The 57,671-nt window shown below is 39.3% G+C and carries 51 protein-coding genes, 2 tRNA genes and 3 pseudogenes (2 of these 56 cut by a window edge); 32 read left to right on the top strand and 24 right to left on the bottom strand.

Annotated features, from left to right (window positions below; all coding sequences use genetic code 11):
• A protein-coding gene (locus HEQ36_RS02740) for a DUF3038 domain-containing protein (protein ID WP_168637181.1) crosses the window boundary here: on the top strand, positions 1-275 show its 3' portion. 328 nt of this gene lie to the left of the window's left edge; the window shows 275 of its 603 coding nt (coding positions 329-603); the start codon falls outside the window, past its left edge; it ends in the stop codon at positions 273-275.
• A 71-nt stretch (positions 276-346) separates the two neighbouring features.
• Positions 347-1,906, top strand: a complete 1,560-nt coding sequence (locus tag HEQ36_RS02745; RefSeq protein ID WP_168637182.1) for a DUF4335 domain-containing protein — start codon at positions 347-349, stop codon at positions 1,904-1,906.
• Positions 1,907-2,144: 238 nt separating this feature from the next.
• Here HEQ36_RS02745 and HEQ36_RS02750 read toward each other — a convergent pair whose 3' ends face one another.
• The gene (locus HEQ36_RS02750; RefSeq protein ID WP_160290008.1) at positions 2,145-2,300 is read right to left on the bottom strand and encodes a hypothetical protein; all 156 of its coding nucleotides are present in this window, start codon (positions 2,298-2,300) and stop codon (positions 2,145-2,147) included.
• A 209-nt stretch (positions 2,301-2,509) separates the two neighbouring features.
• Between HEQ36_RS02750 and HEQ36_RS02755 the strand changes: the two genes are divergently transcribed.
• Positions 2,510-2,914, top strand: coding sequence for a type II toxin-antitoxin system RelE/ParE family toxin (locus HEQ36_RS02755; RefSeq protein ID WP_168637183.1), 405 nt, complete (start codon positions 2,510-2,512; stop codon positions 2,912-2,914).
• Positions 2,901-3,212 carry a helix-turn-helix transcriptional regulator gene (locus HEQ36_RS02760; protein WP_039203067.1) on the top strand — a complete coding sequence of 104 codons (312 nt, stop codon included), beginning with the start codon at positions 2,901-2,903 and terminating at the stop codon, positions 3,210-3,212. The genes HEQ36_RS02755 and HEQ36_RS02760 overlap by 14 nt, the downstream gene beginning before the upstream one ends.
• 585 nt (positions 3,213-3,797) lie before the next feature.
• Here HEQ36_RS02760 and HEQ36_RS02765 read toward each other — a convergent pair.
• Both HEQ36_RS02765 and rpe read right to left on the bottom strand, forming a co-directional pair.
• Positions 3,798-5,111 carry an IS1634 family transposase gene (locus HEQ36_RS02765; protein ID WP_081424133.1) on the bottom strand — a complete coding sequence of 438 codons (1,314 nt, stop codon included), beginning with the start codon at positions 5,109-5,111 and terminating at the stop codon, positions 3,798-3,800.
• A gap of 1,045 nt (positions 5,112-6,156) precedes the next feature.
• Entirely contained in the window at positions 6,157-6,864 is a 708-nt protein-coding gene (gene rpe / locus HEQ36_RS02770) for a ribulose-phosphate 3-epimerase (RefSeq protein WP_168637184.1), read from the bottom strand.
• Between the two features lie 117 nt (positions 6,865-6,981).
• Between rpe and HEQ36_RS02775 the strand changes: the two genes are divergently transcribed.
• Positions 6,982-8,574: a S8 family serine peptidase gene (locus tag HEQ36_RS02775; RefSeq protein WP_168637185.1), complete on the top strand. Its 1,593-nt coding sequence runs from the start codon at positions 6,982-6,984 to the stop codon at positions 8,572-8,574.
• Between the two features lie 23 nt (positions 8,575-8,597).
• On the opposite strand, the gene HEQ36_RS02780 is transcribed toward HEQ36_RS02775, so the two are convergent.
• Positions 8,598-9,074, bottom strand: a complete 477-nt coding sequence (locus tag HEQ36_RS02780; RefSeq protein WP_027401921.1) for a Uma2 family endonuclease — start codon at positions 9,072-9,074, stop codon at positions 8,598-8,600.
• A gap of 247 nt (positions 9,075-9,321) precedes the next feature.
• On the bottom strand, positions 9,322-10,155 hold the full coding sequence (locus HEQ36_RS02785) for a hypothetical protein (protein WP_168637186.1): 834 nt from the start codon (positions 10,153-10,155) through the stop codon (positions 9,322-9,324).
• A gap of 122 nt (positions 10,156-10,277) precedes the next feature.
• On the opposite strand from HEQ36_RS02785, the gene HEQ36_RS02790 reads away from it, so the two are divergent.
• Positions 10,278-10,733: an IS982 family transposase gene (locus HEQ36_RS02790; RefSeq protein WP_290706666.1), complete on the top strand. Its 456-nt coding sequence runs from the start codon at positions 10,278-10,280 to the stop codon at positions 10,731-10,733.
• A gap of 156 nt (positions 10,734-10,889) precedes the next feature.
• On the opposite strand, the gene HEQ36_RS02795 is transcribed toward HEQ36_RS02790, so the two are convergent.
• The gene (locus tag HEQ36_RS02795) at positions 10,890-11,750 is read right to left on the bottom strand and encodes a DUF2357 domain-containing protein (protein WP_290706669.1); all 861 of its coding nucleotides are present in this window, start codon (positions 11,748-11,750) and stop codon (positions 10,890-10,892) included.
• 89 nt (positions 11,751-11,839) lie between these two features.
• On the bottom strand, positions 11,840-12,268 hold the full coding sequence (locus HEQ36_RS02800; RefSeq protein ID WP_168637188.1) for a hypothetical protein: 429 nt from the start codon (positions 12,266-12,268) through the stop codon (positions 11,840-11,842).
• A gap of 192 nt (positions 12,269-12,460) precedes the next feature.
• Here HEQ36_RS02800 and surE point away from each other — a divergent pair, with 192 nt between their 5' ends.
• Positions 12,461-13,141, top strand: a complete 681-nt coding sequence (gene surE, locus HEQ36_RS02805) for a 5'/3'-nucleotidase SurE (RefSeq protein ID WP_168637189.1) — start codon at positions 12,461-12,463, stop codon at positions 13,139-13,141.
• A 155-nt stretch (positions 13,142-13,296) separates the two neighbouring features.
• Here the strand turns inward: surE and HEQ36_RS02810 are convergent, their stop codons facing one another.
• The 4 genes from HEQ36_RS02810 to HEQ36_RS02825 all read right to left on the bottom strand — a co-directional run bounded on the left by HEQ36_RS02810 (position 13,297) and on the right by HEQ36_RS02825 (position 17,143).
• Positions 13,297-13,590, bottom strand: coding sequence for a hypothetical protein (locus HEQ36_RS02810; protein ID WP_172891230.1), 294 nt, complete (start codon positions 13,588-13,590; stop codon positions 13,297-13,299).
• 179 nt (positions 13,591-13,769) lie between these two features.
• A complete protein-coding gene (locus HEQ36_RS02815) occupies positions 13,770-14,441 on the bottom strand; it encodes a HupE/UreJ family protein (RefSeq protein WP_168637190.1) in 672 nt (223 codons plus the stop codon).
• Between the two features lie 66 nt (positions 14,442-14,507).
• A complete protein-coding gene (locus tag HEQ36_RS02820; RefSeq protein ID WP_168637191.1) occupies positions 14,508-16,259 on the bottom strand; it encodes an ABC transporter ATP-binding protein in 1,752 nt (583 codons plus the stop codon).
• A 197-nt stretch (positions 16,260-16,456) separates the two neighbouring features.
• Positions 16,457-17,143, bottom strand: coding sequence for a hypothetical protein (locus tag HEQ36_RS02825; protein WP_168637192.1), 687 nt, complete (start codon positions 17,141-17,143; stop codon positions 16,457-16,459).
• A 526-nt stretch (positions 17,144-17,669) separates the two neighbouring features.
• Here HEQ36_RS02825 and HEQ36_RS02830 point away from each other — a divergent pair.
• From HEQ36_RS02830 to HEQ36_RS02855, 6 genes and pseudogenes are all read left to right on the top strand, one after another.
• Complete coding sequence (locus HEQ36_RS02830; RefSeq protein ID WP_053541200.1) at positions 17,670-18,572, top strand: DUF2382 domain-containing protein; 903 nt, start codon at positions 17,670-17,672, stop codon at positions 18,570-18,572.
• Positions 18,573-18,615: 43 nt separating this feature from the next.
• On the top strand, positions 18,616-18,798 hold the full coding sequence (locus tag HEQ36_RS02835; RefSeq protein ID WP_053538306.1) for a CsbD family protein: 183 nt from the start codon (positions 18,616-18,618) through the stop codon (positions 18,796-18,798).
• A gap of 106 nt (positions 18,799-18,904) precedes the next feature.
• Positions 18,905-19,534, top strand: coding sequence for a signal transduction histidine kinase (STHK), LytS (locus HEQ36_RS02840; RefSeq protein ID WP_168637193.1), 630 nt, complete (start codon positions 18,905-18,907; stop codon positions 19,532-19,534).
• Positions 19,535-19,548: 14 nt separating this feature from the next.
• Complete coding sequence (locus HEQ36_RS02845; protein ID WP_053538304.1) at positions 19,549-20,019, top strand: BON domain-containing protein; 471 nt, start codon at positions 19,549-19,551, stop codon at positions 20,017-20,019.
• Between the two features lie 165 nt (positions 20,020-20,184).
• Positions 20,185-20,334 (top strand): annotated as a pseudogene (locus HEQ36_RS02850) (CsbD family protein); the annotation flags it as partial.
• Between the two features lie 462 nt (positions 20,335-20,796).
• A complete protein-coding gene (locus tag HEQ36_RS02855) occupies positions 20,797-21,792 on the top strand; it encodes a cation transporting ATPase C-terminal domain-containing protein (protein ID WP_257720905.1) in 996 nt (331 codons plus the stop codon).
• A gap of 320 nt (positions 21,793-22,112) precedes the next feature.
• Here HEQ36_RS02855 and HEQ36_RS02860 read toward each other — a convergent pair.
• Positions 22,113-22,185, bottom strand: a tRNA-Ile gene (locus HEQ36_RS02860).
• Between the two features lie 238 nt (positions 22,186-22,423).
• Here HEQ36_RS02860 and HEQ36_RS02865 point away from each other — a divergent pair.
• The 4 genes from HEQ36_RS02865 (at position 22,424) to HEQ36_RS02880 (ending at position 26,060) form a co-directional block, all read left to right on the top strand.
• Positions 22,424-23,119, top strand: coding sequence for a hypothetical protein (locus HEQ36_RS02865; protein ID WP_168637194.1), 696 nt, complete (start codon positions 22,424-22,426; stop codon positions 23,117-23,119).
• Positions 23,120-23,173: 54 nt separating this feature from the next.
• Complete coding sequence (locus HEQ36_RS02870) at positions 23,174-24,517, top strand: hemolysin family protein (protein ID WP_168637195.1); 1,344 nt, start codon at positions 23,174-23,176, stop codon at positions 24,515-24,517.
• 241 nt (positions 24,518-24,758) lie between these two features.
• Entirely contained in the window at positions 24,759-25,643 is an 885-nt protein-coding gene (locus HEQ36_RS02875; RefSeq protein ID WP_053538299.1) for an ABC transporter permease, read from the top strand.
• A gap of 21 nt (positions 25,644-25,664) precedes the next feature.
• Positions 25,665-26,060: a hypothetical protein gene (locus HEQ36_RS02880; protein ID WP_053538298.1), complete on the top strand. Its 396-nt coding sequence runs from the start codon at positions 25,665-25,667 to the stop codon at positions 26,058-26,060.
• 42 nt (positions 26,061-26,102) lie between these two features.
• Here HEQ36_RS02880 and HEQ36_RS02885 read toward each other — a convergent pair whose 3' ends face one another.
• Positions 26,103-26,540 carry a peroxiredoxin gene (locus tag HEQ36_RS02885; RefSeq protein ID WP_027401901.1) on the bottom strand — a complete coding sequence of 146 codons (438 nt, stop codon included), beginning with the start codon at positions 26,538-26,540 and terminating at the stop codon, positions 26,103-26,105.
• A gap of 478 nt (positions 26,541-27,018) precedes the next feature.
• On the opposite strand from HEQ36_RS02885, the gene HEQ36_RS02890 reads away from it, so the two are divergent.
• Positions 27,019-27,423: an Npun_F0494 family protein gene (locus tag HEQ36_RS02890; RefSeq protein ID WP_168637196.1), complete on the top strand. Its 405-nt coding sequence runs from the start codon at positions 27,019-27,021 to the stop codon at positions 27,421-27,423.
• A 185-nt stretch (positions 27,424-27,608) separates the two neighbouring features.
• Positions 27,609-29,081, top strand: a complete 1,473-nt coding sequence (cobQ, locus tag HEQ36_RS02895; protein ID WP_053538296.1) for a cobyric acid synthase CobQ — start codon at positions 27,609-27,611, stop codon at positions 29,079-29,081.
• 847 nt (positions 29,082-29,928) lie between these two features.
• On the opposite strand, the gene ftsH2 is transcribed toward cobQ, so the two are convergent.
• Complete coding sequence (gene ftsH2, locus HEQ36_RS02900) at positions 29,929-31,815, bottom strand: ATP-dependent zinc metalloprotease FtsH2 (protein WP_027401898.1); 1,887 nt, start codon at positions 31,813-31,815, stop codon at positions 29,929-29,931.
• A gap of 748 nt (positions 31,816-32,563) precedes the next feature.
• Between ftsH2 and HEQ36_RS02905 the strand changes: the two genes are divergently transcribed.
• Complete coding sequence (locus HEQ36_RS02905) at positions 32,564-32,815, top strand: type II toxin-antitoxin system HicB family antitoxin (protein WP_053541199.1); 252 nt, start codon at positions 32,564-32,566, stop codon at positions 32,813-32,815.
• 45 nt (positions 32,816-32,860) lie between these two features.
• Positions 32,861-32,959 (top strand): hypothetical protein, encoded by a 99-nt coding sequence (locus HEQ36_RS25955; RefSeq protein ID WP_325064641.1) that lies wholly within the window; start codon positions 32,861-32,863, stop codon positions 32,957-32,959.
• 746 nt (positions 32,960-33,705) lie between these two features.
• Here HEQ36_RS25955 and HEQ36_RS02910 read toward each other — a convergent pair.
• The 6 genes from HEQ36_RS02910 to HEQ36_RS02935 all read right to left on the bottom strand — a co-directional run bounded on the left by HEQ36_RS02910 (position 33,706) and on the right by HEQ36_RS02935 (position 40,978).
• Positions 33,706-34,188 carry a hypothetical protein gene (locus HEQ36_RS02910; RefSeq protein WP_205748649.1) on the bottom strand — a complete coding sequence of 161 codons (483 nt, stop codon included), beginning with the start codon at positions 34,186-34,188 and terminating at the stop codon, positions 33,706-33,708.
• Between the two features lie 130 nt (positions 34,189-34,318).
• Positions 34,319-35,761 (bottom strand): glutamate--tRNA ligase, encoded by a 1,443-nt coding sequence (gene gltX, locus HEQ36_RS02915; protein WP_168637197.1) that lies wholly within the window; start codon positions 35,759-35,761, stop codon positions 34,319-34,321.
• Between the two features lie 211 nt (positions 35,762-35,972).
• Positions 35,973-36,046, bottom strand: a tRNA-Asp gene (locus tag HEQ36_RS02920).
• Positions 36,047-36,732: 686 nt separating this feature from the next.
• Positions 36,733-38,205: a serine/threonine-protein kinase gene (locus HEQ36_RS02925; RefSeq protein WP_168465122.1), complete on the bottom strand. Its 1,473-nt coding sequence runs from the start codon at positions 38,203-38,205 to the stop codon at positions 36,733-36,735.
• A gap of 87 nt (positions 38,206-38,292) precedes the next feature.
• On the bottom strand, positions 38,293-39,474 hold the full coding sequence (locus HEQ36_RS02930) for an esterase-like activity of phytase family protein (protein ID WP_168637198.1): 1,182 nt from the start codon (positions 39,472-39,474) through the stop codon (positions 38,293-38,295).
• Positions 39,475-39,535: 61 nt separating this feature from the next.
• On the bottom strand, positions 39,536-40,978 hold the full coding sequence (locus HEQ36_RS02935) for a TM0106 family RecB-like putative nuclease (protein WP_168637199.1): 1,443 nt from the start codon (positions 40,976-40,978) through the stop codon (positions 39,536-39,538).
• A gap of 621 nt (positions 40,979-41,599) precedes the next feature.
• Here HEQ36_RS02935 and acsF point away from each other — a divergent pair.
• The gene (gene acsF, locus HEQ36_RS02940) at positions 41,600-42,676 is read left to right on the top strand and encodes a magnesium-protoporphyrin IX monomethyl ester (oxidative) cyclase (RefSeq protein WP_053538289.1); all 1,077 of its coding nucleotides are present in this window, start codon (positions 41,600-41,602) and stop codon (positions 42,674-42,676) included.
• Between the two features lie 173 nt (positions 42,677-42,849).
• Positions 42,850-44,235: a collagen-like protein gene (locus tag HEQ36_RS02945; RefSeq protein ID WP_168637200.1), complete on the top strand. Its 1,386-nt coding sequence runs from the start codon at positions 42,850-42,852 to the stop codon at positions 44,233-44,235.
• Positions 44,236-44,288: 53 nt separating this feature from the next.
• Here the strand turns inward: HEQ36_RS02945 and HEQ36_RS02950 are convergent, their stop codons facing one another.
• Both HEQ36_RS02950 and HEQ36_RS02955 read right to left on the bottom strand, forming a co-directional pair.
• Positions 44,289-44,867 carry a TIGR04376 family protein gene (locus tag HEQ36_RS02950; protein WP_053538287.1) on the bottom strand — a complete coding sequence of 193 codons (579 nt, stop codon included), beginning with the start codon at positions 44,865-44,867 and terminating at the stop codon, positions 44,289-44,291.
• Between the two features lie 276 nt (positions 44,868-45,143).
• On the bottom strand, positions 45,144-45,980 hold the full coding sequence (locus HEQ36_RS02955; RefSeq protein ID WP_168637201.1) for a D-alanyl-D-alanine carboxypeptidase family protein: 837 nt from the start codon (positions 45,978-45,980) through the stop codon (positions 45,144-45,146).
• Between the two features lie 110 nt (positions 45,981-46,090).
• Here HEQ36_RS02955 and HEQ36_RS02960 point away from each other — a divergent pair, with 110 nt between their 5' ends.
• Positions 46,091-46,924, top strand: a complete 834-nt coding sequence (locus HEQ36_RS02960; RefSeq protein WP_053538285.1) for a carbohydrate ABC transporter permease — start codon at positions 46,091-46,093, stop codon at positions 46,922-46,924.
• Positions 46,925-47,321: 397 nt separating this feature from the next.
• Positions 47,322-48,650: a lipid-A-disaccharide synthase-related protein gene (locus HEQ36_RS02965; protein WP_053538284.1), complete on the top strand. Its 1,329-nt coding sequence runs from the start codon at positions 47,322-47,324 to the stop codon at positions 48,648-48,650.
• A gap of 184 nt (positions 48,651-48,834) precedes the next feature.
• On the opposite strand, the gene HEQ36_RS02970 is transcribed toward HEQ36_RS02965, so the two are convergent.
• On the bottom strand, positions 48,835-49,557 hold the full coding sequence (locus tag HEQ36_RS02970) for a response regulator transcription factor (RefSeq protein ID WP_168637202.1): 723 nt from the start codon (positions 49,555-49,557) through the stop codon (positions 48,835-48,837).
• 668 nt (positions 49,558-50,225) lie between these two features.
• Here HEQ36_RS02970 and HEQ36_RS02975 point away from each other — a divergent pair.
• From HEQ36_RS02975 to opcA, 6 genes and pseudogenes are all read left to right on the top strand, one after another.
• Positions 50,226-50,402, top strand: coding sequence for a hypothetical protein (locus HEQ36_RS02975; RefSeq protein ID WP_199924389.1), 177 nt, complete (start codon positions 50,226-50,228; stop codon positions 50,400-50,402).
• Positions 50,365-51,672: an ATP-binding protein gene (locus HEQ36_RS02980; protein ID WP_168637203.1), complete on the top strand. Its 1,308-nt coding sequence runs from the start codon at positions 50,365-50,367 to the stop codon at positions 51,670-51,672. The genes HEQ36_RS02975 and HEQ36_RS02980 overlap by 38 nt, the downstream gene beginning before the upstream one ends.
• A gap of 18 nt (positions 51,673-51,690) precedes the next feature.
• Positions 51,691-52,170, top strand: a pseudogene (locus HEQ36_RS02985) (response regulator); the annotation flags it as partial.
• 1 nt (position 52,171) lies between these two features.
• Positions 52,172-52,291: pseudogene (locus tag HEQ36_RS02990) on the top strand (class 1 fructose-bisphosphatase); the annotation flags it as partial.
• A 321-nt stretch (positions 52,292-52,612) separates the two neighbouring features.
• Positions 52,613-54,142 carry a glucose-6-phosphate dehydrogenase gene (gene zwf, locus HEQ36_RS02995; protein WP_168637205.1) on the top strand — a complete coding sequence of 510 codons (1,530 nt, stop codon included), beginning with the start codon at positions 52,613-52,615 and terminating at the stop codon, positions 54,140-54,142.
• A gap of 105 nt (positions 54,143-54,247) precedes the next feature.
• The gene (opcA, locus tag HEQ36_RS03000) at positions 54,248-55,621 is read left to right on the top strand and encodes a glucose-6-phosphate dehydrogenase assembly protein OpcA (RefSeq protein ID WP_053538277.1); all 1,374 of its coding nucleotides are present in this window, start codon (positions 54,248-54,250) and stop codon (positions 55,619-55,621) included.
• 160 nt (positions 55,622-55,781) lie between these two features.
• Here opcA and HEQ36_RS03005 read toward each other — a convergent pair whose 3' ends face one another.
• Positions 55,782-56,156: a hypothetical protein gene (locus HEQ36_RS03005; protein ID WP_027401875.1), complete on the bottom strand. Its 375-nt coding sequence runs from the start codon at positions 56,154-56,156 to the stop codon at positions 55,782-55,784.
• A 632-nt stretch (positions 56,157-56,788) separates the two neighbouring features.
• Between HEQ36_RS03005 and HEQ36_RS03010 the strand changes: the two genes are divergently transcribed.
• Positions 56,789-57,671: the 5' portion of a type IV pilus twitching motility protein PilT gene (locus HEQ36_RS03010; RefSeq protein WP_053538276.1), read on the top strand. It continues 335 nt past the right edge of the window; 883 of the gene's 1,218 nt are visible here — the first part of the coding sequence; it begins with the start codon at positions 56,789-56,791; its stop codon lies off the right edge, out of view.

A 57,671-nucleotide genomic window follows, 5' to 3' on the forward strand; every position in this document is an offset into this window, starting at 1 on the left:
TCGCCAAACAACACCAAGAATTAATTCGTCGGGCTGTAGGTTTATTAGAACAATTGACAGCAAATAAGCAAAAACCTCACCAATCCGCCCTATTAGGAGACTATATAGACGCTTTTTGTAATACCTACCAAGACCGGATGGAAGAGGAAGAAGCAACTTCAACAGATTTGCTTACCAACCTCGCCCTCAAACTGTTAATAAATTTACTCTTTTATAGTGCATCTGGTGGACATCGGCGGTTGTGGTTAGCACTCATAGACCTTTCCACAAAATAATTAGCGATTTTTGATTTTCATTCCCTATCTAAAATCCAAAATACCTATTTTTTTTCTTTGCAATTGTTGTTATGTCTCCATCAAATTCTGTAATTCGTCGCTACACCCCCCCGACCTGTACATTAGAAATATCGGCGCAAAACTCCCCTTTGTCCAGGTGGACAGACAAAACTGTGATTAGTGATCTCAGTTTTAGCTTGCGATTTGATGATCCACGACTACCAGAAGCAGGTAAAATCCTCATTGAGGGCGATCGCCAGCAACTAGAAATTTTATGTGATGTCGTTACCACCTACGTTCAACAGCTTCTGCAACAATCTGCGGAAGATTTTAGTATTACCTTATTAGGCAGTGATCATCCCCACGCAACATCAGAACCAGAATTAACAGACATTCTCCCATCTCTCCTTCCTACCCAAAATATCCCATCCTTTAAAACCCAAACTTCCCAAACAAAAGCATATTTAAAACCCAGTCATAATTTAACTCATCAACTCTTTTTTGGTGATCTTGCTAACGAAACATCTGGACAAGTAATTGAACTGAGTTTACTACAACTATTTGATTTAGCAACAGCTTTAGACGAATACTCATCTGATATGGTCGTCTTACCAACTACCAGCCATCAAATTATTAAACCGAGTCTACCTCAGTGGGCCCCTATCGCCGCAGTCTTAGTATTAGCAGCCGGTTTAACACCATTCACCTGGCAATATGCCAATAACATTCAGAAAAATCGCCAGAAAGTCGCCAAAAACGCCCTCCAGTCTCCCGAACCAGTTGCTATAGAACCTACTCGACAAGATCCTATACCAACACCGTCTCTGCCGTTAATCACCCCTCAACCCCAACTAACACCACCACTTCCTAACCTGAGTACCCCCGCACCACCCCTTTCCTTTCCTAATGCAACCATCCCAGCCGCACCATCAAAAACATCTCAACCGCCATTAACCATACCATCCGATACTTCCTCCTATCCCCTAACTTCACAAGTTCCCCTACCAGGCATCATCCCCAATGCCAACATCACAAAAGTAACAAAAGCCATCCCCAATGCTTCAACTATTCCCAATAAAAAAGGAATAAATCCCCCCAAATCCAAGAATGTACCATCTGAGATTACCCAACCATCCCAGTCTATTGCCACCATCCCCAACAACAATTTGAGTAATATTCCTAACCTAATTCCCACCCCTGCTGCTGCGGAATTATTGCCAAGTGTTGCCGGAAATACTACCCCACAACAGCCATCTCCAACAGAAAATCAAGATAGTTTAGCAAGCAGATTAAGAACCGCAACCAAACCCACCTCAGATACCCCATCTACTGATAATAAAACGTTATTTGATACACCTCAAATAGCAGAAGCGAGAGAATACCTCAACAAGCGTTGGCAACCACCAACCGGACTTTCTCAAACTCTAGAATATAGTTTAACATTGAGTATTGACGGCAAAATCGAAAGAATTTTACCATTAAATCAAGTCGCCAGAGAATACATTGATAGTAGTGGTATTCCCGAAATTGGCAAACCCTTTGTTTCTAGTAATAAAGCTGGGCAAAACTTGAGAATCCGAGTTATCCTCAGTCCTGATAGCAAAGTGCAAACATTTCCAGAAACACCATAATCATCGAAAATTTGATTTTGGTACTCTACAGTAGGGTGTGTTAGCGACAGCGTAACGCACCATTATTAATAATTTATACTGCAAACGGTTCATAGTTTAACCAAATATGAAACCCCTCTGGTAAACCTCTCCTTTGCACCTCTCCCTAACCCTCTCCTAAGAGGAGAGGGAAAAGGAATAATATTTAATACTGGAGAGGCTTTGAACTTATTCTTTGTATGATAAAAAAGTCCAGCTTCTAGCCGTTTTGAGTATAAGCAGCGATCGCTGGACTTAGCAGATTTTCTAGTCTACTGGCGATTCCTACAGAGCGCTTCGCTATCGCCTCATTTTCTAGTTGGGGGCGATTCTTCTTCTTTGCGTAGTCTCGGTTGATACTCTTTGTAGGCTTCAAGGATGTCGCAACTGCTCTCAGGATAAACCTTACAGCCAAACGAGCAAAGCCGGCAGAGTATTGTTTTGACCTTTAATCATAATGCCTTTAGTTCCTGGCTTAACTGTTATTCCCACACTCGTCCGCAACCAGTCCAACATAGAGGTCATTGTGCCAAAGTATCCGAGTTGGTGTATAATAACAATATTGATATAGTGAGAGAGTGTGCAGTGCCTGAAACCCAGGTTGTTTTTTACCAGGAGGAGGATGGGGAAGTACCTGTTCTGGAATGGTTGACGCGACTTTTAAAAGAAGACCGCAAAGGATATGCAAACTGTATAGCCCGCATCAAGCAGCTTGCGGCATTAGGATACGAACTGCGTCGCCCTGGAGCGGATTACCTGCGAGATGGAATTTATGAATTGCGGGCAAAGCATATTCGTGTCCAGTACCGGATTTTGTACTTCTTTCATGGGCAAAACGTGGCGATTCTGGCACAAGCCATTACGAAAGAACAAGCAGCAGTACCAGCAATTGATATCGAACGAGCGATAGCGCGAAAGCGTTTATTTGAGGAAAGCCCAGAAGCGCACACTTACCACGAGGATGATGATGATGATGATGTCCAAGACTAAGGATGCGATTAAAATTATCGACAAGATGACTCGTACTGATCCTCAACTTGAGGCAATGGTAGCGGTATCTACCATTAATGCAGAAGTGGCACAGTTAATATATGAAGCCAGAACCAAAGCTGGGTTAACGCAGAAACAGTTGGCTGAACTGATTGGCACAAAACAACCAGTAATTGCACGGCTAGAAGATGCTGACTATGAAGGACATTCTCTTTCCATGCTGCAAAAAATCGCTCATGCTCTTAATCAGCGGTTAGTAATTCATCTGACTCCAATGGATGAGCAGCAAATTGCATAGTGACTGGCACAGGGTAAGGTGAAGTAAAACTTTCAGCCTTTTTGGTATTGAGTTAGGTCGAGGGGGAGTATTATCTCCCGCCCCTCCCAATTAGAACCGGACATACCCGTTTCCGTGTATCCGGCTCCCGACAGTCTCAGGCTTCCCTTTTGCTGGTGTGGATATATTGGTGACAGGATTGATGTACTGCAATCAAATTGTTGGGTTTCCGGTTATTGTGATTGCCATCAATGTGGTGAAGGTGTATATCTTCGTTATCTATAACCCACATTCCGCACCCTTGACTGTCACAAACGGTGATTACGGAGGTAAATTGATGAAAAATGAGTAAAAGAATACATTTATCTATAAAAAAACAAATTTTAGATAGGAAAATTGATTCAGATACATTCTCAATAAGAAGCAATAAAGAATGAGGGTGGTTTCTGGCAGAAAATATAATATAATTTTATTGTTAGTCTATCAAGACTTAATCATAACTTATATCCTTCTAGAAATAAACTTAAAAACAGCATTAAAACTTAAACTCATTAATAAAATCAATGAGTCAAATTGTATAATTAAACTATTAATAATGTTGATAAATCAACTTATATATCTGTAGTAATTACGGCAAGCTTCTGGGAGGAATAGGAGAATGTACTTCATTTCTGATGTCAAATTATAAAATTCTCTTTTTCCTTGAAAAGTCACAAGATGAACTGATTGAAAACATTGAAATATCCACCGCATAGTTGGATTGTTTATGGCCTTTCCTAATTGATTTTCTTCTTTGATTTTAGGACTTTTTTCGATAACTTCAATATTTTCTACTTGATGATATTTAAATTCTTTACTTATTTTTGTTAATTCCTTTCTAGCATCAGCCGCACAAGCAAATTTTTCTTGCGATAGGTTTTTTAACTTACTTTGAGTATTAGTCAAAGCTTTTTCTATTCTCTTTGATAATTTCTTTAAGTCAGATTTTTTTCTATCTTGACTTTGTACGATTAACCATCTTTGCTCTATATCTCCATAAGTTATTTTCTTCTCGGCATAAGAATATCCTGCTTTTTCACTTTTAACAAATTCCGATTCTGCTAAACTCATCACTAAGTTTTTTGCTGATTTTATCGTTAAGGGTACTCTGGTTAACCATTTGAGACTCGACATTAACTTGATATTTGATTCTGTATATAATGCGCTATCTGCTACTATCAAACTATCAACTTGTATTCTTTTCTGATATTCAACTGCGATTTCTCCAAATTTTTTAGAATCAACTTCATTCCCTGATACTGCTTTTATATATATTGGTATATCTCCATCTCCTGAACATACTAATTGTGTAATAAATTGTTTTAAATCTGGACGATGATCTCTAGAATAACCGTAAGTCAGCTTTATCGCTTGAGGTGATTGACTCTCTTCATTTTCTTTTTCTAATGAACCTGATTCTTTTGAATCTTCAAATATTACTGATGGTAAACTATTTTCATATTCTCCATGTACATGAAATGATGTTGAATCCAAGTGTGATGATGAGAGTGATATCTGATATATTTCTACTGCATTTAAACTGACGGCTAAAAATACTGTATCTAGTCCTTTTATAAATAATTTATCTAATACTCTCCCCAGCTTGTCATCATTGAGATATTCTGCTTTTACTCCTACACCAATTAAATGTTCACAAGCAATTAATTCAAAGAATTTTGGAAACATATATAACGGCTGTGACATCATACTTAAGCCGTTCAAAATCATCGCCTTTACCACCTGACCTGCACTGACTTTTTCTCCTGGCTCTGAACCTACTAAATTATTAATTATTTCTACAATCCCTATTGAATCTACTATTCCTGCTACTATCCCTAAATGGTCTATCTTCTTCAATTCCAGGTCTTTTGTACTAAACATGGTAACAGAAACTCCATATAAGTATCTGTTACCATGTTCTCATTTTTCTGTTGATTTAAAACGTTTTTTTAGTTTTTTATAGTCATTGAGGATAAAGCTTTCAATGATTCTGGACTAGGTTTTCCATTACAATCACCTCAGAATCAAAATTTCGTACTTAGTCGTTTTATTGACTATATATCTGCTTTAATAGTAATTATTCCTATTTAGCCTCAATAAATTTTAATCACCCCTCACAGGTATTAGTTCTTATGTACTAAATATATCGGTTTTCTTGGGGTGTGACACTTGGGGGTGCGGAATGTGGGTTCCAAAACTTCAAAGTTGCTGATTGCAAAATGAAGTGGTTGAAGATCGGCATTTTGTGCCATAATGAATTTGACTCCTATTTGTTCTAAGGAATTGGAGTTCCTGATTCGCCAAAATCAGAAAAAGTATATTAAAAATGACTGTCAGCGTGGCTACCAGCTAGGCTGGCATTTAATTTAATGAATGTATAGATGTATAAGTAAAAAGCTCTATTACACCCACGTTCTAAGAGTAGCACTCAATGTGGATGACTGTCAATGGAATTATGGAATTTTTGCACAAACCTGGCCATTATCATATTTATTATATGTTGACATAATCATAAAAGATTGTCAACAGATTACCCAAGATACAACTAAAACCCTTATCCCGTAATAAATACTGGCATCATTTATTAACATTTTAGGTATTTTTTATAATGTCTGGCTTTTTGCCTTTATTTTTGAACATAGTTTTGATGTTTAATTAATAGTTCGGCATACGATAGGACTCTTATTTGATTTCTGAACAGAATTTCAGATAAAACCCTTATTTAACGCGATTTTCCCTCTCAGTATACGTTCAAGATTCAAGGTTGATTGTTTTGGTTGTGCGATTTGCGGCCACTGCCTAACCTTCAATCTGACACCTGATTGCTTGATTAGTTAATCTAAAACTCTGTCAATTCGTTAAAAATAGATCCCCGACTTCTCAAAGAAGTCGGGGATCTGAGTCTTACTTAATCACAAGTATCAAATTAAACAGCAGCTAATTCTGGAGTCGGACGCTTACTGTTACGGATATTGGTAATCGCCTCAGCATAATCAGGAGCATTGAACACAGCCGAACCCGCTACAATAGCATTAGCGCCAGCTTCCAAAACTTGCCAAGTATTATTAGCTTTTAGTCCCCCGTCAACTTCAATCCAAGGATCTAAACCGCGTTCATCGCACATTTGACGCAACTTGCGGATTTTAGGAACTACGCTAGGAATGAAGCTTTGACCACCAAAACCGGGGTTAACGCTCATAATTAGCACTAAATCGCACAATTCTAGGACGTATTCAATTAACTCCAAAGGTGTACCCGGATTGAGTACAACTCCAGCTTTCTTACCGAGTTCTCTGATTTGTCCAAGAGTGCGGTGCAGGTGAGGAGATGCGTTGTGTTCTGCGTGGATAGAAATAATATCAGCACCGGCTTTAGCAAAACCTTCTACATACTTTTCTGGTTCCACAATCATCAAGTGGACATCCAGTGGTTTGGTTGTAACTGGACGAATCGCCTCCACAATCAGAGGACCTATTGTAATATTAGGGACAAAACGTCCATCCATTACATCAACGTGAATCCAATCTGCTCCCGCTTTGTCTACGGCGCGAATATCGTCACCCAGACGGCTAAAATCTGCTGATAGGATAGATGGAGCGATAACTATAGGCTTTTGAGATGAATTTTGGGTCATGGCTAGTGGGTTTTAAGCGTCTTCGTCTGTAGGCATTGTAACAAAATATGGAGAAATTATTAAAAATTAATTCAAAATTCAAATTTTTCAGAAAACTTTTCCCTGTTCCCTAAAAATATGAGTAAAAATTGGCTACTTTTTTGGAGTGTAGGTTTTTCTTGCTTGACTTTACCCGTCTGTGCTGGGGTGAAGTTGGCAAATTTTTTAGGTGCTAATGGTATTGATGCGCTGAAGCTACATCAAGCTCCTTATAATTTGACTGGGCGGAAAATTGCCATTGGTCAAGTAGAAATTGGTCGTCCGGGGATGTTTGGCTGGGATAAAGCCGTATCTAAAAATCGGGCTGTATCTCCATTTGCAGTGTTTTCACGCAACGTCCCGGCTAAATCAAATGTTGGTGTTGATCCTCATGCTTATAATGTTTCTGGCGTGATGGTGAGTCAAGATAAGGCTTTTCCTGGTGTCGCACCAAACGCCAGACTGTATTCTTCTGCTGTCGGATCTACAAAAAAAATCGGTCAACCAGAGGAGTGTTTATCAGCACAACATATTGCATTACAAAATGGTGGTGATGTGCGGGCGATTAATTTTAGTTTTGGTGAACCTCTTGAACGTGATCCTCGACCAGAAGCTATGTTAGATGGTAATGCTTTACTAACATTATGTATTGACTGGTCTAGCCGTGTTCATGATGTTGTCTATTCCATTGCTGGTAATCAAGGCAAAGGCGGGATTCCTATTCCTACAGATAATTTTAACGCAATTAATGTGGCTTTTTCTTCAGAACGCAAGGGAATTTTTAATAAAGTTCACGTTTCTAATTTGGCGAGTATTAATCAAGGTATAGAAAATCGGTTGGCTGGGAAAGAATTTAATATTGGGGGAAGAAGTGCAATTAGTTTAGTTGCACCTGGGACGAATATTCCTTTACTTAATCCTGATGGTAAGTTAAATAAATCTACAGGTACGAGTTTTGCTGCACCACAAGTCACGGCTACTGTGGCATTATTACAGGAATTTGTGGATAGACAGTTACGAATTAAACAAGCAAATTGGACTATTGATGCTCGTCGTCATCAAGTCATGAAAGCAATATTACTTAATTCTGCGGACAAGATTCAAGATAGTGGTGATGGTTTACGGTTGGGAATGACGAGGACTTTAATTGATAAACAAAATCAAGATTGGTTAGTTTCTAATGCTTACAAAAATTCCAAAATTCCCCTGGATGCTCAAATGGGAGCAGGTCATTTAAATGCTTTTCGAGCTTATCAACAGTTGAATGGTGGTGAATGGAAACCTAATACACCAGTTCCGCATATTGGTTGGGATTATGGTACTGTTAATGCTAATTCTTCTAAAGAATATGCTTTGCAAAAGAGTTTGAAACAAAATAGTTTTGTGGCTATTACTTTAAGTTGGGATCGTTTGGTGGAGTTGAATGATAAAGATAATAATCAGGAATATGATATAGGGGAAACATTTATAGATAAAGGATTAAATAATCTTGATGTCTATTTAGTTAAGGAAAATGGGAAAAATAATGAAGTTGTGGTTTGTGATTCTGTGAGTGAAGTTGATAGTGTGGAACATATTTTTTGTCCAGTTCCTACTAATGGTAACTATAAGATTCGGGTGCAATTCAAGAAGCAGGTGAATGAAGCTACTCAACCTTATGCTTTAGCTTGGTGGACTGTAGGTGAAAGGTGATAGATACAACAAAGTTCAGCAGATTAGCGTTTAATTTGTTGAGGAAAGTCAGGAACTAACAAAGAGTTTTCTAATTCACCTTGTTGATTATAGAACCTGATTTCACCTTGTTCATTACATAACCATACTTCAATTGCTTGAGCTTCTAAATATAATTGTTTCTTAAATTCCATTTCATCAATAGTATTGCCCGTAGATTTAACTTCTATACAAATTTCTGGTGCTATGGAAGCTGATATTTCATCTTGAATTTGATCAAATCTTGTATCTGAACACCAAACGACATCAGCAACTTTAACGCCGTCTGATGTATTGATTGCACATTCTGGCATGACTTCGCCAGTTTTTAATAAAGATTCTAATAGTCGTTGGATTCTTCCTTGATAAAAAGAGTGTTTAATTTTTACAGGACTCATGACAATTTGTCCCCATTTATTTAATTCAATTTTGAAGGGTAAATCTTGTAATTGTTTATTTTCACAAACTTCTTCCCATCTCATAATTATTTACCTAGATTGATCAGATTAATATCATTTTAACAGATTTTTCAAAGGAATAAAACTCATGTTTCACCAAGCCAAAATTCATCAGGTAGTGAATCATCAAAGTCATCGTTGAATATACAAGAACCATTTAAGAAGCAAGTTAATGAACCTACTCAACCTTATGCTTTGGCTTGGTGGACTGTGAGTGGAAAGTGATATATTTGGTTTGATAGCAGGCTTAAAATTATAGATTAATTTCAATTTAACCTTGGAGAAGATTTGCTATTCCATCCGCTGTTGAACGTCCTTCAATCATTTCTTGGAAATAGTAATTAAGGGGCGTTTCTTTGCTGACCGTATTTAAAATAATTCTATCTTTCTTGAAATGTCCAATAACTTGTTTTGCTAATAAAAATTCTGTTGAATCTTTTTGACAAAATCCTGAGTCATGCTTGCAAAAAGTCAACAAATAAATTAGGGATAAAAAAGCATTTTGTTTATATTGTTCCTTAAAGATTATAGAATCTTTTGTTAGCAAATAATTCATTATTTTCGTAAAATTATCTTTATAACTTAGAACTGAAGCTGATGAATGAAAATAATTAAAATTATAATACCAAAGTAAAATCCTGCCATAACCCCATAGATATTGGCTATTTTCTATATTATATTGAGTATTAAATAAATTAAAATATTTACGTTGCAATTCTTCATTTATTGCTAGTCTAGCTAGACATTGTAGATATTCATTTAATAGACCTGATAGATTAGGATTTTTACTGGCATTATTGAATTGTAATTCCAAATCGGAAAATAATTTATTGGAAGATATATATTGAGAAAACTGATATAATTTACCAGTTAAAATAATCGCATTATTTATTAATGTTTTATTTAAATGCTGATTATAAGTTAGTACGTTATATATAATGTCAACCATTCTAGAAAGGTTAGCATTATTTAATTCTGTTATCAGTTCCTTAACAATTTGCTCATTTGATGAAATATCTATAAACTGTAGTAAATCAGAATTTTGATTTGTTTTTGTTTTTGTTTTTATTATTTCTATAGCATTTCTAATACTTCTACTTAGCAAATCATAGTTGTTTTGGGTATAATTTTCATTGCTAATCTTATTTAATCTATGAGAAATATGATTTAAATAAGTTATAAAACTTTTAAAATTACTGTGTGTTTGTAACTTTTTAATTTGAGATAATGATTTTTGCTGACGATTTGCGGTTATTTGCTCAGGTAGAATATTTACTTGCGTTTCAAATTACTCCTGGAAATACAGATGACCGAAAACCTGTTCCCACTTTGACTAAGAACTTATTTGGGAAAATATTTGGAGACAAAGGATATATTTCTCAAAAACTCTGGCTTGAACTTTGGTCTAATGGACTCAAATTAATCACTCCTTTCAAGAAAAATATGCGGAATAAGCTCTTGTCCCTGGAGGAGAAATTAATGCTCCGAAAACGCTCTTTAATTGAAACTGTTAATGACCAACTCAAAAATATTTCACAACTTGCTCATTCTCGACATCGAAGTGTTACTAATTTCATGGTTAATGTTGTTGCTGCAATAATAGCTTATACTTGGCAACCTAAAAAACCTTCTTTAAGATTTGATGAAAATGAAATTGAAACCTTACCAGTTTTATTAGCTTAATTACCAATTAAATATCAATATTACCTAATAGTAAATACATTTCAAAAAATTAATTTTTTGAGAACTTTTTGGCGTGGGCTTTAATTCTCAATAACCAATACTTATTGACAGAACTGTTGCTGTTACGTACTTTTAGACTTTTTATTTACATCGAACTCAGGTGTCATCTAATAAAGCATTTCTAAAAGGCCATAATTTTTCTTTTTCATTCTTTCTTCTCAAGTATTCTAAATAAGCCTCATAAAAACTTCTGTAAATGGTATTTTGTTGTAGAACATAATTTGGTTTTGTAAATTTATAGCTTCTATCCTGAATGGTTTTAACTATTGGTTGTTGTTTAAATAAATCAATAACTAACCTGATTTTTATAATTTCCTCTTTAAATTGACTTGCTCCACTTCTTTCATATTGAAAACAATTTAAATGTAAAATCTGACTAAAATAAACTAGAAACTTATTCTCAGGTGTGTTAAAATCTTGATAGCGTTGAATCCCCATTAACTGTTGCTTTGAACCTGCTTTTTCTACAGCAGTTAATCCAGGTCTGCGAACATAATCCCGCAAACAATAACTATCTATTTCTTGAATTCTACCCACAGGCATCAATTCCGCTTGTCTTCTCAGTTGATGACGCAATTTATCACTTATTGCTTCTAGCTTACGACGCAATTGATATCTTCTGTCTAAGCTAATAACAATCGGTAAATTTGCATCTTCAATATTTACTAATTCTAAATTATCTGCTAATTCAGTTAGTAAAACTTGTACCTTTCCTATTTTTTTGCTACTCAATATTTCTGTAAACATTCCAATAAATAACCGCATTAATTCAGCCGTTGTTTCATCTAAACGTTTACCTAATCTATTTTTCCATGCTTGGATTTCTGGCTCTTTTTTGATAGTCTCTACATCTAACACTTCATCACTAACAGATAAAGGATAAGACTGTCCAAAAATATCTAAAGTTAATACAGACTTTAACTCAAAATTAGGATGTTGTAAATCAGGAGGTTGCAAATAAGGAAACCCAAATTCATAAACTTTATCAGTAATAGGAATTAACCAAGATATTTCTGATAATATTTGCTTTTCCTCTAACTCTGATTCTAAAACAATGATCGGACTTGGTTAATTACCGCAATGCGATTTTCTAATTCTTGTTGTTGTTGCTTGAGAGTCGTTAATTTTTGATCAACCTGTTGTAATTCTGCTTGTTTTTGCTTGTATTGTCCTTTGATTGGTGCTAGTGCTTGTTCCTCCTTTTGCAATGCTTCTACTTTCGGTTGAATAATTATCAACTGTTGATTTAACTTTGTTAACTCCTCTTGTGTAGCTACCAGTTTTTTGAGCTTATCTAATTCACTTACTATATTAATTTGTCTCTTATCCTGTAATTTACCAGCAACAGCAGCACCTATAATTGCTCCTGTAGTGCTTCCTAACAAACCCACGCTGACTTGTCCTGTAAAAGAACCAGTGATACCAACCCCAAAAGTAAAAGCACCAACTATCATCCAGTCTGAGAACTGTCTCATCTCCACACCTTAACGATATTTATCTAAGCTACTCAACCAATTTCATTAAATCATAATTAGAAATAAAAATATGTTAAAATTACTGAAATTACGTTACATTTATTTAGTAGTAAGCTGAAATTGAGCGCAGAAACCCGCCTACGGTGGGCAATTCCCCTACGTAAATTTCAAAATCAAATATGAGTTACATATATGACTATAATTATCACCAATGACGATGGTATTGACGCTCCGGGTATTGCAGCTTTATTGAAAGCAGTAAATGGTAAGTCGGTAATTATTGCTGCACCACAATCCCATCAATCAGGCTGTGGACATCAAGTTACTACCCGTCAACCGATTAATCTGCAACGGCGTTCTGATTTTGAATATGCGATCGCCGGCACTCCTGCTGATTGTATCCGAGTTGCCATTTCACATATTGCACCAAATATCAAGTATGTGATTTCTGGTATTAATGCTGGTGGAAATTTAGGCGTTGATGCGTATATTTCTGGGACTGTGGCTGCTGTCAGAGAGGCTGCTATGCACGGGATTCCCGGAATTGCTGTTTCTCAATATCGTCAAGGTAAACGTGATTATGATTGGGATACGGCTGTTAAATGGACATCTGCATTATTAAAGGATTTGATGGAACTTCCTCTAGAACCTGGATGTTTTTGGAATGTCAATCTACCGCACCTGTTACCGCAACAAGCAGATCCAGAAGTGGTATTTTGTCAACCTTGTACGAAACCTTTACCTGTTAATTACCGAATGGAAGGTGATGATTTTTACTATACAGGAGAATATGGTAAACGAGAACGGACTCCTAATAGTGATGTTGATATATGTTTTTCTGGAAAAATCGCGGTGACAAAGTTAAGAGTTTAAGGTAATTAAGGCTTACTAATTCAGCTTCTAAATTCTTCTTCCTTCTTTCTTCTTTCTTCTTCCCTCTTCCTGACTCCTGAACTCCTGAACTCCTGATAGCATAGCGTGGCGTTAGCCATACTCCTGAACTCCTGACTCCTGAACTCCTTCCATCATTATTCATTTTGCAATAAGGATACAAGTCCATCTAAGGTTTGTGACAATTGAGTGATTTGTTCCATAGAATCCTTCTGCGAGTCAGCCAAACTTTGCACAGCGTCACATAAAGCAAAAATCTGATAACCTTGCTGCTGTACTTGTTTTCCTTGGGCTTCTATTTGTAGACTCAGAGCATCAACTCTGTGAGCAAGACGTTCAATTGTCTCAGTTGTCGAGAGTACAGCGTCTCCAATTTGTTCAACAATAGATTCTAAGCGACTGATTCTTGTTTCTATTCCAGTTGCAATCATTTCTGGCCTGCTCCAATCTTGAGGAAAAATCATCACAGTAATATTCCTAAATATTCATTCAATAGTTTCATAATCAGCATTATTAATAAATAAAGTAATTTGTCATCATTCCTCTTAGTTTTGACCTTTAACTTCCGCCAAGCGGTGCTAATCCCAATACCTATTCCCTAACTCCTACGTTAAATTATTGAGTAGCCCAAAAATACGATACCAATTGCACAGAATACTAAACCAGCAAAACGGATGATTTTAGGTAAGATTTGATTAATTTCATTGATGCCAAAATTTACACCTATTTTTCTGGCACTCATGATAATTACTGTTTGAGTGAAGGCAACACTAATTACAAAGATAATCATAGTTAATGTTTCTGCACCGATGATGGATGTAGCATCGGAGTAACCTTGAAATATCCCAGCAGTAGCACTTAATAAAGCTATTGCTAACCAATGAATAGGAATTGGTGTAACTAACATTACTCCTAATGCAATGGTACAAATAGCGATCGCTATTGCTGGTGCAGGTAAGATCACTGGAGATAAATTAATCAATTGTCCACAGATAGCAGCAATAACAAAAGTGATATTTAGCCAATTACCACGGGTAAATCTAGCGGAAAATAAACCTAATGCTACAATCCCTGCAAAACGGTCTAAACTAATCACTGGATCGGCTATGCCCCAAATAAAACCTTCCCAGATGTTGGAAACATTATGTTCAATGGGTGATCCACCGGCTGAAGTCAGTAAACTAATGACGACTAAAATGGCGATAGATCCTAAAAGACGCTGCTGTTTAGATGTTAATAAGTTACTGGACTCAGAAGCTACTAACTGTGAATTTTTAGACATCTTTAGATTATGCTGGTTGGTAATTAATACTACTGCTAATTATTACAAAAATTAATCCATTTTGGCTCAATGTAATAGTTCTTCTACTTGATGTTGATTCCACAAATTTTGATAAAGTCCAGGCTGTTCTACCAGTTCTGAGTGATGACCCGTTTGAACGATTTTCCCCTGTTCCATGACCAAAATTCGGTCAGATGTGGCAGCAGCAGCAAGTTGGTGAGTAATAAAAATTACGGTTTTTCTTTTTGTCCCTGTAGCCAGATTGGTGAGGATTTGTGTAGCGGTTTGATTGTCTACACTGGATAGGGCATCATCTAACAGCAAGATGGGGGCATCAATTAACATTGCTCTTGCTAAAGCTGTGCGTTGTCTTTGTCCACCAGAAAGGGTAATTCCTCGCTCACCCACTAAGGTTTCATACTGTTGGGGGAAATTCTGAATTTCTGCGTCAATTTGCGCCATTTTGGCGGCGTAAACTACGTCTTCTTCGGCGGAGACAGGATCACCATAACGGATATTATTTTTGACGGTGGTACTGAATAAAAAGCTATCTTGTGGTACGTAGGCGATCGCACCACGTAAATCACTCACAGCTAGTTTTGTCACATCCAACCCATCTAAAAACAACTGTCCTGGCTGAATATCCAATAATCTGGGGACAGCATTCGCTAAGGTTGATTTTCCTGAACCAACCGGACCAACAATAGCTACTACTTCCCCAGGAGCAATCCTAAAATTAAGATGTTCTAGAACTGGGGTATTTACGCCGGGGTAGGTGTAACTAAAGTTTACTGCTGTCAGTTCCCCTTTGAGTTTGTTAACCTCCAGATGAATACTATCTGGTGTGTCTTGAATTTTGGGAGTCACACTGAGAATAGTTTCTAAACGGTCAATACTGACTTCACCCCGTTGGTAAGCAGTAATGGTGAATCCTAATAAAGCGGTAGGGAAAATTAATCGCTCTACATAAATTAGCAAAGCCAGAAAATCACCAATGGCAAGAGTTCCAGAGGATATTCTGGCTGTACCTAACCAAATAATAATCAAAGAACTGAGACTTGCTAACCCACCAATGAGCGGAAATAGGGTGTTGCGCGTTTTAGCTAGTTTGAGGTTAGCGGTTAATAGCTGTTCATTTTTCTGACTAAATGCTTGACGCTCATTGTCTTCTTGGGCGTAGATTTTAATCAGTGCCATACCGCTCATATCTTCCCGTACCAGTTCACTAATTTCTGCAAGTTGTTCTTGGACTGCGGTTTGTTCGTTACGCAAGCGATCGCTAAAAAAATGCACCATCAAAAACATGAACGGGTACACTGCTAATGATGCCAATGTCAGTTCCGCACTCAGAGACAACATCACTGGTAATGTCAGAGTATAGGCAAAAAAAGTATTTGCCAAACTTAATACAGCAAAACCTACCAACCGTCGAATATTATCTACATCACTGGTAGCGCGACTAATTAAATCCCCCGGAGTATTAACCGTAAAATAAGCAGGTTCTAATTGCAGCAGGTGTTGAAAAATTCGCTGTTTGAGGTCAAATTCCACCTGTCTTCCCACACCAAATATCCAAATCCGAGAAGCCATTCGCATCATCCACATAGCGGAACTAAGTAGGGCGATAAGGACTACATAATGGATGATTTGGCGAAAACTAAAACTCTTAGATAGAGTATCTACCCCTGAACGGATTAACAAAGGAATATATACACCCAGCCCATTGACAACTAATAAAGCAATAATACCGAAAACGGTTTCGCGCCAATAGGGGCGTAAATAAGCAGCGATTTTATCAAGTCTGTGTGATTTGGCCATGCCAACAATTATCTAACTTTTTGGTATTGTAAGAATAGTCAACAGAAAGAAAGAAGAAAGAACGAACGAACGAAATTTCTCCCCTACTCCCCCCACTCCCCCCACTCCCCCTACTCCCCCCACTCCCCCCACTCCCCCTACCCCCCCTACTCCCCCTACCCCCCTACTCCCCCTACTCCCTCTACCCCCTACCTCTTCTACGTCCGGCCACGTAGGAAAACATAAATCTGATTGAGATAACTTTCCCATACTTGGGTAGTAAGTTGCAGGGTTTCTGCATTAGGAACAAAGTCTTCTACCCGTAACCCACGGGTGCTGATTGCTTGAGGATTTTGGAGTAAATAGGAAGGGATATTCGCAGTCAGACTATTGAAGGCTATAGTTGGAGAATTTATCTCTACCATTGGTGGGATGATATTTTGCTGAATATCTGAGATTGTGAAATTAGGATTTGCTGAACCAAAGGCGACTAGGGCGGATGGGGGAGTTTGGTGATTTATGTTCGTCCCCTCAACTGTAGCAACTGGTGATCTAACGAGGAAGTAAGCGATCGCTGGTGTGCTGGACAAAAGCAAAACCGTCAACGCCCATCCTAATAAAAAACCGCCCGGTTTATCAATGCCACCGCCTTTGATTTTTTGAGCAGCTAAAAACAACATTAAAACCGAAGCACCCAAGGGCTTGAGCGGGAAGGAGATAAATCGCCACAATGAAGCCAATGCTGGTTCATTGGGATTGAGAAATGCTAAAGCTAAAACAACAATGACTAACCCTAAAACAAATCTGCCGACAAAAGTTACTGATGGATAGAATCTTTGAAACAAAGAAAAGGCTACAACACCAATTAAGAGCCATAGCAAAACCCGGCTTAACAACTGAAACATAAATTAACTCTCTAATTTTTTAGCGCAGTAAGCCTAAAGACCGCAGGAAGTGGATTAATTTTATCGTCAAGCTGACTTAAAAATACCTCAAACTCACACCCAAAGATTACCGCCGTAGTGATTTTAATGCAATTTTTTGACACCGAGTGTATTATTTGCGATTTTCCCCAAGAGAAATTTTTAGATTATTTGGCTATAAACGAATTTATACACTTTTAAACCCACCTAGATCCCCGACTTCTCCAAGAAGTCGGGGATCTGAACTTTTCTGCACATTTACTTGGTTGAGAATCTCTGTCTATTGACATACAAGCATAATCAACCCTTTGATGGACGGTCTTAATCATAAAAATAACTAATGTATACATATTAGAACTAACAGAGCAGAAAAACTAATAACCCAATTGTACCAGGTTCTAATGTTGAGAATAATTGGTATTTGATGACATCAACTGATGGTGAAACTGGAACAGGAGCAAAATTATCAACCTGTTCCACATCCGTAAAAAGTGGAGATGGAAATAGTATGCCTCTTTTGAAAATTAAAGAATTTGATCCGAATTATCGAGAAAGTTTTGAAGGCAAAGATATCAAAGGTATGGGTGTCTATGCAACCGCAGATGAAAAAATTGGCACAGTCAGCGATATTTTAGTAGATGACCAAGGACATTTTCGCTATTTTGTTGTTGATTTAGGTTTGTGGATTTTTGGGAAAAAAGTTTTATTGCCAGTTGGTCGTTCGCGCATTGATCATACCTCTGAACGGATTTATACAGTGGGAATGACCAAACAACAAGCGGAGAATTTACCCGAATTTAACGAACACAAAGAAATTGATTATAACTATGAAGAACAAGTCAGAGGAGTGTATCGTTCCGAAGCATTCTTAGAAAGTTCCGGTTCTGTAGATACAGCCAGTTCTCGACCTGCGGGAGCTACTATGGTAGCCCCTCCCATAGCCCCACCGAGAAAGTCCGGTAACGGCAGTGCTGCCTATGACTATAAAGCAGATCCGGCTCTATATGCTTTGAATGATCAGGATCATCAAACTTTCAAACTATATCAAGAACGATTAATTGCCAACAAAGTCCGCGCCAAAACGGGAGAAGTGATTGTTGGGAAACATACAGAAACAGAAAAAGCGCGGGTTTCAGTTCCCATAGATAAAGAAAGAATTGTCATTGAACGAGTCACTCCTACAACTGCGGGAGAAACGGTGGCTTTAGGTAGCGACAGCTTTGGGACGACAGAAGTGAGTCGAATAGAACTTTATGAAGAAACTGCGGATATTCATAAAGAAGCTTTCTTACGAGAAGAAGTCAGAGTTGATAAAGTTGTAGATCACGAAACTATTGAAGCGGAAGAAACTCTGCGCCGAGAAGAATTGGATGTTAATACCCAAGAACATCCGAATGTGGAAAGAAGATAAAACCCAGATTTCGCAGTAGTAAATTTTCCATTAGGAGTGGATTATGAGTATGAAAAATAGAGCTAAGGCAACTGCCAAAAACATTGAAGGTAAGGTTCAAGAAGCAGTAGGTGATTTAACCGGAGATCCAAAAACTCAAGCAGAAGGCAAGGCAAAACAAGCAGAAGCCAAAGTTCGCCACGGAGTTGAAGATGTGAAGGATCAAGCCAAAGAAATTATTGAGTAGATTAACCAGGCAGGGGCGGGGGAAATAAGGCTTTTTTTGATCTTACAAACTAATTCTTAATTACCTTGTTACCTGCCACTTATTCCCTTTTTAAGAGGATAAAAAAATGACCTTGATTAATAATAAACGAGCAGTAGGAGTATTTTCTAGTCACGAAGAAGTAGAAGATGCTCTAAATGAACTGCGAGATAACGGATTTGACATGAATCGGGTATCTGTGATTGCTAAACATGATGAAGATCTAAATCAGCGATACCAAATTGGTGAAACACGAGTTCAAGAACCAACAGAAACCCGTGAAATCGGCCATGAAACCACTCATGAAACCACTCGTGTAGAGGAAGGTGCGAAAACTGGAGTCGAGGCAGGAGGAGCGGTTGGGGGGTTGACAGGGTTACTAATTGGGTTAGGAACTCTAGCAATTCCGGGGATTGGTCCAATTATGTTAGCCGGAGCAGCAGCTACAGCGATCGCTACTACTATAGCCGGTGGAGCTATCGGAGCGGCAGTTGGTGGGTTAATTGGTAGTTTAGTAGGTTTAGGAATCCCTGAACATCGGGCGCAAGTGTATCACGATTATGTAGTTGACGGAGATTATTTAGTAATTGTAGATGGCACAGAAGCGGAAATCCTGAGAGCAGAAACCATTTTCAAACACAAGGGAATGCGTGAATGGGAAGTTTACAATAGTCCAACCATTAGCCGTTCTGCTAATCCTGTTGTCTCGCGTGTGTAAAAGGGATTGGAAATATGAGAAAAATTACGCTTTTAGTCCTCAGTAGCATTTTACTTCTGGGAACGGTTGCTTGTGACAATAAAGCCAAAACTAGCAGCAGTGCGCCAGATACTACCGAGAAAACGGGTGAAGTTCCCACAGACAAAACAATTTTAGCCAATCAAAAAGACGCAACTAGCCAAGTTCGTCGAGATCAACTCAACGCAGATATTCGCGCCCGTGAGCAACGCAATAACGTCACTGGAGGGAATGCAACCCGCGCTAATAGTGATCTTGCCAGTGAGGTTCGTTCTAAGTTGGAGGCGAATATCCCCTCTAGTCAATTAACTGTGGCTGCTAAAGATGGGGCAGTTGTCGTGGTTGGAAATGTCCAGACTCAAGAACAACTAAATAAAATTAATTCTCTTGCCAAAGAAATCAAAGGTGTCAGAAGCGTCAAAGTTGTAGTCAAAATTGTTCCAGCCGTACCCAGTCCAAAACTATAACCGATAGTATTTATTAATTAACAACCTATAAATAAGGAGAATTTCATGAATCTATTTTCACAAGTTCGCAAGTTTTTTCTCATCATTAGTTTAGTTTTCTGTCTGGGAATTTTCACAGCTTTTACTGCTGAGGTTAGTCTCGCCCAGACTCAAATTGCCACAACCATGAATCGAGTCGAAGCCACAACTAAAAATATTGAAGGTAAAGTTCAAGAAACTTTAGGTAATGTGACAGGAAACAAAAAAGATCAATTCATGGGCAAAGCCAAGCAAGCTGAAAGTAAAGTTCGTAGTGCAGTTGAAGATATAAAAGATGCAAAATGGCAACCAAAATCAAGGGCAGTCACCAAAAATATTGAAGCTAAAACTGAAAAAGCCATAGATAATAGTATTGTCAACCCTAAGTATCTACCTGGTGGAAAAACTAATGATATAAAAAGTGAATCTCGTAACCCAGCAAATAAAATGAAAGAAGAGCTTCGCAACACTTTTAAGTAATCCTGAATTAAAACTTGTAGGTTGGGTTGACGCAAGGAAACCCAACATTTTTAGGATTTATTTGCTGGAAATTAAGAGGATGTTTCAAAAGTATCAGAATTAATCGAAATCCCCCCAACCCCCCTTACAAAGGGGGGCTAAATTCCTCAAAGTCCCCCTTGAAAAGGGGGATTTAGGGGGATCTGCGGGTGTCAGATCCCACACGAAAAAGGTTATGTTAATCCTATTGATGAAGCAATTCGTAATCATCAATCTTTTGATATTTCTGCATATAAAAAGCTGGATGAAATTCCCTATGATTTTAACCGCAAACGTTTAAGTATTTTGTTAAGTCAAGATAATCATCTTTTGGTAATTACAAAAGGAGCAATTGCTAACATTCTCGATATCTGCACTACGGTAGAAATGGCAGAAAATAAAGTAATTGATATTGAACCAATCCGGCAGCAAATCCAGCAAAAATATGAAGATTTAGGTAGTCAAGGTTTTCGCACTTTGGGCGTTGCCTATCGAAATATAAATACTAATCATATCACGCTTAAAGATGAAATTAATTTTACTTTTTTGGGCTATTTGGCTTTATATGATCCGCCAAAATCCGATATCAAAAATACAATTATTGATCTAGCAAATTTGGGTGTTACTTTGAAAATGATCACCGGTGATAGTCACGCCGTTGCTGCTAGTATTAGTCAGCAGGCTACTAGTGCCAATTTTGGGAATATGTTCAGCATGGCAGGTGTGTCTCTCATGTTGCCTTTTTTGCCTCTATTACCTAAGCAAATCTTACTCACTAACCTGCTTACCGATTTTCCTGAAATGACCATTGCAGCGGACAGAGTAGACCCGGAACTAGTTAGCAAACCCCGGAGATGGGACATTCACTTTATTAGTAAGTTTATGTTGGTGTTTGGGTTATTGAGTTCTGTATTCGACTATTTTACTTTTGGGGCGTTGCTGTTATTATTACACGCTGACTCAGCACAATTTAGGACGGGTTGGTTTATGGAATCGGTCATTTCTGCATCTATGATTGTGTTGGTAATTCGTACCCGTCAATCTATTTTTCACAGTAAACCCAGTCCATACCTGTTTGGTGCGACAATAGCGATCGCTATAATTACATTAATTATTCCCTATACTCCCCTAGCCTCTGTCCTGGGATTTCAAGCCTTACCTTTGAGTTTTGTCCTCATTTTAATGGCAATAGTCGCCCTCTACGTCACGGCTGCGGAAATTGTTAAGGGTATTTTTTACAGTCGGATCAAGTTTTAAAAAGATACAGCAGATTAATGAGATACACTATCTAAATTCGGCGTTGGTGAATGAAAGTGTGACTTTATCAGGCTTCGCCCCGCTTCGCTAACACGCAGAGGCGCAGAGGCGCAGAGAGTAAGAGTTTGAGAAATGGAATTTTTGATTTTCATGTCTTAACGCCCTAAATTCAAAGCCAGACAGTAGGGGTAGCGCCTCCGTGCCTACCCCGGTATTTGGGGCAACTACGGGGGGGTTTGCCCCTACAAAATTGATTGGTTTAGGGATTTTTACTTAATTTTGCACAGGTACTCACTCGTGAGTCCTGAATTATTGCAAAGTGCGCCCTGCTGGAATCGAACCAGCCTGAAGACGAATTATGAGTTCGTTGCCTCCCCAATCGGCCAAAGGCGCTTATTTACTTGGATTTTAACCTTGTAATTTCAGCTTAGTCATTTATTTTATGACTTTACTTTAACCACAGTACACTATCATATCATAATTTGGCAACCTATAAACAATCATCAAGAACAATTCCCGATTTTTCTCCCTCGTAGGAGTATAGAGCGTAAGTTTTGCTAAAATCGGAAATGCCAAATTCAAAAATCCCCATTAGCATATATAGTAACTAAATCTAAATTTCTATTTTCTAATGAAAATAAATACTACTGTACTACTAACTTTAATTTTGTTAACTCTGATGTTGGGTGCCGGTTCTGCAAGTGGTTTTTTGGGCTTTACCCTGGGGAGTATGGCACTTAAAGGTGTCACTACACCAGATGGTCGTCCTGTGAATAAACTTAACAGCAACAAGGCTAATAACCCCCAGGAGGAAAGTGTAGCTTTCTTAAAAGAAGAAGATATTCTCGAAACCGTGAAATCACGAATTAACGACAAAAAAAAGGGTAATAAACCAGACAAATCAGAAGAAGAAGAGATTAAAGTTACCAAGCCGCAGCCAAAGGAAACACCCGTCGTCGAAGAGACTCCTCAACCAGGATTTCCTGTAACGGCTGAAAGTGAAGGTGTTACCATGTCTGTAAAATCTATTCGCTATTCCGGTGGTGATTTACTACTAAAAGTGAATATGCAGAATAAAGGTGGCGAGTCTGTGCGGTTTCTCTATAGCTTTTTAGATATTACTGATGATAAAGGCAGAACTTTGAGTGCAATTACCGAAGGTTTACCCGCAGAACTGCCCGCAAAAGGTGCAGAATTTAAAGGTACAATCAGCATTCCTACCGCTTTACTTGATGATGTCAAGCAGATATCTTTATCTTTAACTGATTATCCGGCTCAAAAACTCAAGTTACAATTGTCTGATATTCCTGTAGAGAAAGATAATTAAGATTCGATTTGGGATTTTCTGCTCCAGTTGTCAAATTCTACACTATCTTAGACAGTGAGTGCTTTTTCTACTTTAAGTTGGACAGATACAGGACTGCGATTGTGTAGCGTGCTAGTGCTAATTGCTATCAATGCCTTTTTTGTGACGGCGGAGTTTTCAATGGTGACGGTGCGACGAACTCGGATTCAACAGTTGGTACAAGCCGGTGATATTCGAGCGATCGCAGTGGAAACATTACAACGTAGTATTGATAGACTACTATCTACAGCCCAATTAGGTATTACCCTTTCTAGTTTGGCACTGGGTTGGATTGGCGAAAGTACAATTGCTGTATTGGTAGAAAAATGGCTCGATTCTTGGCCGTTAAGTTTCAGAATTAATTACTTACTCGCTCATTCTTTATCAGTCCCCATTGCCTTTTTTGCTATTGCTTACTTACAAATTGTTTTAGGAGAATTGTGTCCAAAATCAGTGGCTATGTTATACTCAGAACACCTAGCTAGATTTTTAGGACCATCTGTTAAATCTATAGTCCGGTTTTTCAGTCCTTTTATTTGGGTTCTTAATCAATCCACCCATTGGCTATTACGATTGTTTGGGATTGAATACACGGGTCAAAGTTGGCGACCGCCTGTGACACCGGAAGAGTTACAATTAATTATCTCTACAGAACGAGAATCTACGGGTTTAGAAAATGCTGAACGAGAACTTTTAAATAATGTCTTTGAATTTGGGGATATTACTGCTGAAGACATTATGATTCCTCGTACTAGCATTATTGGTATCCCCATAACTGCGAGTTTTCAAACCTTACTTCAGGAAATAGCCACCACTGGACACTCTCGCTATCCTATTATTGGCGAATCTTTAGACGACATTCGCGGTATAGTTTACTTTCAAGATCTAGCACAACCTTTGGCGTTAGGAAAAATCACACCAGAAACACAAATCCAGCCTTGGATGCGTCCACCTCGATTTGTACCAGAACAAACGCTTTTAAGTGAACTTTTGCCAATGATGCAGCAAGAGAAACCCGCTATGGTGATGGTGGTGAATGAATTTGGGGGAACTGTGGGACTGGTAACTATTCAAGATATTATTGCAGAAATTATTGGTCATGCTGGCGGACTTGACAGTACCAATGATTTACTGATTCAAATGGTAGACAAACAGACATTTTTGGTACAAGCGCAAATTAATTTAGAAGAAGTTAATCAAATCTTACATCTCAATTTACCTTTAATTAGAGAATATCAAACTTTGGGCGGATTTTTGCTTTATCAATGCCAAAAAATCCCCAACAAAGGTGAGATATTTCATTATGACAATCTTGAATTTACTGTTATCTCTGTCATTGGTCCGCGTCTTCACCAAATCCAAATTAGAATTTTAGCTTAACCGAAAGATATTATTGGATATTGGTTATAATGTAGTATTAAGAATTATAAATATTCTTTGCTAATTAAAAACTACAGAGATGTTTATAATTGATACATTTTTCCGAATTCAGAATGCTTGCGCCAACAGAAAACACAAGAGAAAAATATTCTTCATTTTGACTCGGTGACTCCTGACTGGGCGCAGGCCCTGCGCCCCTACCTCCTAAATTCTTACATACATTTTAACGGTAGCACTCCCTATGAATAATGATAAAGCAGTGATGAATTGGCAAGAACTCACCGCATCTAATGTAGTGGTGAATACAAACTCCAATTTCTTGGCAGAAATTGTTCAAGAAACTTTTGCTTTAACCCGTCGTCTATTTATTCAACTCCAACGTCGTCCCTCTAGCCTGATAGCTGGGATTATTCAGCCTGTTATGTGGTTAGTTCTGTTTGGGGCTTTATTCCAAAATGCTCCCAAAGGTTTGTTTGGTAGTACGACAAATTACGGACAATTTTTAGCAGCAGGTGTAATAGTATTTACTGCTTTTGCTGGGGCGTTAAATGCCGGCTTACCTGTGATGTTTGATAGAGAATTTGGCTTTTTAAATCGCTTGCTGGTTGCACCTCTAGCTTCCCGCTTTTCAATTGTTTTTGCTTCTGCTATTTTTATTATTAGCCAAAGTTTACTCCAAGCAGCGGTAATTGTGGCAGCAGCGGCATTTTTAGGGGCTGGTTTACCTGATATTACAGGATTATGTGCGATCGCTCTCATTGTCTTTCTCCTAGCTTTAGGTGTCACCGCTATTTCTTTAGGTTTAGCCTTTGCATTACCCGGACACATTGAACTTATCGCCGTAATTTTTGTGACTAACCTTCCATTATTATTTGCCAGCACAGCCTTAGCACCTTTATCCTTTATGCCCGGTTGGTTGCAGGTTATCGCCACACTCAATCCTCTCAGCTATGCAATTGAACCCATTCGCTATTTGTATTTACACAGCAGTTGGGGATTAAATGATATCGTTATGCACGCCTTTTGGGGTGATGTTACCTTTGGGGTAGCGTTGTTAGTATTACTCGGTTTTGCAATAGTGGCTTTATTGAGTATTCAACCTCAACTACGTCGCAGTCTTGCTTAAAAATATATAAGGGGCAATTTCATGAAAAGTCCATTTTTACCAGTTCGCAAAATTATTGTTGCCACTATCGCCGGCATGAGTTTCGCTTCTCTATTAGGAGTATCACCCACTTTAGCTGATCCTAATCAACCTTTTGGGACTTTGGAAAGCGATCGCAATAGCAATACTTTATCTGGTAACGGCTCAGATTTCAACCCCCTCAGTCTCATGCACACATTGCAAATGAGCAATACCCAATGGAATGCGGAACAACAAAATCAACAGTTAGATCCAGCCATAGCCGCATTTAAGGCAGAACAACAGAAACTACTTCAACCTCAACTACAACAAAATCCAGGCACTTCTGCCATTATCCCTGGACAAAATCTCTTTCCTTTACAGATTTTACCATCATCAGGTAAATTACCCGTTAAATAGGAAATACTGGGCGCAGACCCTGCGCCCCTACGGAGTTAATGATTAAAGTCCCAGTTTTGCTAAAACATCACTAGCTTGGGTAGTAGTGTTAACAGCAGTATCAACATCAATGATTTTGCCATCACCATCAATGATGTAGGTAACACGCTTGGCGTAACCACCACCATCAACATCATAAGCTGTAATGATGCTTTTGTTGGTATCAACTAATAAAGGGAAATTCAGATTATATTTGGAAGTAAATGCTTGGTGGGCTACTTCATCATCAGCACTCACACCTAAGACGACGATACCTTTACTTGTATAGTCTGACTGAGCATCGCGGAAACTGCAAGCTTGTTTTGTGCAACCTGGCGTGTCATCTTTGGGATAAAAGTAGAGAACCACTGTTTTACCAGCAAAATCAGACAATGAAACTGGATTGCCGTTAGTGTCTGTAGTGGTAAATGCAGGTGCGTCTGTACCAACTGCTAGAGGCATAATTCACCTTATCCTGTTTAAAAAATATTCATGCAATCAAGATTTTACATTGACACTCTCCGGTCTAAAGACGCGGAGATTCTATAGAGAGTTTCAGTCTATATCCCTCAGTTATCCCAGGTTCAGGCATTGCCTTAAATATTTGGGTTCTTGCCCTGATTTCGTTTGCCCTGGCGGGCGAAATCATATCTGACAAGCGTAACTTTCCGAGAGTCCCTCGGTAGCTTTTTATGTCTTTAGTGACAATATAGTTGTATCACGAATATGGATTAAAATCAATGCAGGATTTATCCTGCCTCTAGCCTTCATCCCTTGTCTAAAGCCCAAATGTGGCTTCCTGAGTCACCCACATTTTCAAGGGTTTTCGGCGTTCTTCCTTATAATTTACAATATTTAAATAACTTGCTTACCGAATATTCTGCCAAAGAGGTATTTATTTTCAAAGCATTGACAAAAAGCCCAACTTAGAGTAATAAAAATGCCTACTGTGGATTCCTCAAACCTTAAACCTTTAGTTTATACTAGCAAAGCCCTAGAAAGAGCCGAGCGATCGCTAATCTGTTCGCCCTTCAACCTCAATTTGTTTATAGCCATGACTAGCCAAAGTATCCAACTCGGTGCTATAGCAATGGAGAAAGGAACTCAGCAAAATTACACCAAGCAACCCTTATCAGAATTGACCTGTGAAAACGCTTTAGCCTGGTTAATTGATGTAGGAGTATTGCGGCGAGAAGTTGATGGACAGGGCATTACAGACAGTTTTCGCCTAACTCCCTTGGGTCATCAATTGATTGTCAAGTTAAAAGATCAGAAATTTCGTAATCCTTCCCTGAGCGATCGCTACAATGATTTTATGACTCGTTGGTTACGTTTACCCTTTTGAAATACACCTCGTTCCTAGTCTCCGGCTAGGAATGCCAATGTTGAGGCTCTGCCTCATGTGTCTCTCATGTTAATAGTCACAAAACCGCCCTGACCCTTCCTCCTCTAAGAAAGAAACATAGAAAAAAATAACAATTTATTTACAGATGCACTACTGAATCTCAACATACTAAAATATAGTTAAAAATGAAATCAATCATGGTAGTGGGAACAACATCCCACGCAGGGAAATCACTCATAACCACAGCTATTTGTCGGATTCTTTCCCGGCGCGGGTTGCGAGTATCTCCCTTTAAAGGTCAAAATATGGCTTTAAACGCCTATGTTACCGCCAGTGGTGGCGAAATAGGCTATGCTCAAGCAGTGCAAGCTTGGGCAGCGGGAATAGCCCCCCTAGTAGAAATGAACCCAATTTTACTAAAACCTCAAGGGGATATGACATCCCAAATTATCCTCAAAGGTAAAGCCATAGGTAAAGTCAGCGCCACAGATTATTACGAACAATATTTTGAGATTGGTTGGCAAACCATCAAAGAATGTCTACAATACCTATCTACAGAGTTTGATGCCCTCGTTTGTGAAGGTGCTGGTAGTCCCGCCGAAATTAATCTCAAACACAAAGACCTCACGAATATGCGGGTGGCAAAACACTTGAATGCACCCACACTTTTAGTAGTTGATATTGATAGAGGCGGAGCATTTGCTCATGTTATTGGCACATTAGAACTATTAGATCCAGACGAACGCGCCTTAATTAAAGGAGTTGTCATTAACAAATTTCGAGGACAGCGCTCAATTCTCGAACCCGGAATTAAATGGTTAGAAGAACGCACAGGGATACCTGTTGTCGGCGTGATTCCCTATTTAGAACAGGTTTTCCCAGCGGAAGACTCCCTAGATTTACTAGAACGCAAACCCGCAAAAGCTAATTCTGAACTAAATATTGCGGTGATTCGTTTACCCAGAATTGCCAATTTCACAGATTTTGACCCCTTGGAATCAGAACCATCAGTCACAGTCAAATATTTACATCCTAAGCAAAGTTTAGGACATCCAGATGCAGTAATTATCCCAGGAACAAAAACCACCATTGCCGATTTAATTACCTTGCAAAAAAGCGGTATGGCGGAAGCAATTCAAAACTATGCAGCTTCTGGTGGCACGGTTTTAGGCATTTGTGGCGGGTTTCAAATGTTGGGACAATCTATAGCTGATCCAGAAGGCATGGAAGGGCAAGTTGGTAAATATCCAGGGTTAAGTTTATTACCCATGAAAACAGTAATTACTGGACAAAAAACTGCCCGTCAGCGTCAAGTTACCTCCAATTATCCCCAAGCGGGTTTACCTGTGACTGGGTTTGAAATTCACCAAGGGCGCTCGCGCATAGAAAACCCAGCAGATCAAAAATCCTGTCAGCCTCTATTTGATGATGCTAATTTAGGGTTAGTAGATAGTTGTCAATCAGTTTGGGGAACTTATCTACATGGAATTTTCGATAATGGTCCTTGGCGACGGGCTTGGGTAAATCGTCTCCGGCAACAACGGGGTTTGAAATCTTTACCCACAGGTGTAGCTAACTACAAAGAACAGCGGGAGCAAATGTTAGATTCTTTAGCTACTCAAATTGAAGAGCATTTAGACTTAACACCGTTTATATAGATTAAGATGTTTTTCATTTCATCGAATTTGAGTTAAATCAATAAAAAGTTAAATTACCCCCCTTCTATTTTTATAAATGGGGGGTAATTTTTGATTCGTACTTAATTAAGTTTGGCAACGGGGGATTTAAAACCCTAAACTTTGTTAAAGTCTCAGTTACATATATGTCACATACGTGACTCTAAGGATGTGTCATAAAAAGATTATTTATAACTGAAAGATCACGGTTGTGTTTATAAATAACACATCCTAGCATTATATACATATTTAACCTGTTTGGATAAGAATTTGTAAAGGTTTAGCATTGCTCAACAGTGTCAAATACCTTCAAGCCAGGGAATTAATTCCCTGTCTAATAGCTCAAGTCGGTTGAAACCGACTATTTTGGCAGTATTTATTCTATAAATAGGATAATTTTTGATTTTGATTTAATCACAGTGCGTTTCAACGCACTTTAGCTATTAGACCGGAACTTCAGTTCCGGGCGGGTGTGAAAGCTAACTAGACTTCAGCCAGGGAATAAATTCCCTGTTTAAAAGCTAAACTCGGTTAAAACCGACTACTTTGGCATAAATAGGATAATTTTTGATTTTGAGTTAACTAGAGTGCGTTTTAACGCACTTTAGCTTTGAGACCGGAACTTCAGTTCCGGGCGGGAATGTTGCAGCCAAACAAATAAGCTATCCCTAAGTTGACACGAAAAAAAGAGATTTATGGTATTGACAAACAATTTTAGAAATGTTATCATGCAGTAGACGAGGAAGAACTATCTTGCAATTATCCAATTATAAAACTACAAGATCCCCGACTTCTTCAAGAAGTCGGGGATTTGATTCCAAATTAAACCTTACAGCATGGGAACAAACTGAGACTTATCAGGGACTTCCGCGTACTCAGCCACAATTTGCCGAAGTTCGTCACCATTAATGGTTTCTTTCTCAATCAACAAATCAACCAAACGGTCGGCGAGACTACGATGATCACGCATGATCTTCTTAGCGTTGGTATAGCATTCTTCCACAATCATTCTGACTTGACCATCAATGCGACAAGCGATCGCTTCAGAATACTCAGAACGGGTTGTCCAGTCACGACCGAGGAACACTTCACCCTGTTGGCTTTCCAAAGATAAAGGACCTAAATCAGACATCCCAAATCGAGTTACCATTTGTCGTGCCATTCCTGACAACTGCTGTAGATCTCCACCCGCACCGGTGGTGACTTCCGCTGATCCAAAAACTACCTCTTCAGCAGCCCGACCACCCAAAGCCCCGGTAATTCTGGCTTTTAGCTGAGAACGGCTAATTAGACCTTGTTCCTCATTAGGTGTAAACCAAGTTAAACCCTGAGCTTGTCCTCTGGGAATCAGAGTCACTTTTTGCACGGGGTCATGGTCTTTGAGTAAAGTTCCGACCAAAGCATGGCCGATTTCATGGTAAGCAATCAGACGCTTACTCTTGCTGTCTATCAAGGGAGTACCTTCCATACCAGCAACTACCCGATCAACAGCATCATCAATTTCTAGTAAAGTGATGCCTTCTTTGCGTCTTCTCGCTGTGAGAATCGCCGCTTCGTTGAGGAGGTTAGCTAAATCTGCACCGGTAAATCCAGGAGTCCGCCGAGCGATCGCGTCTAAAGATACGCTAGAGTCTAACTTCTTATTTCTAGCATGAACTTGTAGTACTTCCAAACGACCTTTCATGTCTGGTGCATCTACAGTTACTTGTCTATCAAAACGACCAGGACGCAACAAAGCAGCATCTAGGACATCAGGACGGTTAGTAGCAGCAATAATAATAATGCCAGTATTGCCTTCAAACCCATCCATTTCTGTTAATAATTGGTTGAGGGTTTGTTCCCGTTCATCATTCCCACCACCAATACCCGCACCCCGTTGACGACCCACAGCGTCAATTTCATCAATAAAGATGATACAGGGAGCATTATCTTTGGCTTTTTTAAACAAGTCACGGACACGGGAAGCACCCACACCCACAAACATTTCCACAAATTCCGAACCGGAGATAGAGAAGAAAGGTACACCAGCTTCACCAGCGATCGCTTTTGCCAGTAAAGTTTTACCAGTTCCTGGAGGTCCAACCAATAGTACACCCTTGGGAATGCGAGCGCCCACAGCAGTAAATTTCTCAGGTTGTTTGAGGAAAGTAACAACTTCTTGTAATTCTTCCTTCGCTTCTTCAATTCCCGCTACATCGTCAAACTTCACCCCTGTTTTCGCTTCCATTTGGAAACGAGCGCGGGATTTACCGAAATTCATCGCTTGTCCAGGACCACCGGGAAGATTATTAGAGCGCCGGAACAAAAAGAACAAGCCAGTAATCAATAAAACTGGGAAAACTAAATTACCCAAAAGTCCCCAGATTGCCCCATCATTTCGCATCGGATGAGCATCAAAACTAACTTGCTTCTCCCGCAGCTTTTGGATTAATTCCGGGGCATTCACTGGCAAATCTACCCGCCAGCGTTGGGTGCGGTTTTCGATGTCTTGGTCATTAGCTTCAATAATTGCTGTTCTACCACCATCGTATAGGTCTACATTGGTGACACGATCTGCATCCAAATATTCCAAAAAGCGCCCATAGGTCATGCGGGTACTGGCAGCGTTTTTACCTGTCTCCGCAGGAGCGCCTGCAAAAGCGCCTTGCCAGAAGAAAAAGCCGATTACCAAAGCCAACACTGACCAGAGTGCTACGACTCTCCAAGAGAATTTCATCTTTAATTTGCCTCTAGATACTAATATGACTGCTTTTGTAACGGATGTTCATAAATCCATTTTGTAATTTGAGCCATAAAACGTCGGTTTGCTTATGGCCGATTCATGAAGTTTGTCTAGAATCTTAATTAAATTTAACCTAATTCTCATACTAATACCAATTAAAAATTAAAAATTAAAAGTTAAATATTCCCAAAATCTGACACAGTAAGGATTTGGGGCTAATTTATATTTTGCTATCCCTAATACTAATTTTATGCTGGACTGCAAAGGACTACCAAATTCATTTATATTATTCATGCTTTAAAGCTCAATACAATGCAAAGGTTACGGAGAATAAACCACGAAGAAACGAAGAAGCGAAGGTAAGAGTTTTAGAGAGATTTTTCCTGATGGGCGATAGTGTAGCATATTAATTCTGTGTATTTTTGGAGGGATTGTCCGAAAAATTATTGGTGTTACCGTAGTTTACACAGAAAACATCTGTTCCAGGCACTTTCTTATAAAAATATGGCGATACATTTTGTGCATGAAGTTTTATGGGATAAGGGATTCAGAATTAACACCCTAGTGATAGTGTCATCGCTGATCTTGTAACTAAGTAGGTTGGCGTTAAAAATTCTCGTTATGACAAGGGAACAGGGAAGAGGTTTTGGGCAACTTTACTTTTCGTTACATATTTCGGTTTTTTTCCATTCACCTACTTAATCATCGTTTAAAATATAGTAGACTTCTTGTGGAAATTGCTATGAAAGCAGAGTTAACAGCCATCATTGAGAGAGCAACGGAAGGAGGATACTGGGCAATTTGTCCAGAAATTTCTGGTGCTAATGGTCAAGGTGAAACCATTGAGGAAGCGAAAGAAAACTTGAAACTTGCTATTCAATTGATTATTGAAGATCCTATGGCAGATATCCGCAGGGGAATCACAGAAGATGCGATAGAAGAGACTATATTTAATTCCATGAAACGTAAAGAATTAGAAAAAAAGTTAAGATAAGCAGGTTGTTACCTAAAACGAGAAGGTGGTTCTCATTCTTTATGGATTAATCCTCAAACAGGTGTCATTGAGGCTTTACCAAGACATATAGAAATTAAGGAATTTTTAGCCCAGAAAATTCTTAAAAACTTAAATGCCAAATAAGTAGGTGAACACAATAAAACCAATCTGTGTGAAGAAAAGTAAAATCGCCCAAAACCTCTTCACTCTGTTCAACCTTCTTCCATGATTGGATTAGGTTGGTTAGCTTATGTACGGATTGATTACACCTTGATTTTTTGGATCAACAACAATTTTTACCAAATGCCATCAGAAAGTTTAAGGGGAAGAATTTCGGTTCTATCTGCCATAATTAATTTTTCCGGTTAATTTTTGTGTAACGGGTTTTCTTGTCACAAGGTGGACTGAGCATAACACGCAAGACATAAACGCATGATATCATGGCTGTGCGCCCCCTCAAATCCCATAGGCGATCGCTCATAATTAGTATAACTCCCCACTCAAAACAAACTCAACTGCTTTCCCACACCACCTTGAGGCTCAACAACCGAAAGTAACTCATCTCGTTCTAGCCCCCTCATCGCTTGCGGGGAGGGGGGTTGGGGGTGGGATTCTTGTTCCAGGTTTGATGACAATTTGCTTTAATCCCACTCGTTGCGTATCCTTGCGGGAGCAAATCCCATATTTAAGCATAATACTGGGATACAGACTGGAAACATCAATTTTGGCAATGTGTTTGTGTAAACCTGGTACTGAAATTACCAATTTTTAACGCCAACCTACTTAGACATCTCCGAAAAATATTGTAGAGCCGAGAATCCCTAGCCATGTAACATCTCTACAAGGGTTTCAAGTCACGGACATTTAATTCTCACAAGATGTCTAATGATTTACTTACCTTCCGTAATTTTCAATGTATAAGGTAGGGATTCATCTTCCTTGTAAGAACCAATCCAAATTTGATAAGTACCCGGTAGCCATTCCCCAACAATACCGGGGTTTTTACCGTTAAAGTCATCATTGCACCAAGTTCCACCAGGTCCTTTAATAATCATGGTGGTGTCCGCCGGACTTGCGACTACTAATTTCAGATAGTCAAATTTACTGGTAAGTTTCAAGGTATGGTCTGGTACTTCATCCATAAATCCTTGACAAGGGCCAGTTGGTGGTGTTTCTGCTTTTCCTGCTATTTTGCTTCCTTGTACTGAACCACCACTCATTCCCCTTACTGTCAAGGGGTCTGGAGAAAATGGATGTTGAATAGTCACATCTCCAAAAATCGGCGCGGCTGTTTGAGCATGAGCCACTGGAATAAATCCGGCTGTAACCCAGAGTACAACTATGATTCCTGTAGGAAAAGCTGTTTTTGACATTGCAATTATAGAAGAGTGCTAAATACCTTTGAAGACATGAATTTACGGTCTCAAGTTCCTTTAGATAAAAGACTTGAGTACCGCCGGGAGAATTTAAAATTCCAGAAAATTCTGACCCAATACCCGGAAATTAATTATTGCTAATTGCTTGATTTAAGCGGGATTTATCTAAACCAATCTGATTAAATAGTAACCAAGACTGAATTAAATCTGGTCCATGTACATCCCCAGTTAATGCGGCTCTGAGCGATCGCATCACTAAGCCTTTTTTCACCTTTTCTGATTTCACAACCTGCTTAATAATATCCTGGGCGACATCAGCAGTTAACTCTGGTTGACTTTCTAAAGCTGCAATAATTACTTGTAGCACAGTCTTCACCCCTGCTTGCTGTAATTGTTGACTGCCTTCCTCAGTCAATTCTACCCCCTCAGTAAAAAATACCTTGGTCATGTCCACAGCATCCACCAACCGAGTCAAACTAGCAGCAATTAACCCCACTAGCTGCTCTAACCAAGTCCGTTCTCTCCCACCATTAAATTGAAACCCAGCTTTTGACCAGAAGGGAATAACTAAATCTGTCAGCTTATCAACTGGCATATTATGGAGATATTGGCTATTTAACCAATCCAACTTATCCCAGTCAAATTTAGCACCAGCTTTATTTACCCGCTCAAAGCCAAAATCCTTAGCTGCTGATTCTAAATCGAATATTTCTTGAGTAGAATCCGCTGGCGACCAGCCCAGCAAAGTCATATAATTAACTAAACCTTCCGCAGTAAAGCCCATTTCCTGAAAGTCACAAATGGAAGTTACTCCATCCCGCTTCGATAATTTGCGCCCTTCTTGATTCAAAATCAAAGGTGTATGAGCAAATTCGGGAATCTTCGCCCCCAAAGCTTCATACAACAAAATCTGTTTAGCAGTATTGGCGATATGGTCTTCACCACGAATGACATGAGTAATCTGCATATCAATGTCATCCACAACCACCACAAAATTATATAGTGGTTGACCTGTACCATCACTAGCAGCGCGAGCAATCACCATATCACCACCCAAATCGCTACCCCGCCAACTCATTTTCCCCCGGACTAAATCATTCCAGACAATTTCTCGGCTATCATCTATTTGGAAACGAATCACGGAAGAACGCCCTTGAGCTTCAAACTCAGCCCGTTGTTCTGGGGTGAGGTGACGGTGACGGTTATCATAGCGGGGTGCTTCCCCTCTGGCTTTTTGCCCTTCTCTCAAAGCATCTAATTCCTCAGATGTGGTGTAGCAGCGGTAAGCTAATCCTTGGTCTAGTAATTTTTGCACCGCTTCCTTGTAAAGATGTAGGCGTTGAGATTGAAAAAATGGACCTTCATCCCAATTCAATCCTAGCCAGCGTAGTCCATCCAGAATATTATCTGTGTATTCTGGACGCGATCGCTCTAAATCAGTATCTTCGATTCTTAAAATAAACTTGCCATCATGGTGACGAGCAAACAAATAATTAAATACAGCCGTTCTCGCTGTACCAATATGTAGATTTCCGGTAGGACTCGGAGCTATGCGAACTCTGACAGTCACAGTTAATTCTCTCTTTTACAAATCATGATTACACATACTGAAATTAGAGCCTATGGGTTTCCCTTATCAACTCTTTATCTCATATTCAGTATTTTAGAGACTTCCAAGAAATAAATTATCCTAAGAAACGAACCACAGAGGCACAGAGTACACAGAGAGAGAATTTCTGCATCAGTTTTGGGACATTTTTTTATTTGGAAGTCTCTTAGAACGGGACTGACGGGGCTCGAACCCGCAACTTCCGCCGTGACAGGGCGGTGCTCTAACCAATTGAACTACAGTCCCTTGCGTTTTGCTTAACTTGCACTCTCACTATTATGCCCAGTCTTTTTATATTTGTCAAGTAGTTTGAGAAAAGATTTTTTTTAGAGGCAATTAGAGAATTCCACAAAAAGAAATGCCCAATGTCATTCTGTTCACGCAGCGTGTCAGAGGCATTACAAAACGAAGTGTAGTGAAGAATCTCTTGAGATGCTTCGTTTCCCTATGGCTAACGCCACGCTCCGCGAACGCTACACTCAGCATGGCAAAACAGGATCATTTATTTTGTGGCTTACTCTAAGGGACTTCCAATTAAAAAAATATCCAAAAATTTCTTGTGGTGCGGGCATCTTGCCCGCTAATCATCAAGGACGGGCAGGATGCCCATCCCACAAAATTGGGTAATTTATTTTTTGGTGTTCCCTAAGAGACTTCCCATTAAAAAAATATCCCAAAATTTCTTGTGGTGGGGGCTGAAAAGCCCGCTAATAATACAAGGTTCAAAGGCTCTCCCCGTTGCGGGGAGAGGTTTACCAGAGGGGTTTCATATTTGGTTAAACTATGAACCGTTTTCAGTATATTTATACGTAATGGGACAGAATTAATTACACAATTGATTTTTCTGTTCCCAGTTAAGAGTTAAGAGTTCCCTCTCTCAACGAGTGAATTTAATTTTGTCCGACTACTTACAGTGCCTAAATCCTACAAGTTCATGATTTTAACTGCTTTAGTATCTCTAATTTTATATATTCATATTGCTGCTTTAACAAGCTTTTGCTAGTTCCGAATTCCGTAGAAGCTTTCATGCTCTGACTTTGTTGCACCCAATTCTTCAGATTTTGTGTTTGTAAGGGAGAAATACTAATACTGAACATATTAGTACAGCAATGTGAAGGTTCTAAGGTAAAGAAAAGTAAGGAATAGGACTCATTTTCCGCCAATGACCACACCAATTTGAGATTTTGGGAATTTTGCATATCTAAGTAACATGGTAGCCACTTAGGGGTAAGGTCATGGTCGTAAAGTAGTGTTATCCATAACAACATCGGATGGGGATGTGTAATAAAAATAAATCGAGTGTAGCGTGTAGTATAGGCATAATTTTGAATTTCTAATTCTGGTAACATTATCCATAAAGAAGCTGTAGATACTTTTTTTTCACTAATGAGTTGAGGAAAAACAATTTTTTGAGTTGGCTTATTTTGAGGCCAAATAAATTGTTGATCAAGTATGATTTTGGTTTGAGATAATTCAGAATTTCCCAAACCTGAATTTAAAGATGCTTGCTCCAAGGATTGTTCTATTTTATCCAGACCCTGGAGAATTTCCGTCATATTTTGGGGACGTTGACCTGGCTTTTTAGCTAAACAACTAATAATTAAATCATCGAGTTGCTGTGGAACTTGGAGACTGGGTTTTATATCTGATATATGTTTTGGTGATTCAAATAAATGTACTTGATACCAAGCCCCAAATCCTTCCGCTGCTGGTTGCCAAGGTTTTTGCCCTGTCAACATTTCAAACATGACTACACCTAAACTATAAATATCAGAACGACTATCTATATCTCCACCGTCTAATTGTTCAGGAGAACAGTATGCTAAAGTTCCATAACATTTTTCATTGGTGATCATTGATTCTGTACTATTAAGAAATTTGGCGATGCCAAAATCCAATATTTTAACTAATTTACCTAAGATGGGATCTGGAGTAACAATAATATTAGCTGGTTTAATATCTCTATGAACTAATGGCTGAATTTTTCCATCAATATTGACACCTTGATGAGCGCACTTTAAGCCTAAACAAATTTGCCGAGTTAGATTGAGAAACATGGGGATAGACAGAGGAATTAATTCCTTCAAACTTTGTCCAGATAAATATTCCATGACATAATATGGGTTGCCATTAGTAGTTACACCATAATCATAAGCATGAACAATATGCACACTTTTTTGGCTTAAAGCCGCACTGAGAAGAGCTTCACGGTTAAAGCTTTCCTGTCTTTGAGTATCAATAACAGTTTGAGATAAAAACTTAATGGCTACTGGTGTTCCTCCCAGCAGCATATCTTCTGCTAGAAATACCTCACCCATGCCACCTCTTTCAATTAATGTTTTAATTTGATAACGGTTGGCTACCAACTCCTGATTTTGTGGAGGCAGGTATGGACTATTATTCACGTTAATAACCTCTACAGTCACTGAGAAGCGCACACTCACCCGTTCGCGCAAGCGTGCCGCAAGGCATAGGGGAGTGTGTGGAGTATGTCACAAGTTAGGTATTCTAAAGCGGCGTAATAATTTGGTTAGTGGAGATTCAATTTTCAGCTTAAAGGCTAAAATTTGAGTTTGTTGTAGTCCATTAAAATTATTATCGCTGATTAAAATTAGTGATGGTTGCCCGTCGGGGAGTTTTGCACCTAAGGTTAATCCCTCAATATTATCTAATGATACATCTAAAGTTCGTAAATCTAAGAGGAGTTTTTTTGCTGCTGGCTGGATTTTATCAGGGTCAATTTCGGTAATGCTCTCTAAGCTATGGATGTCTGTGGCCTTATTTAGGGAAACCTGAAACAGAAAAACTGTAAATCCCAAACCTGTAAAACTTCTTTCTATACTGAGAAAGTTTCCTGCATTATCGATCGCTACTAAATCAGGTAAGCCACTGGCAAATTTACCTGTAGGATTAAACAAGGGTGTCACTGGTTGTGTTTGGTAGAGAAATTCCTGTTCTGGCTGTTTGGTTAAGAGGTTATATTGCAAAATGCGGCAAGATGTACCAACACCTGATTGGGCTGCTGTACCATCTTGAATTAAGGCGTTTTCAGTGGCTGTAAATAGAAGTTTTTGATTCGGTGTAATGGTGAGACTTTCAAAGGCTAAGTTGTTGCGAATGCCTTTTTGCTTTTGAGAATCTGGCAAAAATTTATCCAGTATGGGTAAGGTATTAATTATTTTTCCAGAAGCTAGTGCAAACTCTTTAATAAAGGGATTGATGAGTCTGTCTACATCACCTTCTGAGGAAACAAATATGGTATCTTTATTAGTGAGGGCAACTCCTTCTGTATCAGTAGTATTGAGGAGGAATGGTTGATTATTATTATCTAATAAGTTCGTTACACCTACGGGAACAACTCCATTATTATTTAGTTTACCTTTACTCAGATCAATTGTTAAAGTATAAAAACGAGGTGGTGCTTCTTGCCCTCTGTCATCAGATATTGCGTAGTACAAGTTATTTTTGGCATCATAAGTAATTCCCGATAAACCGCCAACTTCGGTTTTTTGGAAAGTTAAACCTGTGGGTAAGGTAGCTTGACCAATAAATTCTATGCTGTTGATGATGAAAGAAGCGGAAGCGAAATTATTAACCAGAAAACTAATCAGAATTAGTGAAGTTGCCAAGATAAGAATCAGGAATGGTTTCCGAAATTTTGGAAGATGCAACATAGAATAATAGTAGGGGCGCAGGGCCTGCGCCCAGTTAGAAATTAGGAAGAAGAAAGAAGTTTTATGTACTTGTGAAAAAACTGACTAGCCAATCTTTGACAGTACGGGTGGCGCGACAGTCATCTTCGTTGTAGTCTTGGATGATTGTTAATAAAGTGCGATCGCCTGTTTCTAACCACTTATCATACCAGTAAATACATTTAGCACCATTGGCTTCTTGTTCACGCCATTCAAACCCCAGCCAACGGGCAATAGTTTTTAACGCATAACTATCTATTGGTAAAGCCACACTTTGAATTAATTGTTCATAAATATCAACAAACCGATTCAGGAGAGGATGAATTTGAGCATGAGGTGTGCGGTACAGTTTTCCCAGGCGTTTGACTGTATCCACTTCATAAGCACAAAAATGATAAATTGGTGCTTGGGGATATTGATTCACTAAATTTAAAAATTGTTGCCAAATTAGAGGTTCTTGTTCTGGTTGTTCCGCCAAAAAAGCATAAAACTGTTCAGTATTAGCAACTCTATCCACAACTAAAACACCTAAAAGATAATTTAAATTTAAATCTGGCTGGGCTTCAATATCAAAATAAAGTTCAATCGGGGCTGTAAAAGTCAGATATTCTAAAGAAAAGGAATCAGCCAGAATCAAGGGTTGTTTGGTGAATACAGATTGGGCTTGGACAACTAATTTAGCTGCCACATTACCATCAAATCCTGTTAAGTTTTCTAAGGTGCTAGGATGGGTCTGTGCCAGTGCTTCTAAAGTAGTGATGTCCAAATTTTGCAGTTGAGTGTAGCGAATCGGTGTTACACCTGGCAACAGAGACAGATGTTCTTGAGATCTCGCTTTCGCATAACAATAATTATACCAGGGACAAAGATTACATTTCTGCCGAGAAATAAAAATTTCCGGTGCTTCCACCGACTCAATAACTTGAATATATTCCTCTAAAATATCCAGCATTTGTGGTGTCCATTTGTCCAAATCCACCACATAAGTTTTATCTTTATCTCGCAATATCAGCCCAGCCTGACTCAGAATCACATCCTGAACCATAGCTAAAACTTGGGCGTGAAAAGCAATAACTACCTGATATTCTTGCTTAGGACGCTTACCCAATTCAATATTAACCGGGACATAGTTCCAATTTCCAAAACGGGATTTCCCCGGCTGTTTCACAAGCAAATCTGGGCGACTCAGCAAAGTATATTTTTCATAATAGGTAGTTAATATTACACCACGACGAATATAACTCACTCCTTGCTGCATCAGTTCTAGAGTTGATGCTGCTCCTGCTTGCCAATCACTCGCAACATAATCCGGTTCGGAATAACTTAACTTTCTGACTATCCGCTGATGATGAAGGCTTTTGTCCTTCTGCACCTTCAGCATTAACTCATTGGGAATCTCTCGCTGAAGATAATCACCATGAACATCTAAAAAAGGTCGTCGCTGACAGCGTTGAAATTGTAGTAAAAGTTGAGCATTGATTAACATCCTTTTAAGCTAACAATAATTCAGAAATTACAGGACAGTTAAGAATTGCATTGTTCAGCCAAATAGTGTAAGTAGGTTGGCGTTGAAAATTGTCGTTATAGCAAGGCAATAGGCAATAGGCAAGAGTAAAGAAGTTTTCAGCGATTTTACGTTTCTTTACACAGTTTGGTTTTATTGCGTTCACCTACTTAGTTCTGGTTTTTCATGAGTGATTATCACCAACACATTATGTCCCACCGGAGTAACCAGCACAGAAGGTTCGACATTTTAGTATAAAACATCACTGTTGGCGATATTTTTCAACACCATATTACCAGCCCAATTAATAATGTCTTGTATTTTCCCAGCTTACATGATTTTCCTCGGTTTTGGCTAATTTAACCTTCCGCGCCTCAAAGGCGGCATTAAAACCATCATCCTTATTGCCATAGAAATAAAGTGTAAATCGTTTTTTGTGGATTTTTGCAACTCTTAATCATTTATCTGCTCATTTCTGGGCTAGATATTGCTACACTGAATTTCATACAAAATCATAATTGTTGTCCCTTGCACCTTGTGAGAGCATAAGGATCAGCTTTCTGGTGTCATCAAGAAAAGAAAGATAAAAGAGCAAATCAAAACATGGTAGACTCCCTCAAAAAACCAAGCTCTGACGAAATTCGTTCTGGAGTTAAGTCCCCGGCGAAAGAAACCCTTTTAACACCAAGGTTTTACACAACCGATTTCGATGAAATGGCGCAGATGGATCTTTCCGTCAATGAAGAGGAATTAGAAGCTATTATTGCAGAATTCCGCATTGACTACAACCGCCATCACTTTGTTCGGGATGCTCAGTTTGAAAAATCTTGGGACTCTATTGACGGAGAAACTCGCAAATTGTTCGTTGAATTTCTCGAACGTTCTTGCACAGCAGAATTTTCCGGCTTCTTGCTATACAAAGAACTCGGCCGTCGCCTAAAGGATAAAAGCCCCCTTTTAGCTGAAGGCTTTAACCTGATGTCACGGGATGAAGCCCGTCATGCTGGGTTCTTGAACAAAGCTATGTCAGACTTTAATCTTTCTTTAGATTTAGGATTTTTGACTAAGAGCCGTAGTTATACGTTCTTTAAGCCCAAATTCATATTCTACGCGACCTATCTTTCTGAAAAGATTGGTTATTGGCGTTATATCACCATTTATCGTCATTTAGAAGCCCATCCTGAAGATCAAATTTATCCAATTTTCAACTTTTTTGAGAACTGGTGTCAGGATGAAAACCGTCACGGTGATTTCTTTGATGCGGTTATGAGAGCGCAGCCACAAATGTTGAATGACTGGAGAGCTAAACTATGGAGTCGCTTCTTCCTGTTGTCAGTGTTTGCAACTATGTATCTCAATGATATTCAACGCAAAGATTTCTATGCTTCCTTGGGCTTGGATGCGCGTGATTATGATATTCATGTAATCAAGAAGACTAATGAAACCGCTGGTAGAGTCTTCCCAGTTATTTTGGATGTTGAAAACCCAGCGTTTTATCAGCGTTTAGATGTTTGCGTCAAGAATAACGAAAAATTGGCAGCAATTTCTAGCTCTAATACTCCTAAATTCCTGCAATTCTTCCAAAAATTCCCAATCTATTTGTCTCATGGTTGGCAGTTATTACAATTATATCTGATGAAGCCTATTGATGCGGCTTCTGCTCACGGACAAGCTCGTTAATTTGAGTTTATTTTTTGAGGAGGTGGTTTTGTCTTGGACAAAACCACCTTTTTTTATCATTGATTTTTGAAAGTAGGGGCAAACCCCCCGTTGTTGCCCAAGAATCAGGGTAGGCACGGGGGCGCTACCCCTACATCAAATCCAAATCTTTTATATAATAAGTTTTACTTATCATGCACAAAAATTTTAGATATCAATTACCGTTTCTGCTGACATTTTGTTTATTTACTAATTTATTACCTGCGGTGGGTGCGGTTGTCTGTCCAACGGATGTTAAAGAATTAAAAGTAGCTGGGTATTATGATAGGGATGGTAGTAACGGACGTAGCGGTAGAGATGGACGCAGTGGGACAAGCCAGATAATAAACGCTGATGGTTCGGCGGTTAATCTTGACTTATCTGGGAAAGATGGTGAAGATGGCGAGGATGGTGAACCGGGTTTTCGTCCTAGTTGTCGGAATTATCAGGAAGAAGGACGAGATAATGTTAATGCCCCCAATGGTGGTGATGGTGGTAGCGGTGGTTCTGGTGGCAATGGTGGTCAGGGTGGCGATCTGACGGTCTATTATACGAATTTGGCAGATTTAAGGAAAATTGCCGTTCGGGCTGTTGGTGGCGAAGGTGGACGGGGTGGAAGAGGTGCTAGAGGTGCGGTGGGTTGTTCCTGTCGTCAACGACGTTGGGAGAGGGAAAGTTGTACAGGAAGATCTGGTACTCTCAATCGTCAATGTACTCAAAAGGTTTATCGGTGTTACGATGGACGCGATGGCAGTGATGGTAGAGATGGGCGTGATGGTAAACCGGGCAGGTTAGGAATTTTAAGTATAGTTAATGGCAAAGAAGTTTTAGCAGATGATAAACCAACTGCGGAAATTGCGGTTTCTCAATTGGCAAATCAACAATTTAATCTTTCTAAAAATAAGTGGCAAATTCGTCAAGGGGCAAAGTCTTTACTTGCCATTGGTTCTGTAATTGCTGATGAATATCGAGAGTTTGAACGGCGTTTGGACGGAAGTTTTAAATTAGTTTGGTCAGAAAAACAGGCTATTAATAATTTTGCTAATCAATCTGTAAAACTCTCTTTAAATGATAATCAAGAAATAGATATTGCTTTTCCTGAAAATCTCTGGGTTGATGGTACTGCTAAAACTACGGGAGGTTTGACGGAGTACACTGTAAATCATGCTATTTTTCAGGAAGATGTGATTAGGTTAGCTGTGGCTGAATTTGCTAATTCGGGACAAAATCTCAGTTTCAGAATAGTTGATTTAGCTGGTAAATCTGATGTGATTAATACTCGGTTTAAAGTGAAATATCGAGCGCGAGATAATTTTGATGATGCTTTTAATCCTCAAATTTTATATGAAGGGGAAGTTCCTGCGGAGTTAGTAAGTCGTAGTTATAATAATTTTACTCTGGCTTTAGGTAAGTTAAAAATTCCTAGTCAAGCTTTAAATCCAGGTGTAAAGGTTGATGTTGAAGTTGTGGCAATTCGTTCTTTAGGTGGACGTTCTATACAGCAAAAAATTAGTTGGCAAGGGGTAATTCGTAAGCGATGATAAGATTTAGATCCCCGACTTCTTAGAGAAGTCGGGGATCTTGTTATCCATAATTATTTTCCCATGTTGCGTTTGAGTTTTTCTAATTCATCTTGGGTTTCCCAACGGCGAAATGTATTTTCTAGGTCATCAAAATTACTATTATAATTAGTAGCTGTATTCCAGCCATGAGTTTCAGTTTCTAATCTTTGTTGGGTTTGTGCTTTGGTTCTTGCTGTTTGTAATTCGGCTGCTTTGATTTGTACTTCTTGACGACGTTGTTGAATTTTGCGAAGTAGTTCTTGGGATTGACTAATGCGTTCTTTTATACCTTGCATTTGTCCCCACATCTGATTTCCTTCTCGCAGTAGTGCTGCTTCTCGTTCTTGGGCTGGGGTGGCTAAGTCTTGTCTACCTGCGGCTTGGGCTTTTTCAATACGGATATGCCATTTTTGAATTTCTTGGGCTGTGGAGAGGATTTCATCTTGCGATCGCTTCTCTTGCAATTGTAACTCGGCAATTAATTTTAATGTATCTTCTTCTTGTTCCCGCAGTTGTTCTAATAGTGCTTCTAACTCTAAATGAGGGTTATTTCGCAAGAATTCTTCTAAACGACTTTCTAAAAACCGACTTAAATCATCAAATAAACTCACTGTTAATACTCCAAAGATTAGATATATGTTTATTTATAACAGGGAACGGGGGGTGGGGGGAGTGGGGGGGGGTAGGGGAGTAGGGGAGTAGGGGAAGTGGGGGGAGTGGGGGGAGTAGGGGGAGTAGGGGGAGTGGGGGAGGTAGGGGGAGTAGGGGAAGTAGGGGAGAAATTTCATTCTTCATTCTTCATTCTTCATTCTTCTGATAGCGTAGCGTGGCGTTAGCCATACTTCTGAATGGGCGCAGGCCCTGCGCCCCTACCTCCTGAACTCCTGTTAAATGGGTGTTACCCAATATTTGATTCCTTGGACAATTTTTTGTTGTAATCCAAATTTGGGTAAATCATCTTCACTCCAGCCTAAATAAGTCCAATGGGGAAGATCACTAACTACAGTTTGAAACCAGCCATTTTCATTTAAAGCCTGTCTTTGGGCTGATGTTGATACTTGTAAATCAATTGCTAATCCCCACAGATGTTGTGATGTGCCAGGGGGGGCAACTAATCCGAGAATTTTTGTTTCTTTTCCGGCTTTTACTTGTGCTAATGTTTCGCTATTTGCGTATTTATTCCAAAATCTTAAATTGGTGGCAAAATTGCGAAGACAATCTCCAGCGTAACCTGATTTTAAAGGAATGGTTGCTAAACTTTTGGCTTGATTTAAAGCGGTGGCGGCTGTTTTTTGTAAATAACATTCTTGTGTGTCATTTACTAAAGCTATATTAATTGCATCCTGAAAAGATTGGGTTGCTGATTCGTTATCTAAAATCACTTTTTGTGGTAGGTTAATTCCTGGCTTTTGATTAATAAATACTGTCCCATAAGTACGCAGTAAAGTATATTCAAAAGTATCAATTTGGGGAATTGTGGGGATTTTTTTGGCGATTACTGCTAAGAAACGCTGTTGATCATCTAATTGCTGATTGGGAATAAATTGTGTATTTACAGATGTTGTTGGGCTATGACAAGGTATGTCGGAGTTAGTTATACAGTCTGCCGTGATTTGAGGGGTTTGTGTTGGCTGACTTTGGGAAATTTTGTGGATAGAGACTAAGCTAACACTAACAAAAATAATTATAGTCACAAATGCTGCTATTTTCAGAACTAGTTTCATGAAAATATTACTTATTTTGAAAATTTCGATTTCATCATATCGCAAAATCCAGTCATTTTTTTGTATTATTAGGTTAATTACTTTCGTGTTTAATCATTTTTATCAAGATAATGAATTTTAAAAACTCTCGCATTCAAACCTTAGTTATTTATGGAATACTAGGAGCGATCGCCCTGGTGATGCTATTTCCATTATTATGGCTGATCAGTACAGCCTTAAAATCACCAACGGAAAATATCTGGCAGTCACCACCGCAATTATTACCCAATCAACCAACATTAGAAAACTTCTCCAGAGTTTGGCAATCTCTACCTTTTGGAACTTATTTATACAATAGTATATTAGTATCAGTATTAACAGTTGGTTTAAATTTGTTATTTTGTTCCTTAGCGGCTTACCCCTTGGCTAGACTATCATTTGTGGGCAGAAATGGGATTTTTATTGCCATTGTGTCCACAATTATGATTCCCTTCCAAATTGTCATGATTCCTTTATATATTTTAACAGTGCAACTAGGATTGCGAAATAGTTACTTAGGGATAATTTTTCCGAGTTTAGCATCTGCTTTTGGTATATTTTTACTCCGACAAGCTTTGATAAGTGTGCCAAAAGAAATTGAGGAAGCGGCTCGCTTAGATGGCAGTTCTGAGTTAGGATTATGGTGGTGCGTAATGCTACCTGCCATTCGCCCAGCCTTAATTACTTTGGCTATCTTTGTTTTTATTGGTGCTTGGAGTGACTTCTTGTGGCCTTTAATTGTCATTCAGGATGAAAGTTTGTATACTCTACCATTGGGGGTAGCTAAGTTAGCGGGAACATTTTCCTTAGATTGGCGGTTAGTGGCTGCTGGTTCAGTAATTTCTATTACTCCAGTGTTAGTATTATTTTTGTTTTTACAAAAATACATCGTCCCTACTGATACGGGGAGTGGAGTCAAGGGTTAAAAATGCAGATAAAAAAATGGCGTTGCTGATTAAGGGTATGAATTTTAGTCTCACGCAAAGGCGAGGCAGCGCGGTCTTGGGGGTTTCCCCCATGAGCGACTGCCGTAGCAAAGACGCAAAGGTAAGATTTTTAAAGGTTCAATTTGGAAATTTCATACCTCGATTCAGCAATGCCAAAAAAATCATCAAGCTTCTGAACCCCGGATATGGCAATCCTGGGAATATGCAAAAGCTATTTTCAATAATTCTAAGTAGGTGAACACAATAAAACCAAACTGTGTAAAGAAATGTAAAATCGCCCAAACCCTCTTCACTCTTGCCTCTTGCCTTTTGCCTTGCCATAACGACAATTTTCAACACCAACCTACTTACCTCCTGACTCCTAGCATTTAGAAAAATGATCAATTCTCCATTACAGTTATTAGTTTTAAGCAATGGTCATGGGGAAGATATGATTGCTGTGCGGATTATTCAGGCTTTACAACAATTATCTTCTCCACCGGATATTTTTGCTTTACCAATAGTGGGTGAAGGACGTGCTTATCAAAAAATAGATATTCCTCCGATTGGTAAAGTGCGAACTATGCCTTCTGGTGGTTTTATTTATATGGATAGCCGTGAATTAATGCGTGATGTTGGCGGGGGGTTGGTGCAGTTGACTCTTAATCAAATTCAATCTATCCGCCGTTGGGTAAGTTCACAAACTAAGTTAGGTAATCAAAAGGCTGTTCTCGCTGTGGGGGATATTGTTCCTTTGCTGTTTGCAGCGATGAGTGGTGCTGATTATGCTTTTGTGGGGACGGCTAAATCAGAATATTATGTGCGTGACGCAATGGGATTGTTACCGAGGAAATCAAAGTCCGCATGGTGGGAAAATTTTTCTGGTTCGATTTACCATCCTTGGGAAAGGTGGTTGATGAGTCGTGGTCGTTGTCGGGCGGTGTTTCCTAGAGATTCTCTGACTACGGAAATTCTCAAAAAATGGTCAATTCCCGCTGTAGATGTGGGGAATCCCATGATGGATGGGTTACAGACAAGTTTGACTGCACAACAGTTCTATCGTCCTGATGCTGAACTCGAAGAGGTGATTCGTCCTTTTGTTGTGACTCTTTTGCCCGGTTCTCGTGCGCCGGAAGCTTACAATAATTGGGAAATCATCATGATTGCTGTATCAGCACTGATGGCTAGTTTACGACGACCAGATTCTTTATTTGGGGCTGCGGGGACGATGATTTTTTTAGGGGCGATCGCTCCTGGTCTAGATTGTGGTATTTTATCACAAAGTTTACAGATCCAAGGTTGGCGACGGTGTGATCAATCTCCTTTACCAATTTCTGACCCCGACAGTTTGACTTTTCAACAAAAAAATTCTTACTTCATCTTGACCCAACAAGCCTATAATGATTGCTTGTATTTAGGTGATGTGGCGATCGCTATGGCTGGAACAGCAACGGAACAATTCATTGGTTTGGGAAAACCTGCGATCGCTATCCCTGGTAATGGTCCTCAATATAACCCCGGTTTTGCAGAAGCCCAAAGTCGGCTTTTAGGCATATCCCTCACCCTCGTCAACCAACCATCACAAGTTCTCCCGGCTATCCAATCTCTCCTCAAAAATCCTGACATCCTCCATGCGATCGCTGGAAACGGCATTCAACGCATGGGACGTGCAGGTGCAGCACAACGGATTGCAGAATGCTTACAAGAAAGGGTAATTGGTCATTAGTCATTGGTCAGTGGTAATTTTCTTCTTCCTTCTTCCTCCTGAACTCCTGATAGCGCAGCGTGGCGTTAGCCATACTCCTGATAGCGCAGCGTGGCGTTAGCCATACTCCTGAATAGCGCAGCGTGGCGTTAGCCATACTCCTGACTGGGCGCAGGCCCTGCGCCCCTACCTCATGACTCCTTTCCTAAACCACCAAACCGGAACGTAAAGCCCGAACTGCTGCTTGGGTACGATCATCAGCACAGAGTTTATTTAAAATATTGCGAACATGAGTTTTGACCGTACCTACAGTAATATATAACTTCTCGGCGATTTGTCCATTGCTGCAACCAGCCACAATCAATGCCAGAATTTCCAGTTCCCGTTGGGTGAGGGGGTAAGTTTCTAAAACTTGTTCATATTCTGTTTCTAGGGCTTCAATTTTGACAGTTTTCGGCTTATCCAATGATTGATGATCACCGGGGACACCTTGGCGCATTTTCCGTAATACTATATTAGCGATCGCCGGATCAATCCAAGAGTTACCATGAAACGTTGCTTGTACAGCCTCAATAAATTTATTAACACTTGTATCCTTCATATAATAAGAATCTGCGCCGGCGGCAAAGGCTGCCAAAACCACATTTTCTGAATTATTCATCGTCAAAATCAATATTTTGGTCTGCGATTGTCCTGTTTCCGCCTGATAACGTCTAAACTTGCGCGTCAGTTCAATCCCATCCATATCGGGTAAACCGATATCTATCACAGCCACATCCGGTTTAGTTGTTTCTAGCAGTTTTAGTCCCAGATTCGCACTAGCCGCCTCACCTACCACCTTAAAACCGCCATGCAACTGCAATTCAGTTTTCAGTCCCATGCGCGTTAAATCATGATCTTCAATTAATAGAATGCTAATGTCACTCATTATTTATTACACCCGTGATAATCAGATGACTTCTGAAGGAAGTATTACCAATAGCAAAAAGTAGGAGAAAAAGCTGATTTTTAAGAATTGTATCTAATTTATCCACCCCTCAGCATATATGATCTGTGAAACAATGAACATCTATCAATAGGAATAGTAAATAATTGATTTTTGAATTTTCATAGCTGTAAAAATCTAGCTAAAGATATATAGATATTTCCCGCAAAACAAATGAAATTATTGAGACAAATCAGAAAAATTACAGTTATGGTACTATTACGAAATTTACAATGGATTCAACACAGCAGTTAGCGAATATGCGAGTATTACTATTATCACACTATGCTATCAGACACAAAAAAAAACTTCTAACCCTGATATCTACGTTAAAAACGTAAGTAGGTGAACACAATAAAACCAAACTGTGTAAAGAAATGTAAAATCGCCTAAACCCTCTTCACTCTTGCCTCTTGCCTTTTGCCTTGCCATAACGACAATTTTCAACGCCAACCTACTTATTTATATGTGTGACGCAAATAATTTTTCACCTGACAATTATTACCAATATTTAGATAAAAACACTTAAGCCAATGGTACATAATGTTTCCATGCAACTCTCACTAATGGGTGAGGACAGTTAATGAATTACTAATTTACAATGTTTTTAAGTGGATAAAGTATTTCTTTTACCTGGAAATAAATCTGCTCATTCACCAGAAAATCGTGTTCATTATTTGTATAATCTAGAAACTGTAAAAATAGAAATGCTGAATATAAATCTGTATTTGACAGCCAGAAGAAAAACCGATGGAAGAGAATCTGAAAATCTTAGTTGTAGACGATGATCAGACTAATGGCTCAATAGTAAGTCTAGCTCTGACCCAAACAGCTATTAGCATGGAAATTGATGAAGTTAAAGATGGGAATCATGCCTTTTTTGCCCTCATCAATAATCACTATGATTGCGTATTTTTTAACTATCACTTACCAAATCAAGATAGTTTCACATTAATCCATAAATTACAATCTTCAGGGATTAAAGTTCCGCTAGTAATTCTCATAGATTCAGACAATGAACAAATAGCCAGAGAGTTGCTAAAATTAGGTGCTAGTGAGTATTTTCTTAAGTCTAGATTATCACCAGAAACCATAGCTCAAATCTTACGCAGTACCATCCGTATACATCATGCTGAAATGCGGCTAGATTTAGCAAACCAAGAGCTTAAAGAAAGTCGTGAACAGCTAGTTTTACAGCAAAAAGAATTAACAGCACAACAGCAACATATTAAATACCAAAACTTTAAACTCTTAGAAATATCTAGCTTCAAATCACTATTTTTAGCCACCATATCCCATGAACTAAGAACTCCCATGAATGCAATTATTGGGTTTTCACAAATTCTCTTACGTCCCAAATTTGGTCAGTTGACAAATCAACAACTAGACATGGTAGAGAAAATTCTCAATAATGGCAAAGATTTACTGCTAAAAATTAATGAAATTCTGGATTTTTCTCAACTAGAATCCGGGAAATTAGAACTAAAGCCAGAAATATTGGATTTATCAAAAGTTGTGAGTCATGCGGTTACAAAAATTCGTCCCTTAGCTGAAGCCAAAAATTTATCTTTGCTAGTTAAAATAGACCTAGAAAATACATTAGTATTTAATGATGCAGTACGGTTACAACAAATTGTCATCAATTTACTTTCCAATGCTGTAAAGTTTACTGAGGCTGGGACTATTTGGGTAGAAATCCAAGAAACAACTCAAAATCAAGTTATAATAACCGTGAAGGATACAGGGATTGGTATTGCTTCTCAAGATTTTCAAAAAATTTTTGCAGCATTTCACCAAATTGATCAAGGTATTGGTCGTAAATATTCAGGTACAGGGTTAGGTTTAGCTATTATTGATTCACTGGTAGACATCATGGGAGGAAAAATAGATATCGAAAGTCAGTTAGGGGTAGGTTCAATATTTAAAATAAAATTACCACGAAAAATAAATTTAGCACCAGATTTAGGGAGTGTAGTTTTTAGTCCTCATCAAAATCCTTTTCATTCTGTATATTCTCCTCATAAAGCTTCAATCAATTATCCCCACTTAAAATTGTAGATTACCAAGAACTTAAATATGTCTAACTTGAAAGAATTCCGAATTTTGTGCGTTGATGATGTCCCAGATAATCTGACTTTAATGCGGACAATCTTAGAAAGCGAAGGCTATGAAATTGATTCAGCAATGGATGGTAAAATAGCCTTAGAAAAAGTCATTAAGTCACCACCGGATTTGATTATCTTAGATGTGATGATGCCAGAAATAAATGGTTATGAAGTTACACAACGGATTCGGAATAATCCTGAAATCAACTATATTCCGATTTTACTACTGACAGCCCGTATTGAAGCTAGCGTAGTTGAAGGTTTAGATATCGGTGCTGATGATTTTCTTCGCAAACCCTTTGAGATTGAAGAATTATTAGCCAGAGTGCGATCGCTCTTAAGATTAAAGCACAGTATTGACGAACAACGCAAAATGACCCTCCAGCGAGAAGACTTTGTTTCTCGTCTTACCCATGATTTACGTACTCCCCTAGTAGCTGCTAATCGAGTGCACAGGAACAATGGATATTTTAGATGTCGTTCCCACCAAACTGCATCAACGCACCCCATTAATTATTGGTAGTAAAGAAAACGTAGCCAAAGTCATGTCTTTTATTAAAACAGATAACTAGACAAAGCTCTAATTAATTAAAAAATCAAACCTCATGTTCTAGACTGAACAAATAAAAGAAAAATAGTCGGTTTTAACCGACTTTAGCTATCAGACAGGGAATTTATTCCCTGGATTCTGGATTCTAAATTCTGGATTCTGAATTCTAATTATGTACCCTATATACCTGCAATAAGCTATCCGTGTCTTTTCTGTGTCATTCATGAACTCTTTAAAAGGCAAAGTCAAGCTATTCTCACCTGTAGGGGGAATTGGGGCAATTGGCAAAGATCACAAACCTCAACCCCCGGTCCAAAATCCCAAATCTAAAATCTAAAATCCTATGGTCAGTTTGTTAGAAAATCCATTGCGTGCCGGTCTACAACAGCAAGGGATGCCCGAACCACAAATAATTGTCATCTTTGGCGCGTCTGGAGACTTAACTTGGCGGAAACTAGTCCCAGCATTATACAAATTGCGGAGAGAAAGACGGATTCCCGCAGAAACCACCATTGTGGGCGTAGCCCGTCGGGAATGGAGTCATGAATACTTCCGTGAGCAGATGCAAAAAGGCATGGAAGAAGCTCACGCTAGTGTAGAACTAGGTGAACTCTGGCAAGACTTTTCTCAAGGTTTATTTTACTGCCCAGGGAACATAGACGACCCAGCCGGCTACCAAAAACTCAAAACCCTATTGGCTGAACTAGACGAAAAACGGGGAACACGCGGAAACCGGATGTTCTACCTTTCCGTCGCGCCCAACTTCTTCCCCGAAGCTATCAAACAACTAGGACTAGGGGGAATGCTAGACGACCCCGAAAAACATCGTTTAGTCATCGAAAAACCCTTTGGACGCGATTTAGCCTCCGCCCAAAACCTCAACCAAGTAGTCCAAAAGTTTTGTAAAGAAAACCAAGTTTATCGCATTGACCACTACTTAGGTAAAGAAACAGTCCAAAACTTGCTGGTTTTCCGCTTTGCTAATGCCATTTTTGAACCTTTGTGGAATCGGCAATTTGTTGACCACGTACAAATCACTGTAGCTGAAACCGTAGGTGTGGAAGACCGGGCTGGCTATTATGAAACCGCCGGCGCACTCCGGGATATGTTACAAAACCACCTAATGCAGCTTTACTGTTTAACGGCAATGGAAGCACCCAACGCTATGGATGCTGATAGTATCCGTACAGAAAAAGTCAAGGTGCTACGAGCTACCCGTTTGGCTGATGTTCATGATTTATCAAAATCAGCTATTCGTGGTCAGTACAGCGCTGGCTGGATGAAAGGACAACAGGTGGAAGGGTATCGAAATGAACCAGGAGTTAATCCTGAATCCACCACTCCCACCTATGTGGCGATGAAGTTTTTAGTAGATAATTGGCGTTGGAAAGGTGTTCCTTTCTACCTGAGAACTGGCAAGCGGATGCCCAAAAAAGTTAGTGAAATTGCCATTCACTTCCGCGAAGTTCCCTCCAGAATGTTCCCCTCCGCATCCCAGCAAGCTAACCCCAACGTTTTGACCATGCGGATACAACCCAATGAAGGGATTTCCCTCCGGTTTGATGTAAAAATGCCCGGTGGTGATTTCCGCACCCGTTCCGTAGATATGGATTTCAGCTATGGTTCTTTTGGAATTACAGCTACTTCTGATGCTTATGATCGTCTCTTCCTTGATTGTATGATGGGCGACCAAACTTTATTTACACGGGCGGACGAAGTAGAAGCGGCTTGGCAAGTGGTTACACCTGCTTTATCTGTATGGGATTTACCCGCAGATCCTACTACAGTGCCTCAGTATGAAGCAGGTACTTGGGAACCAGAAGAGGCAGAATTATTAATTAACCAAGACGGTCGCCGCTGGCGCAGACTTTAATTAGTCATTGGTCATTAGTCATTGGTCATTGGTAAAACAACTGACAACTGACAACTGACAACGAACAACTGACAACGAACAACGAACAACTGACAACTGACAAATATGATTTCCCAAGCACCAACAATTTATTCTTTGCAAGCCCCCAAGGATGTTTCCCTCACCGAAATTGAAGCAGAACTTACTAAAGTTTGGCAAAGTTACGGTATTCAGGGAGAAGACGGTGGTTTACCCGCTGCTACCCGCGCTACAACATTTACTTTGGTGGTTTACGAACCTGAAGAAACCCAGTATTTATTAACTGCAACAGGTTTTTACAAGGGTCCTATTGATGGCATTCTCGGACCTCAAACTAAAACAGCATTGCAGGAATTACAAAAAAAGCACCATCTCTCAGAAACTGGTAGTGCAACACCAGAAACTCTCACTGCTTTGCGGCAAGAATATTTCCAAAAGCAGCACACCGGACCAAATGGAGATAGTCATGGTGCCGCTATGGGCTATACTTTCAGTCCTACGAGTCCCACCATTGCGGACGAAATTGCCATCCGTAACCCCTGCCGGATCATTGCTTTATGTCCTGTGGCTGGGGATGATGAAGGGGTAAAGGCTCAAGTTTCTGCCTATTGCCCAATTCAAAAGCAGTCTTCTAGCACTCTTGTTTGCTGTGAATATATTACACTCACTGGTACTGCTTCGGCATTAGAACGCATTGGGGGCATGATTCCCGCTTTATTAATCGGTGGTTTACCTAAGTTCCTCTGGTGGAAAGCTACACCGGATGCGGCTAACCCTTTGTTTAAACGATTAGCCGCAGTTTGCAATAATGTCATTGTTGATTCTTGCAACTTTAATACACCAGAAGATGATTTACTCAGCTTGCAAAAGTTAGTAGAATCTGGTGTACCTTTGGCTGATTTGAATTGGCGGCGGTTATCTGCGTGGCAGGAGTTGACAGCACAAGCTTATGATGCGCCTAATCGTCGGGCTGCTCTTAGAGAAATTGATCGTGTCAATATTGATTATGAAAAAGGCAATGCTGCTCAAGCCTTATTGTATTTGGGTTGGTTAGCTAATCGCTTAGAATGGCAACCAGTTGGCTATAAACAGGAAAACGGTGATTATGACATCACTTATGTGCAATTCCTGTCTCAAGACCAAAAACACATAGAAGTTGAGTTGGCAGGTGTTCCCATTGCTGATATTGGGGAAATTGTCGGCGATTTAATTGGTTTGCGGTTGAGTTCTACTAATATTCAAGCTAATTGCGGAACTGTGATTTGCTCGGAAACTGGCGGCTGTATGCGAATGGAAACTCATGGTGGCGCTCAGTCGTCTGGTTTGTTCCAACAGGTTACTTCTCTTTCGGAACAAAAGGCAGAGGCTTTGTTGAGTCAACAGGTGCAACGCTGGGGACGTGAGGCTTTATTTGAGGACAGTCTAATTGCAATTGGTAACACGATTAAGTTAGGAAAATAGTTAATGGTAATGGGTAATGGGTAATGGGTAATGGGTAATGGGTAATGGGTAATACTCTTGCCTGTTCCCTGTTCCCTGTTCCCTGTTCCCTATTTTCAACATTAAAAAACCCGGCTAAACCGGGCAGATGTACTATTTGTCAAGTGTTAGCTAATGATAATTATTGGTTGATTTCACAAGTTAAAGGGCAAGCTGCATAAACAGTGGTTTGAGTTTTTTCAGCTTCGTCATGTAACCAATTTAACCATTTTATTTGCTTAGGATGAATACCTTTAGCTGTTAGCACTCCAGCAGCAATTAATACTGCCATGACATTAAACGTTACTAAGCCACCTGCCACAATTAACACGGCACTAGCAGGCATCACGGATTGTAAAACAATAGATAACAAGCAACCTACTGTAGCCATTAATACAACCAACGGAAAACCAACAACTAACAAGCACACTGCCAACGTAAATGTCCAGATTAAAAAGCTTCTCATCATTAACAAGGAGTGGGTCCGAACTAGATTAGAGCTTTGAGCCGAAACCATGACTTTTCCTCCTAAATACACAGCAAGTTTAAATTTCAGTTTTTTATCACTCGAAAGCGAATTAACTGATTTTGTTTCAGTGAAATTTAGTATATAAAACCTTGGCTTCAAAATGAGCATTTCTTTACTAAAGTTTACAGTTGATTTTTTCTAGTTATGAATGAGAATTCACATATACCCACAGGTAGGGGAAAGAGTTCTGGTATATGCCTTGAGAGATATGGACTAACGGTAGATGAGAAGCAGATATTGATCCCCGCAATCTGATCGCTCAGATGCTTAACATTTCTTATGGAAAACGATATTATTTCTCATAATTTATCAGGAGGTGATAAAAAATAGGCTGTAGGTAATGGGTAATTCTGAATTTTCCTCGCTTTCACTCCTCTCGCCACCCTTAATTACTTGATATTATTAGTTACTGATATATTACGTAAATCTTACGGAAGAGCAAGGATAATCAGTATGTGTTAAAAAATATGTATATTGGTAAATAACCTACTAAAAAGACTGCATAACAGAGGCAGAGGCAGGGACAGGGAGCAGGGGGAAAATATTTTCTACTGACAACTGACAACTGACAACTGACAACTGACGAACAAGCAATTACTAATTAACAAAAGTGAAGATATATGACAGAATCACAAACATTTAGAATGCCGCCACCTTTACCAAAAGCAAAAGTACAGCCTCCGGTGGCAAATTTAGAAATGAACGCACCAGCGCCACCAATAATTACTACACCACCACCAATATTTTCCAATTCTAATGGGTTAACGAATGAACCTGTAGGACGTACCTTGGCGCAGCTTGTTCAGGAAGCCTTTGATGAGGGTTACTCTGATATTCACTTGGGAGTGGGTGAAATTCCCCGCTTCCGCAGCCGAGGGGAAATTCTGACGACAAGTTATCCCGAAGTTGATAAACCGACTTTTATGCGTTGGTTGCGGGAGATTCTCTCTGATTCTGAAATTCAAAGGTTTCAAGAACATTTAGAATTTGATGGGGCGACTCAGTACGATTTTGCCCGTGTGCGGATTAATGTGTTTGATTCCCTGCGTGGTTATGCAATGGTACTGCGGTTAATTCCTCTCAAAATTCTATCTATGGAGCAGTTGCGCCTACCACCGGTGTTTAGAGATATTTGTCATCATCACAAGGGTTTAGTTTTGGTGACAGGTCCTACTGGTTCGGGTAAGTCTACGACAATGGCAGCGATGGTTGATTATATCAATCGGGAGATGGCTAAACATATTATTACGATTGAAGACCCGGTGGAATTTGTCCACCAAAGCCGTAAGTCTTTGGTTAAACAGCGGGAGGTGGGAATGCACACTCGCAAGTTTGATAATGCTTTGAAAGCAGCTTTGCGGGAAGATCCAGATTTAATTCTGGTGGGGGAAATGCGGGATAAGGAAACGGTGAATACGGCACTGAAGGCGGCACAAACAGGTCACTTGGTGATGGGAACTCTGCACACAAATAGTGCGGTAAAAACTATTGAACGGATTCTCA

The sequence above is a fragment of the Anabaena sp. 54 genome (assembly GCF_017355725.1).
In the GTDB taxonomy this organism is placed as follows: Bacteria; Cyanobacteriota; Cyanobacteriia; order Cyanobacteriales; family Nostocaceae; genus Dolichospermum; species Dolichospermum heterosporum.

Coding starts and splice junctions, on each gene's coding strand:
- HEQ36_RS02830 (WP_053541200.1), top strand. CDS start 17,670: ATGCCTCTTTTGAAAATTAAAGAATTTGATCCGAATTATCGAGAAAGT.
- HEQ36_RS02980 (WP_168637203.1), top strand. CDS start 50,365: ATGGAAGAGAATCTGAAAATCTTAGTTGTAGACGATGATCAGACTAAT.
- HEQ36_RS02760 (WP_039203067.1), top strand. CDS start 2,901: ATGTCCAAGACTAAGGATGCGATTAAAATTATCGACAAGATGACTCGT.
- HEQ36_RS02910 (WP_205748649.1), bottom strand. CDS start 34,188: ATGTCAAAAACAGCTTTTCCTACAGGAATCATAGTTGTACTCTGGGTT.
- HEQ36_RS02880 (WP_053538298.1), top strand. CDS start 25,665: ATGAAAAGTCCATTTTTACCAGTTCGCAAAATTATTGTTGCCACTATC.
- HEQ36_RS02745 (WP_168637182.1), top strand. CDS start 347: ATGTCTCCATCAAATTCTGTAATTCGTCGCTACACCCCCCCGACCTGT.
- HEQ36_RS02840 (WP_168637193.1), top strand. CDS start 18,905: ATGACCTTGATTAATAATAAACGAGCAGTAGGAGTATTTTCTAGTCAC.
- HEQ36_RS02970 (WP_168637202.1), bottom strand. CDS start 49,557: ATGAGTGACATTAGCATTCTATTAATTGAAGATCATGATTTAACGCGC.
- HEQ36_RS02890 (WP_168637196.1), top strand. CDS start 27,019: ATGCCTACTGTGGATTCCTCAAACCTTAAACCTTTAGTTTATACTAGC.
- ftsH2 (WP_027401898.1), bottom strand. CDS start 31,815: ATGAAATTCTCTTGGAGAGTCGTAGCACTCTGGTCAGTGTTGGCTTTG.
- HEQ36_RS02825 (WP_168637192.1), bottom strand. CDS start 17,143: ATGTTTCAGTTGTTAAGCCGGGTTTTGCTATGGCTCTTAATTGGTGTT.
- cobQ (WP_053538296.1), top strand. CDS start 27,609: ATGAAATCAATCATGGTAGTGGGAACAACATCCCACGCAGGGAAATCA.
- HEQ36_RS02810 (WP_172891230.1), bottom strand. CDS start 13,590: ATGATTGCAACTGGAATAGAAACAAGAATCAGTCGCTTAGAATCTATT.
- HEQ36_RS02820 (WP_168637191.1), bottom strand. CDS start 16,259: ATGGCCAAATCACACAGACTTGATAAAATCGCTGCTTATTTACGCCCC.
- HEQ36_RS02875 (WP_053538299.1), top strand. CDS start 24,759: ATGAATAATGATAAAGCAGTGATGAATTGGCAAGAACTCACCGCATCT.
- HEQ36_RS02790 (WP_290706666.1), top strand. CDS start 10,278: ATGATTTTTGCTGACGATTTGCGGTTATTTGCTCAGGTAGAATATTTA.
- HEQ36_RS02835 (WP_053538306.1), top strand. CDS start 18,616: ATGAGTATGAAAAATAGAGCTAAGGCAACTGCCAAAAACATTGAAGGT.
- HEQ36_RS02865 (WP_168637194.1), top strand. CDS start 22,424: ATGAAAATAAATACTACTGTACTACTAACTTTAATTTTGTTAACTCTG.
- HEQ36_RS02955 (WP_168637201.1), bottom strand. CDS start 45,980: ATGAAACTAGTTCTGAAAATAGCAGCATTTGTGACTATAATTATTTTT.
- opcA (WP_053538277.1), top strand. CDS start 54,248: ATGATTTCCCAAGCACCAACAATTTATTCTTTGCAAGCCCCCAAGGAT.
- surE (WP_168637189.1), top strand. CDS start 12,461: ATGACTATAATTATCACCAATGACGATGGTATTGACGCTCCGGGTATT.
- HEQ36_RS02905 (WP_053541199.1), top strand. CDS start 32,564: ATGAAAGCAGAGTTAACAGCCATCATTGAGAGAGCAACGGAAGGAGGA.
- HEQ36_RS02815 (WP_168637190.1), bottom strand. CDS start 14,441: ATGTCTAAAAATTCACAGTTAGTAGCTTCTGAGTCCAGTAACTTATTA.
- HEQ36_RS03005 (WP_027401875.1), bottom strand. CDS start 56,156: ATGGTTTCGGCTCAAAGCTCTAATCTAGTTCGGACCCACTCCTTGTTA.
- HEQ36_RS02775 (WP_168637185.1), top strand. CDS start 6,982: ATGAGTAAAAATTGGCTACTTTTTTGGAGTGTAGGTTTTTCTTGCTTG.
- acsF (WP_053538289.1), top strand. CDS start 41,600: ATGGTAGACTCCCTCAAAAAACCAAGCTCTGACGAAATTCGTTCTGGA.
- HEQ36_RS02885 (WP_027401901.1), bottom strand. CDS start 26,540: ATGCCTCTAGCAGTTGGTACAGACGCACCTGCATTTACCACTACAGAC.
- HEQ36_RS02965 (WP_053538284.1), top strand. CDS start 47,322: ATGATCAATTCTCCATTACAGTTATTAGTTTTAAGCAATGGTCATGGG.
- HEQ36_RS02765 (WP_081424133.1), bottom strand. CDS start 5,111: ATGTTTAGTACAAAAGACCTGGAATTGAAGAAGATAGACCATTTAGGG.
- HEQ36_RS02945 (WP_168637200.1), top strand. CDS start 42,850: ATGCACAAAAATTTTAGATATCAATTACCGTTTCTGCTGACATTTTGT.
- HEQ36_RS02800 (WP_168637188.1), bottom strand. CDS start 12,268: ATGAGACAGTTCTCAGACTGGATGATAGTTGGTGCTTTTACTTTTGGG.
- HEQ36_RS02960 (WP_053538285.1), top strand. CDS start 46,091: ATGAATTTTAAAAACTCTCGCATTCAAACCTTAGTTATTTATGGAATA.
- HEQ36_RS02935 (WP_168637199.1), bottom strand. CDS start 40,978: ATGTTAATCAATGCTCAACTTTTACTACAATTTCAACGCTGTCAGCGA.
- zwf (WP_168637205.1), top strand. CDS start 52,613: ATGGTCAGTTTGTTAGAAAATCCATTGCGTGCCGGTCTACAACAGCAA.
- HEQ36_RS02845 (WP_053538304.1), top strand. CDS start 19,549: ATGAGAAAAATTACGCTTTTAGTCCTCAGTAGCATTTTACTTCTGGGA.
- HEQ36_RS02930 (WP_168637198.1), bottom strand. CDS start 39,474: ATGTTGCATCTTCCAAAATTTCGGAAACCATTCCTGATTCTTATCTTG.
- rpe (WP_168637184.1), bottom strand. CDS start 6,864: ATGACCCAAAATTCATCTCAAAAGCCTATAGTTATCGCTCCATCTATC.
- HEQ36_RS02780 (WP_027401921.1), bottom strand. CDS start 9,074: ATGAGATGGGAAGAAGTTTGTGAAAATAAACAATTACAAGATTTACCC.